General features: G+C 45.2%; 49 protein-coding genes and 2 tRNA genes (1 of these 51 running past the window's edge). 27 read left to right on the forward strand and 24 right to left on the reverse strand.

The window, feature by feature from the left end:
* Positions 1 to 323 precede the first annotated feature (323 nt).
* The 5 genes from prfB (at position 324) to H9629_RS10465 (ending at position 5416) form a co-directional block, all read left to right on the forward strand.
* Positions 324 to 1419, forward strand: a protein-coding gene (prfB, locus tag H9629_RS10445) for a peptide chain release factor 2 (RefSeq protein ID WP_155858362.1) whose coding sequence is annotated in 2 segments (ribosomal slippage) — positions 324 to 395 and positions 397 to 1419 — 1095 coding nt in all. Because the reading frame shifts where the segments join, the coding sequence is not laid out codon by codon here.
* A 145-nt stretch (positions 1420 to 1564) separates the two neighbouring features.
* Positions 1565 to 1864: an ArsR/SmtB family transcription factor gene (locus tag H9629_RS10450; RefSeq protein WP_064095178.1), complete on the forward strand. Its 300-nt coding sequence runs from the start codon at positions 1565 to 1567 to the stop codon at positions 1862 to 1864.
* A 15-nt stretch (positions 1865 to 1879) separates the two neighbouring features.
* Complete coding sequence (locus tag H9629_RS10455) at positions 1880 to 2965, forward strand: alkene reductase (protein ID WP_064102616.1); 1086 nt, start codon at positions 1880 to 1882, stop codon at positions 2963 to 2965.
* An 82-nt stretch (positions 2966 to 3047) separates the two neighbouring features.
* Positions 3048 to 4328 carry a 3-deoxy-D-manno-octulosonic acid transferase gene (locus H9629_RS10460; protein WP_191731052.1) on the forward strand — a complete coding sequence of 427 codons (1281 nt, stop codon included), beginning with the start codon at positions 3048 to 3050 and terminating at the stop codon, positions 4326 to 4328.
* Positions 4329 to 4702: 374 nt separating this feature from the next.
* Complete coding sequence (locus H9629_RS10465) at positions 4703 to 5416, forward strand: 16S rRNA (uracil(1498)-N(3))-methyltransferase (protein ID WP_191731053.1); 714 nt, start codon at positions 4703 to 4705, stop codon at positions 5414 to 5416.
* Here the strand turns inward: H9629_RS10465 and H9629_RS10470 are convergent.
* Both H9629_RS10470 and H9629_RS10475 read right to left on the reverse strand, forming a co-directional pair.
* Positions 5390 to 6370: a mechanosensitive ion channel family protein gene (locus tag H9629_RS10470; RefSeq protein WP_191731054.1), complete on the reverse strand. Its 981-nt coding sequence runs from the start codon at positions 6368 to 6370 to the stop codon at positions 5390 to 5392. The two genes, H9629_RS10465 and H9629_RS10470, sit on opposite strands and share 27 nt — an antisense overlap.
* A gap of 106 nt (positions 6371 to 6476) precedes the next feature.
* A complete protein-coding gene (locus H9629_RS10475) occupies positions 6477 to 7055 on the reverse strand; it encodes a DUF805 domain-containing protein (protein ID WP_191731055.1) in 579 nt (192 codons plus the stop codon).
* A gap of 271 nt (positions 7056 to 7326) precedes the next feature.
* Here H9629_RS10475 and acs point away from each other — a divergent pair, with 271 nt between their 5' ends.
* Together acs and H9629_RS10485 are read left to right on the forward strand one after the other, a co-directional pair.
* Positions 7327 to 9273: an acetate--CoA ligase gene (gene acs, locus H9629_RS10480; RefSeq protein ID WP_064102620.1), complete on the forward strand. Its 1947-nt coding sequence runs from the start codon at positions 7327 to 7329 to the stop codon at positions 9271 to 9273.
* Between the two features lie 128 nt (positions 9274 to 9401).
* Positions 9402 to 10583, forward strand: coding sequence for an acyl-CoA dehydrogenase family protein (locus H9629_RS10485; RefSeq protein WP_191731056.1), 1182 nt, complete (start codon positions 9402 to 9404; stop codon positions 10581 to 10583).
* A 61-nt stretch (positions 10584 to 10644) separates the two neighbouring features.
* On the opposite strand, the gene H9629_RS10490 is transcribed toward H9629_RS10485, so the two are convergent.
* The 3 genes from H9629_RS10490 to msuE all read right to left on the reverse strand — a co-directional run bounded on the left by H9629_RS10490 (position 10645) and on the right by msuE (position 14073).
* Positions 10645 to 12054, reverse strand: coding sequence for a cryptochrome/photolyase family protein (locus H9629_RS10490; RefSeq protein WP_191731057.1), 1410 nt, complete (start codon positions 12052 to 12054; stop codon positions 10645 to 10647).
* A 147-nt stretch (positions 12055 to 12201) separates the two neighbouring features.
* On the reverse strand, positions 12202 to 13314 hold the full coding sequence (gene sfnG / locus H9629_RS10495) for a dimethylsulfone monooxygenase SfnG (protein ID WP_191731058.1): 1113 nt from the start codon (positions 13312 to 13314) through the stop codon (positions 12202 to 12204).
* A 24-nt stretch (positions 13315 to 13338) separates the two neighbouring features.
* The gene (gene msuE / locus H9629_RS10500; RefSeq protein WP_191731059.1) at positions 13339 to 14073 is read right to left on the reverse strand and encodes an FMN reductase; all 735 of its coding nucleotides are present in this window, start codon (positions 14071 to 14073) and stop codon (positions 13339 to 13341) included.
* 378 nt (positions 14074 to 14451) lie between these two features.
* Between msuE and H9629_RS10505 the strand changes: the two genes are divergently transcribed.
* Positions 14452 to 15102, forward strand: coding sequence for a response regulator (locus tag H9629_RS10505; protein ID WP_064095039.1), 651 nt, complete (start codon positions 14452 to 14454; stop codon positions 15100 to 15102).
* Between the two features lie 79 nt (positions 15103 to 15181).
* On the opposite strand, the gene H9629_RS10510 is transcribed toward H9629_RS10505, so the two are convergent.
* Together H9629_RS10510 and H9629_RS10515 are read right to left on the reverse strand one after the other, a co-directional pair.
* Positions 15182 to 15943, reverse strand: coding sequence for a hypothetical protein (locus H9629_RS10510; protein WP_191731060.1), 762 nt, complete (start codon positions 15941 to 15943; stop codon positions 15182 to 15184).
* Between the two features lie 416 nt (positions 15944 to 16359).
* Positions 16360 to 19851, reverse strand: coding sequence for a hybrid sensor histidine kinase/response regulator (locus H9629_RS10515; RefSeq protein ID WP_191731061.1), 3492 nt, complete (start codon positions 19849 to 19851; stop codon positions 16360 to 16362).
* A gap of 182 nt (positions 19852 to 20033) precedes the next feature.
* Between H9629_RS10515 and H9629_RS10520 the strand changes: the two genes are divergently transcribed.
* The 4 genes from H9629_RS10520 (at position 20034) to H9629_RS10535 (ending at position 25160) form a co-directional block, all read left to right on the forward strand.
* Complete coding sequence (locus H9629_RS10520; protein WP_064095036.1) at positions 20034 to 20366, forward strand: DUF485 domain-containing protein; 333 nt, start codon at positions 20034 to 20036, stop codon at positions 20364 to 20366.
* Position 20367: 1 nt separating this feature from the next.
* Positions 20368 to 22074: a cation acetate symporter gene (locus H9629_RS10525; RefSeq protein WP_064095035.1), complete on the forward strand. Its 1707-nt coding sequence runs from the start codon at positions 20368 to 20370 to the stop codon at positions 22072 to 22074.
* A 233-nt stretch (positions 22075 to 22307) separates the two neighbouring features.
* The gene (locus H9629_RS10530) at positions 22308 to 23024 is read left to right on the forward strand and encodes an ion channel (RefSeq protein ID WP_064095034.1); all 717 of its coding nucleotides are present in this window, start codon (positions 22308 to 22310) and stop codon (positions 23022 to 23024) included.
* 171 nt (positions 23025 to 23195) lie between these two features.
* Positions 23196 to 25160 carry a BCCT family transporter gene (locus tag H9629_RS10535; RefSeq protein ID WP_064095033.1) on the forward strand — a complete coding sequence of 655 codons (1965 nt, stop codon included), beginning with the start codon at positions 23196 to 23198 and terminating at the stop codon, positions 25158 to 25160.
* A gap of 67 nt (positions 25161 to 25227) precedes the next feature.
* Here H9629_RS10535 and omp33-36 (H9629_RS10540) read toward each other — a convergent pair whose 3' ends face one another.
* Together omp33-36 (H9629_RS10540) and omp33-36 (H9629_RS10545) are read right to left on the reverse strand one after the other, a co-directional pair.
* Positions 25228 to 26169 carry a porin Omp33-36 gene (gene omp33-36, locus H9629_RS10540; protein WP_064102622.1) on the reverse strand — a complete coding sequence of 314 codons (942 nt, stop codon included), beginning with the start codon at positions 26167 to 26169 and terminating at the stop codon, positions 25228 to 25230.
* Between the two features lie 141 nt (positions 26170 to 26310).
* The gene (omp33-36, locus tag H9629_RS10545; protein ID WP_064102623.1) at positions 26311 to 27207 is read right to left on the reverse strand and encodes a porin Omp33-36; all 897 of its coding nucleotides are present in this window, start codon (positions 27205 to 27207) and stop codon (positions 26311 to 26313) included.
* 1122 nt (positions 27208 to 28329) lie between these two features.
* On the opposite strand from omp33-36 (H9629_RS10545), the gene H9629_RS10550 reads away from it, so the two are divergent.
* Together H9629_RS10550 and H9629_RS10555 are read left to right on the forward strand one after the other, a co-directional pair.
* Positions 28330 to 30036: a GGDEF domain-containing protein gene (locus H9629_RS10550; RefSeq protein ID WP_064102624.1), complete on the forward strand. Its 1707-nt coding sequence runs from the start codon at positions 28330 to 28332 to the stop codon at positions 30034 to 30036.
* Positions 30037 to 30164: 128 nt separating this feature from the next.
* A complete protein-coding gene (locus H9629_RS10555; RefSeq protein WP_064095029.1) occupies positions 30165 to 30632 on the forward strand; it encodes an HIT family protein in 468 nt (155 codons plus the stop codon).
* 152 nt (positions 30633 to 30784) lie between these two features.
* Here H9629_RS10555 and uvrA read toward each other — a convergent pair whose 3' ends face one another.
* Together uvrA and tenA are read right to left on the reverse strand one after the other, a co-directional pair.
* Positions 30785 to 33616 carry an excinuclease ABC subunit UvrA gene (uvrA, locus tag H9629_RS10560; protein WP_064102625.1) on the reverse strand — a complete coding sequence of 944 codons (2832 nt, stop codon included), beginning with the start codon at positions 33614 to 33616 and terminating at the stop codon, positions 30785 to 30787.
* A 335-nt stretch (positions 33617 to 33951) separates the two neighbouring features.
* On the reverse strand, positions 33952 to 34620 hold the full coding sequence (gene tenA, locus H9629_RS10565) for a thiaminase II (RefSeq protein ID WP_191731062.1): 669 nt from the start codon (positions 34618 to 34620) through the stop codon (positions 33952 to 33954).
* 222 nt (positions 34621 to 34842) lie between these two features.
* On the opposite strand from tenA, the gene H9629_RS10570 reads away from it, so the two are divergent.
* The 6 genes from H9629_RS10570 to H9629_RS10595 all read left to right on the forward strand — a co-directional run bounded on the left by H9629_RS10570 (position 34843) and on the right by H9629_RS10595 (position 41719).
* A complete protein-coding gene (locus H9629_RS10570) occupies positions 34843 to 35931 on the forward strand; it encodes a DUF475 domain-containing protein (protein WP_064095026.1) in 1089 nt (362 codons plus the stop codon).
* A gap of 153 nt (positions 35932 to 36084) precedes the next feature.
* The gene (locus H9629_RS10575; protein WP_064095025.1) at positions 36085 to 37449 is read left to right on the forward strand and encodes an MFS transporter; all 1365 of its coding nucleotides are present in this window, start codon (positions 36085 to 36087) and stop codon (positions 37447 to 37449) included.
* 51 nt (positions 37450 to 37500) lie between these two features.
* The gene (ssb, locus tag H9629_RS10580) at positions 37501 to 38088 is read left to right on the forward strand and encodes a single-stranded DNA-binding protein (protein ID WP_064095024.1); all 588 of its coding nucleotides are present in this window, start codon (positions 37501 to 37503) and stop codon (positions 38086 to 38088) included.
* A gap of 316 nt (positions 38089 to 38404) precedes the next feature.
* The gene (ahpC, locus tag H9629_RS10585; RefSeq protein ID WP_191731063.1) at positions 38405 to 38968 is read left to right on the forward strand and encodes an alkyl hydroperoxide reductase subunit C; all 564 of its coding nucleotides are present in this window, start codon (positions 38405 to 38407) and stop codon (positions 38966 to 38968) included.
* Between the two features lie 588 nt (positions 38969 to 39556).
* The gene (locus tag H9629_RS10590) at positions 39557 to 40864 is read left to right on the forward strand and encodes an FAD-dependent oxidoreductase (protein WP_191731064.1); all 1308 of its coding nucleotides are present in this window, start codon (positions 39557 to 39559) and stop codon (positions 40862 to 40864) included.
* A 3-nt stretch (positions 40865 to 40867) separates the two neighbouring features.
* Positions 40868 to 41719, forward strand: coding sequence for an SAM-dependent methyltransferase (locus tag H9629_RS10595; protein WP_191731065.1), 852 nt, complete (start codon positions 40868 to 40870; stop codon positions 41717 to 41719).
* A gap of 80 nt (positions 41720 to 41799) precedes the next feature.
* Here H9629_RS10595 and H9629_RS10600 read toward each other — a convergent pair.
* From H9629_RS10600 to H9629_RS10610, 3 genes are all read right to left on the reverse strand, one after another.
* Positions 41800 to 41875 (reverse strand) — tRNA-Thr (locus H9629_RS10600).
* 204 nt (positions 41876 to 42079) lie between these two features.
* Positions 42080 to 42307 carry a hypothetical protein gene (locus tag H9629_RS10605; protein WP_004729215.1) on the reverse strand — a complete coding sequence of 76 codons (228 nt, stop codon included), beginning with the start codon at positions 42305 to 42307 and terminating at the stop codon, positions 42080 to 42082.
* Positions 42308 to 42765: 458 nt separating this feature from the next.
* A tRNA-Ser gene (locus tag H9629_RS10610) sits at positions 42766 to 42856 on the reverse strand.
* Positions 42857 to 42977: 121 nt separating this feature from the next.
* On the opposite strand from H9629_RS10610, the gene H9629_RS10615 reads away from it, so the two are divergent.
* Positions 42978 to 44858 (forward strand): potassium transporter Kup, encoded by a 1881-nt coding sequence (locus H9629_RS10615; protein WP_064095020.1) that lies wholly within the window; start codon positions 42978 to 42980, stop codon positions 44856 to 44858.
* A gap of 76 nt (positions 44859 to 44934) precedes the next feature.
* Here the strand turns inward: H9629_RS10615 and H9629_RS10620 are convergent, their stop codons facing one another.
* Positions 44935 to 45465: a hypothetical protein gene (locus H9629_RS10620; RefSeq protein ID WP_191731066.1), complete on the reverse strand. Its 531-nt coding sequence runs from the start codon at positions 45463 to 45465 to the stop codon at positions 44935 to 44937.
* 264 nt (positions 45466 to 45729) lie between these two features.
* Here H9629_RS10620 and H9629_RS10625 point away from each other — a divergent pair, with 264 nt between their 5' ends.
* Positions 45730 to 46809 carry a DNA/RNA non-specific endonuclease gene (locus H9629_RS10625; RefSeq protein WP_064095018.1) on the forward strand — a complete coding sequence of 360 codons (1080 nt, stop codon included), beginning with the start codon at positions 45730 to 45732 and terminating at the stop codon, positions 46807 to 46809.
* 79 nt (positions 46810 to 46888) lie between these two features.
* A complete protein-coding gene (locus tag H9629_RS10630) occupies positions 46889 to 47134 on the forward strand; it encodes a hypothetical protein (protein WP_064095017.1) in 246 nt (81 codons plus the stop codon).
* Positions 47135 to 47232: 98 nt separating this feature from the next.
* Here H9629_RS10630 and aqpZ read toward each other — a convergent pair whose 3' ends face one another.
* A complete protein-coding gene (gene aqpZ / locus H9629_RS10635) occupies positions 47233 to 47922 on the reverse strand; it encodes an aquaporin Z (RefSeq protein WP_064095016.1) in 690 nt (229 codons plus the stop codon).
* A gap of 104 nt (positions 47923 to 48026) precedes the next feature.
* Positions 48027 to 49037 carry an AraC family transcriptional regulator gene (locus H9629_RS10640; protein WP_064095015.1) on the reverse strand — a complete coding sequence of 337 codons (1011 nt, stop codon included), beginning with the start codon at positions 49035 to 49037 and terminating at the stop codon, positions 48027 to 48029.
* 108 nt (positions 49038 to 49145) lie between these two features.
* On the opposite strand from H9629_RS10640, the gene H9629_RS10645 reads away from it, so the two are divergent.
* Positions 49146 to 49769, forward strand: a complete 624-nt coding sequence (locus H9629_RS10645; RefSeq protein ID WP_064095014.1) for a sterol desaturase family protein — start codon at positions 49146 to 49148, stop codon at positions 49767 to 49769.
* A 319-nt stretch (positions 49770 to 50088) separates the two neighbouring features.
* On the opposite strand, the gene hisF is transcribed toward H9629_RS10645, so the two are convergent.
* Positions 50089 to 50847, reverse strand: coding sequence for an imidazole glycerol phosphate synthase subunit HisF (gene hisF / locus H9629_RS10650; RefSeq protein WP_064095013.1), 759 nt, complete (start codon positions 50845 to 50847; stop codon positions 50089 to 50091).
* A 113-nt stretch (positions 50848 to 50960) separates the two neighbouring features.
* On the opposite strand from hisF, the gene H9629_RS10655 reads away from it, so the two are divergent.
* The 3 genes from H9629_RS10655 to H9629_RS10665 are packed head-to-tail and all read left to right on the forward strand — an operon-like array spanning position 50961 to position 52979.
* Positions 50961 to 51908, forward strand: coding sequence for a homoserine kinase (locus tag H9629_RS10655; RefSeq protein ID WP_191731067.1), 948 nt, complete (start codon positions 50961 to 50963; stop codon positions 51906 to 51908).
* A 27-nt stretch (positions 51909 to 51935) separates the two neighbouring features.
* Positions 51936 to 52562, forward strand: a complete 627-nt coding sequence (locus H9629_RS10660; RefSeq protein WP_064095011.1) for a DUF1294 domain-containing protein — start codon at positions 51936 to 51938, stop codon at positions 52560 to 52562.
* Between the two features lie 21 nt (positions 52563 to 52583).
* Positions 52584 to 52979, forward strand: coding sequence for a DUF4870 family protein (locus H9629_RS10665; RefSeq protein WP_064095010.1), 396 nt, complete (start codon positions 52584 to 52586; stop codon positions 52977 to 52979).
* 56 nt (positions 52980 to 53035) lie between these two features.
* Here H9629_RS10665 and H9629_RS10670 read toward each other — a convergent pair whose 3' ends face one another.
* From H9629_RS10670 to hisB, 6 genes are all read right to left on the reverse strand, one after another.
* Positions 53036 to 53965 carry a DMT family transporter gene (locus tag H9629_RS10670; RefSeq protein ID WP_064095009.1) on the reverse strand — a complete coding sequence of 310 codons (930 nt, stop codon included), beginning with the start codon at positions 53963 to 53965 and terminating at the stop codon, positions 53036 to 53038.
* Between the two features lie 65 nt (positions 53966 to 54030).
* On the reverse strand, positions 54031 to 54765 hold the full coding sequence (gene hisA, locus H9629_RS10675; RefSeq protein ID WP_004729237.1) for a 1-(5-phosphoribosyl)-5-[(5-phosphoribosylamino)methylideneamino]imidazole-4-carboxamide isomerase: 735 nt from the start codon (positions 54763 to 54765) through the stop codon (positions 54031 to 54033).
* 340 nt (positions 54766 to 55105) lie between these two features.
* Complete coding sequence (locus H9629_RS10680; RefSeq protein WP_064095008.1) at positions 55106 to 55765, reverse strand: 3'-5' exonuclease; 660 nt, start codon at positions 55763 to 55765, stop codon at positions 55106 to 55108.
* A gap of 103 nt (positions 55766 to 55868) precedes the next feature.
* Entirely contained in the window at positions 55869 to 56402 is a 534-nt protein-coding gene (locus tag H9629_RS10685; RefSeq protein WP_064095007.1) for a DUF805 domain-containing protein, read from the reverse strand.
* Positions 56403 to 56569: 167 nt separating this feature from the next.
* A complete protein-coding gene (gene hisH, locus H9629_RS10690) occupies positions 56570 to 57187 on the reverse strand; it encodes an imidazole glycerol phosphate synthase subunit HisH (protein ID WP_191731068.1) in 618 nt (205 codons plus the stop codon).
* Positions 57187 to 57671, reverse strand: the 3' portion of a protein-coding gene (gene hisB / locus H9629_RS10695; RefSeq protein WP_005095198.1) for an imidazoleglycerol-phosphate dehydratase HisB. The gene runs 109 nt beyond the window's last position; only the last 485 of its 594 coding nucleotides appear in the window; its start codon lies off the right edge, out of view; its stop codon occupies positions 57187 to 57189. Before hisB ends, hisH begins: the two co-directional genes overlap by 1 nt.

Genomic DNA, 57671 nt, shown 5'->3' on the forward strand with positions numbered 1-57671 from the left:
TCGGAAGCAAAATGCTAGCTCATCTTGCTTCTTTCCAATAATTTAATCTCTGTTGCACTTCATTTGAGAATCTAAGAAAGAAAAAAAGATCCATAGTCTTCAGAGACTAACTGAATAAATAGCAGCAAAAAATAATAGAAACCATTAAATAAAAAATAACTAATAAAGGGATTTTAGGGCGGTGCTGAATTCTACAAATAAGTCCTAAGAAATAATCATTTGAACTTTTAGCCAACACTGAGGACGCGCAAACTGCAAAAAAAGACTGTGCTATAATCGCGGGCTAAATAATTTGTGCCTAATTCTGATTGAGAGTAATTCACGTGGAAATTAATCCGTATCTAAACCAATTAAAAGACTTAAACGAACGTGGTCAGACACTACGGGGGTATCTTTGACTACGATCTGAAAAAAGAGCGTTTAGAAGAGGTCCTGCGTGAATTAGAAGATCCGGCCATCTGGAATGACCAGAGTCGTGCCCAAGCCATGGCTAAAGAAAAAGGCGAGCTGGAAAACGTATTAAATGTACTGGACGGGTTAGAGACCCAGCTGGAAGATGCGCAAGCGATGCTTGATCTGGCTGTGGAAGCAGATGAAGAAACCATGCTTGAAGATGTGCAGGCTGAGCTGAATGCTGCTGAAGAAGAACTGGCCAAACTTGAATTCCGCCGCATGTTTAGCAATCCGATGGACCCGAATCCATGTTATGTGGAAATTCAGGCAGGTTCAGGGGGTACTGAAGCACAGGATTGGGCATCCATGCTGCTGCGTATGTACTTGCGATGGATCGAACGTCATGGCTTTAAAGCTGAACTGATGGAAGAGTCTGACGGCGATGTAGCCGGGATCAAGTCTGCTACGATTCGTGTAGAAGGCGAGTATGCTTATGGCTGGTTACGTACTGAATCTGGCGTACACCGTTTAGTGCGTAAGTCGCCATTTGATTCGGGTAACCGCCGTCATACTTCATTTTCTGCCGTGTTTGTGTCACCTGAAGTAGATGACAACATCGAAATTGAAATCAATCCTTCAGATGTGCGTACCGATACTTATCGTGCCTCAGGTGCCGGTGGTCAGCACATTAACAAAACTGATTCTGCGGTGCGTTTGACCCATATTCCAACCGGTATCGTGGTGGCCTGTCAGAACCAGCGTTCACAACATGCTAATCGTGACCATGCCTGGAAACAGTTACGTGCCAAGCTTTATGAGCTGGAAATGAACAAGCGTAATGAAGCTGCCCAGGCGCTGGAAGATTCCAAGTCTGATATCGGTTGGGGTAGCCAGATCCGTTCTTATGTACTGGATGATTCACGTATCAAGGATTTGCGTACTGGCGTAGAAAATTCCAATACAGGTGCCGTACTGGATGGTGATCTGGACAAATTTATTGAAGCAAGCCTGAAACAGGGCTTGTAACAAGTCGTTTAAAGCTGGCGTAACAATGCTTTAACAGTTTGTGACTTTTATATCCAAATTTATCGATATATAAATCGAAAAAATACGATATAATGATTGCAGATGCTGAATGAAGTTTCGTTGCGCCACTGATTGTGATGTGCTTATGGACCTTGATCTAATTTTTAAAGCCTTGGCCAATCCGACCCGTCGGCAGATTCTGGAGTGGTTGAAATCTCCAGAACAATATCTGTCTGTGGAGGAGTGTGGCGGCTTTCAGCGTGGTGTCTGCGCGGGCCAGATTGAAAAATTAGGACAAGTTTCTCAATCCACCATGTCCAACCATTTGTCCGTGTTGCAACAGGCGGGTTTAATTACCGCCACCAAACATGGGCAATGGTCGTATTTTTCCCGCAATGAAGCTTTGATTCAGCAATTTATCGAACATTTACAACAACACCTTTAGCCGGTGGGAGTAACGATGGCTGAATTAAATTCTCCTTTAACGCTCGGTGCGTTAGAACTCAAAAACCGTGTCATTATGGCACCGCTGACCCGTAGCCGTGCCACTGCTGACCGTGTGCCAACGCCAATGATGGCCGAATACTATGCCCAGCGTGCAAGTGCAGGTCTGATCATCTCTGAAGCAACTGTTATTTCTGAAGAAGCCAATGGTTATCTGAATACGCCAGGACTGTTTAGTGATGCCCAGGTAGAAGGCTGGAAACAGGTGACAAAAGCGGTTCATGAGAAGGGCGGCCTGATTGTTGCCCAGCTTTGGCATGTCGGCCGTGTATCGCATCCGGATTTGTTAAACGGTGAAACACCAGTATCGGCGAGCAGCGTACAACAGGCTGGTCACGTCAGCCTGTTACGTCCAAAACGTCCATACGTCCTACCACGCCCATTAGAAATTGCTGAAATTCACGCAATTACCGAGCAGTATAAACAGGCTGCAATTCGTGCCAAAGCAGCCGGTTTTGATGGCGTTGAGTTGCATGCAGCCAATGGTTACCTGATTGACCAGTTCCTGCAAACAAAAACCAATAAACGTGAAGATGAATACGGCAGTTCAGTTGAAAATCGTGCGCGTTTCCTGCTAGAAGTCATGGATGCACTGATTGAAGTCTGGGGTGCTGATCGTGTGGGTGTACATCTGGCACCACGTGGCGATGAGCATGATATGGGCGATAATGATCCACGTGAAACCTTTGGTTATGTCATGGAGCAGCTGGGCAAACGTCAGATCGCATTTTTCTTTACCCGTGAGTACCTGGCAGAAGACAGCATTTCAGAGTATATGAAACAGCGCTCACATGGCGTACCGTACATTGCCAATATGCGCTTGAGCCGTGAAGATGCGATTGAACTGTTAGCATCTGGCAAAGCTGATGCGGTATCTTTTGGCAAGGCTTATATTGCCAATCCGGATCTGTATGAGCGACTGCTTGAAGATGCACCTTTGAATGAACTAAAACTGGAAAACATGATCGGCAGCCAGGCAGCTGAAGGATATATTGATTATCCAACCCTGGCTGAAGCAGAAGCTTTAAGCATCGCAGAATAATCTAAAATTGAGCCACATTGATTAACATGTTGATGTGGCTCTGCTATATTCTGCCCATTGAATCTTTGGACAGGGGCGCAAAGTGGCCACTCCATTTTGGTACAACGCAGCCTTGGCGCTGGTTAAACCCTTATATCAATCGCGTATTCGTAAACGTACGACCGGGCCGGAACAATTACAACAAGAAATGACAGAACGTTTCGGTCCATTTCAATCCCCCAAAAACCTGCATGCCATCTGGTTTCATGTAGTGTCGGTAGGTGAAACCAACGCGGCCCAACCTTTAATTGAGCATTATTTAAAACTCGGTCATCCGGTGCTGGTCACCAATACCACCAAAACCGGTCAGGCCCGGGCCAAATCGCTGTTCTTAAAGCCACCCTACTTAGATTTATTCCAGGCCGTGTATTTGCCTGCTGACCAGAAAACACTGATTCAGGATTTCTATCGGAAATATCAGCCTAAGCTACTGTTGTTAATGGAAACTGAACTCTGGCCGAATCTGATTGATCAGGCACCGGATTTTAAGGTGCCCTGTTTACTGCTGAATGCCCGACTTTCTGAAAAATCCGCCAAAGGCTATGCCAAGGTCAAAGGTCTGACCCGTGGCATGCTGAAAAATTTAACTGGCCTTTTGGCACAGGATGCGGCTACCCGGCAACGCTATATCGAACTGGGAATTGCAGCGGGGAAAACCCAGGTTTTGGGCAATATCAAGTTCGATATTACTGCGCCTGAGCACTTTATCCAGCAGGCAGATCAGTTAAAACAGCAATGGTCTTTAGCAGGTCGTAAAGTGATCACGCTGGCCAGTACCCATGCTCCTGAAGAAAAAGAAATTTTGAGTGCTTTAAAAGCTGCTTTAGAGGCTGATCCTAAGTTGGTCTGTATTGTGGTGCCGCGTCATCCGGAACGTTTTGATGAGGTGTTTCAGGCAACACAGTTACTAGGTTTAACAACCCGGCGCCGTAGTTTGGGGCAACATATTGAAGCAGATACCCAGGTTTATCTGGCCGACTCTATGGGTGAAATGTGGCTTTGGTATGCTTTGAGTCAGGCATGTTATGTTGGAGGTTCTTTAAATGAACCAGGTGGTGGACATAATATTCTGGAGTCGATTGCGCTGCATGTACCTACCATTTTGGGCAAGAACTATTTTAACTTCCAGACCATTGTGGGTGAGTTTTTAGAAGCTCAAGCTGTAGAAGTGGTCGAAAATGCTCAACAGGCAGCGACGACTTTATTGGAGCTTTTAAATAATTCAGAAAAGGCTGAAAGTTTGAATACGGCTGCGGAAAAGATTATGCAGCAAAATCAGGGTTCACTGGCAAAGCACATTCAGGTGATTGATCAGTATCTTTAATTTACATTGATGAGTAACAGGTATTGGATTTACCAAGACGGCAGGGATGCCGTCGTTAGGCTGTGATACAGGGAAGTGTCATCAGCCTAACAAAAGCGTTTTGCCTACTTTTGCGCTGTCAAAAATAGGGAGAAGCCTACACGATGATAAGTCGCTATAGCGCTTTATTTAAGGCTTGTCCCACAATAATCGAGATTCGATTTGACTTAGTATTTATTTTTCAAAGTGATTATCTTACTTTTGTCGGGCCAAAAGTAACAAAAGCCTTTTGCAGCGCTGAAGGGACGTCCTGCCCCTCAGCACTGCAGGCGACATCCCTGTCGCCACCCTCTAGCCAATAGAGGGATATATCATATTTTTTGGTCTTCTTTTTTATGAACATCGTCCTGCTTGATCCCCGTCAAACCCAATCTGAGATTTGGACGATCAGTGCCAAACGTCAATTGGAACATTTGCAGACACATTTGGACATTCAAGTCGGTGATACGCTCAAAGTGGGTATCCGTGAAGGCAAGCGTTATCTTACAGAAATTGTTGAAATCTCTGAAACATCAGTACAACTAAAACCGCTGCAAGAAGAAACTGTTCCAGAAAAATTACCTGTGACCTTAATTGTGGCCTTGCCACGACCCAAAGTCCTGCGTCGTCTGATCATGGATGCTGTCACGATGGGAGTAGAAAAAATCATTTTACTGCACAGCTATCGGGTAGATAAAAGCTACTGGCAGACACCGTTTTTGCAACAGCTGGATCATTATCTTGAACTGGGCCTAGAGCAGGCAGGGGATACGATCGCTCCAGAAATAGCGCTATATAAACGCTTTAAACCTTTTGTGGAAGATGTCTTGCCGGGTTTGATTAGTACGAATTGTCCAGCTTTTGTGGCACATCCTTATGCAGAACAACCTATGCCATTTGCGCTTCAGCATCCTTGCAGTATCGTGATTGGCCCGGAAGGTGGTTTTATTCCCTATGAGATCGATCTGCTCATAAAAAACGGCTGTCAGGCAGTGAACCTTGGCAACCGTATTCTGCGTACCGAGACGGCAATTCCTTATGTTTTAGGTCGGCTGTTTAGCGCGAGCTGAGGCATCGTCATGACCATCCCCACGATAAACCTTCACTTCCTGAACGGGATAAGGAATTGAAATACTGTGTTCTGCAAAAGCCTGAATCACGCGTTCCTGCACCGCACTGATCGAAGTTCCGGTTCCGGTATCTGTGGTGTCGACCCACCATAAAGCTTTCAAGGTAATCGAGAAGTCTGCCAGTGCAATGACATTGACGCTAAAGGCAGGTTGACTCAGGATGGTTGGATCCTTATCCAGAATTGCAGTAATAATATCTTTGGCTTTCTGGATGTCATCTTCATAGCCAATACCGACCGAAAACTCACAGCGGCGACGGGTATAGGCGGTATTTACAGTCACTGCACTGGTGTAGACCGTGGCATTGGGAATGACGATACGCCGGCCATCTGGTGAGCGTAAAAAGGTCGCGCGAATCTGGATATCTTCAACTGTACCTTCCATGCCATTCACGATAATGTCATCGCCAATCTTGAAGGGTTCACTCAGTAAAATCAGTACGCCGGAAAGCAGGTTCTGGAAAATATCCTTGAAGGCGAAACCGATGGCCACTGAGCCAATTCCGAGGGCACTCATCAGCTGAGCCGGGGTAAAGCCAGGAATTGCAATCACCAGCCCGATTAATACACCGAAAAATATAATGAAAGTACTACCTACACGGTTCAGGACCAGCACCAGATTCTGCCGGGTATAAGAGCGGTTTTCTAAAGTCTTGCGAATAAAAAACTTGAATATTTTGGAGAGTAACCAGAAAATCGAAATCACCACCAAGGCAATACAGAAATAGGGCACACGCTCCCAAAAGCCTTCTATGATCTTGTCAATGGCACTATAAGCATCATTATACTTGGCGGTATGTTCAATTACAGTCTGTGCTGTTTTTTCAGTTGCCTCGTGCAACAGCTCAGTCGTGCCTTCAGTGACCTGATTCAAAGTATTTTCTTTTTCTGCCACGAAATTTCCCGCATTTAAATTTTGCCTATTTTGCCTGATGTTCAGCAAAAAATTAACCAGAGTTTGCCAGCATGGCCAGGTATTTCTCCCAAGGCTAAAGTCAATATTAGAAATATTTTGTGGTTTTCTGCATCATTTCTGCCGGAGTCTGCGGTTGTTCTCCACCACTCATATAACCGAATAAAGCCAGTGAAGCCAACAGGCTAAGCAGAGTCAGGATAATCATCAGCCAAGCCAGGACCTTTTCCCAGAACAAGGTGATCCGTGCCGGACCATAGTGATTTATGCCACGATCACCCGAACCAAAGATTATATAAAGCCATACAAAAATGTTAACTAAGGGGAGCAATAATAACAGCGCCCACCAGCCGCTCCTGTTTAAATCATGGAAACGGCGAACAGTCACGACTAAAGCAAAATACAGGTAGGCCAGAACGATGAGCAGTACACCAATGCTGCCCAAGCCTTGTAATGAAATTAGCCAGTTCGGGTCCATGGAAGGTGTGGCAATATTTACAATATCAATACTAAGGCCGAGTGCGAACGTGCAACATAAAAAAATGAAATGCAGAAACGCCGACCAGGCAATAAAGCTCAAGCGCCCGAAACGCCCTTTCATCGACAGGGGATGATCTGCTAGAGGCAGATCAGGCGGACTAAAGTAGGGAGATTCAGGCGATGTCATAAAGAGAGTGTCCTGCTAAACCAGACCCAATAACAATGAGAGGGCAATTTTATTTTAAAGGGAATTACTACAGATCATACACAGTTGTGTAGAAAATTCTGTACTGTAAGTTGTGGTTTATTTTGATTGAATTTGTATAAATAATCTACGACGAAAGCATGATTGCCGGATTTGAAATAAGCAGGCCATACTGCCATTATGCATAAAAAACAATCAACCACGCCGCATTAACCTCTCGTGATGAGATAGAACAAAATCAAGGAAGTGAATTATGCAAGAGATCTATCCAGTACCTGAAGAATTTAAAAAAACAGCACGTACGCTCGAAGAGCAGTATTTCGAGCGTTATCAGTATTCTATAGAACAGCCAGATCAATTTTGGGCAGAGCAGGCGCAACGTCTGGACTGGATCAAACCCTTTACCCAAGTCAAAAATACCAGTTTTAACAAAGACGATTTTAAAATCGAATGGTTTGCCGATGGACAGCTGAATGTCAGTGCCAACTGTCTGGACCGGCATCTGAAAGAACATCCCTATAAACCGGCGATCATCTGGGAAGGTGACCATCCTTCAAGGCACAAGATTATTTCCTTTGCCGAGCTGCATGATGAAACCTGCCGTTTCGCCAATGTACTGAAGAAAAATGGCATCCAGAAAGGTGACCGGGTCATGCTGTATATGCCGATGGTCTCCGAAGCTGCGATTGCCATGCTGGCCTGTGCCCGGATCGGTGCGGTTCATTGTGTGGTATTTGGCGGTTTTTCGCCAGACTCCTTAGCCAGCCGGATTGAAGACTGTCAGGCCAAAATGGTGATTACTGCTGATTCTGGCATGCGTGGCGGTAAGGTCATTCCACTGAAAGCCAATGTCGATGAAGCGCTGAAACTTGCAGGCACAGAGTCTATTCAGAATGTCATCGTGGTACATCGCACCGGTAACCCGATCGAAATGCAGGAAGGGCGTGATCTGTGGTATCACATGGAAATTATGTCAGTCAATGACATCTGTCCACCCGAACCGATGAATGCCGAAGATCCGCTGTTTATCCTGTATACCTCAGGTTCTACCGGCAAGCCCAAGGGAGTATTGCATACCACTGGCGGCTATCTGACCTATGTGAACTGTACCTTCCGTGAAGCATTCGATATCAAGCAGGATGATGTGTTCTGGTGTACTGCAGATGTCGGCTGGATTACCGGGCATTCCTATGTGCTGTATGGTCCGCTTTCAAATGGTACCACCACTGTGATGTTTGAAGGGGTTCCGCAATATCCGAGCTGGGCACGTACCGGGCATATTGTCGACAAGCATAACGTGACCATTCTCTATACCGCGCCGACAGCGATCCGCGCCATGATGCGTGAGGGAGATGCTTTTGTACGGGAAAGTGACCGTAGCAGCCTGAGAATTTTAGGATCAGTGGGTGAGCCAATTAATCCGGAAGCCTGGAACTGGTACTACACAGTGGTCGGTGAAGGTCGCTGTCCAGTGATTGATACCTGGTGGCAGACCGAAACTGGCGGTTTCATGATTACGCCATTGCCGGGTGCGACTGCCTTAAAACCGGGTTCGGCGACACGGCCTTTCTTCGGCGTACAGCCGGCCATTGTCGATGCTGACGGCAAGGAACTGGAGGGAGAAGCCGAGGGTAATCTGGTGATTAAGGATTCCTGGCCGGGTCAGATGCGGACCATCTGGGGTGATCCCGAGCGTTTTATTGAAGCCTATTTCTCGACCTATCCAGGCACCTATTTTACCGGGGATGGGGCACGTCGTGATAAAGATGGTTATTACTGGATTACCGGCCGTGTCGATGATGTCCTGAATGTGTCCGGACATCGTCTAGGTACGGCAGAAATTGAAAGTGCACTGGTGGCGCATGAATCGGTGGCCGAGGCTGCTGTTATTGGTATGCCACATGATATTAAAGGACAGGGAATTTGTGCCTTTGTCACTTTGCAGGCCGCTGTAGTAAGTTCAGATGAACTACGCGGTGAGCTGGTGAGCTGGGTGCGTAAGACTCTCGGTCCAGTGGCTACACCAGATGCCTTGCACTGGGCACCGGCCTTGCCAAAAACCCGCTCCGGCAAAATCATGCGTCGGATCCTGCGAAAAATTGCAGCCGATGAGCTGGACAGTCTGGGAGATACTTCAACCTTGGCTGAACCGCAGGTGGTGGAGCATCTGATTGCAGAAGTACAGCGTAATAAAGTTTAAATTTAAGCGGTTCCAATACCGGCATTCTGCCGGTATTTTTATATCAGTCATAAGCTCTGCATGCTTTCGGATATAGGTCAGTACCCTGATCTGCTAAGCTGTTTCCATGCTGAACATGAGTTAAAATAATGAATGCACAATCCCCATATTTAAATCAGTCTCCTGTCGATATTGCCCAGAAACTTGCTGAAAATTTTGCTCTGACTGCCGCAGAGCGGGACAAACAGGGGGGTAATCCCAAAGCCGAGCGTGACCTGATTCGCCAGAGTGGCTTGCTTGGCCTGTCCATTCCAAAACAGTATGGCGGTCAGGAGGCAGATTGGCAGACCATTTTTAAAACCATTCAAATTATGGCCCAAGTGGACAGTTCACTGGCGCATGTCTATGGCTTTCACCATTTGCTGATTGCGACCGTGCAATTATTTTCCCAAGCGGAACAATATGGCCCGTGGTTTGAACAGACGGCCCAAAATAATCTGTTCTGGGGTAATACTCTAAATCCGCTGGACCGTCGCACCACAGCCACAAAAGTTTCAGAAAACGAATATATTTTTCATGGAGATAAAAGCTTCTGCTCAGGTTCGATCGATTCAGATATGTTGCTGTGTTCAGGCTATAACGATGCCGGAAAATTGCTGATTGGTGTGATTCCTACCCAACGCAAAGGAGTAAGTTTTCTGGGCGACTGGAACAATATGGGCCAACGCCAGACCGACAGTGGTACCAGTCATTTTGAGCAGGTCAAAATTCATCAAAATGAACTGCTGTTAAATCCAGGCCCATTGAGTACGCCGTATTCCAGTCTACGGCCTTTGATTGCTCAACTGATTTTCGTACATCTGTTTTTGGGCGTGGCAGAAGGGGCATTTGACGTCGCCAAACAGACCGTACAAACCCAAAAAGCCTGGTCCAAATCACTGGCAGACGATGCGGTGAATGATCCTTTTATCCAGAAGCATTTCGCTGAGTTTTATGTACAACTAGAAGGGGTACGCTTACTGGCAGATAAAGCGGTTCAGGCTTTACAGGCAGCTTGGGAGCTTGGAAATGATTTAAGTGCCGAACAGCGCGGTGAAGTCTCGGTTGCCATTGCCACAGCTAAAATTGCCGCAACCAATACCTCTCTCTATATTACCCAGAATATTTTCCAGGTGATGGGTGCGCGGGCCACCACGGCCAAGCTCAATCTAGACCGCTTCTGGCGCAATGTCCGCACCCAGACCTTGCATGATCCGATCGATTATAAATATCAGGAAGTGGGGGAATGGGTGTTGACCGGAAAAGTGCCTGATCCAAGCTTTTATTCCTGATCTGAAAATAAAACAGCCTCTTTATCGGAGGCTGTTTTATTCGGGATGAAAAAGTTTGGTTTTAAATTTGCTTAAACGCTTCAATCGCTCTTACACGAGAGGCTTTTAAATCCACAATCGGTTTTGGATAATCCAGTGCAAGATCCGGATTTTTGGCATAGGGGTCATGAATGCTTTTGGCATCTAGATGCCCCAGTTCCGGCACCCAGCGGCGAATATAATCCCCATTCGGAGCAAACTTCTGTGACTGGCTGACTGGGTTAAAAATCCGGAAATAGGGCACGGCATCCATGCCGGTCGAAGCACACCATTGCCAGCCGCCATTGTTCGCCGCCAGATCACCATCAATCAGATGCTGCATGAACCAGCTTTCTCCCAAGCGCCAGTCTATCAGCAGGTTTTTACATAGAAACATCGCAGTGATCATGCGCACCCGGTTATGCATCCAGCCAGTGGCTCGCATTTGCCGTATACCGGCATCGACAATCGGAATTCCGGTTTGTCCTTGTTGCCAGGCAGCCAGATCTTCAGGTGCATTGCGCCACTGGATGTTATCGGTATTTTCCTTAAAAGGCCGATGTCTGGATACACGGGGAAAATCAAACAGGGTATGCAGATAAAACTCGCGCCAGAGCAGTTCATCCAGCCAGGTCTGCTGACCGATATCATCAATCTGGAAATAGCCATCCTTAAACAGGGTCTGCATACATTGACGAATCGAGAGAATACCGATATTCAGATACGGTGACAGGCGGCTGGTACCATCGACTGCAGGTAAATCACGCTCGGTTTTATAGTAAGCCATTTTCTCCCCGATAAAATCATCGAGCAGCTCAAAGGCAGCTTGATCTTCTGCAGGCCAGAGCTGGGCAGCATGATCGACCTCATAATCAGCCACAAATTTTTGCAGATCAAAGCTGGTCAGCTGAGCGGGTAATTCAAACGGATCTTGAGGCTGAATGGCAGGATAGCAGCCCGGTATATTCTGAATCAGTCGTTCATAGCACTTTTTCTTGAACGCGCTATAGACCTGATAGGGCTGATTGGACTGGTTACGGATACTGGTCAGTGGAAACAGGCTGCGATCATGATACAGCTCGACCCGGATCTGCTGCTGTTCCAGCATCTGCTGTACCTGTGCATCACGTTGCAGTTCATTCACGCCCACTTCAATATTGGCATGTAGCGTATCAATCTGCAGTTTTTGGCACAGGCTTCGCATTTCGGCAGGCAGGTCTTGCCATAAGGGAATATTTAAAGTGATTAATGGAATATTCAGCTGCGTTAACTGCTGCTTTAAGACGTCGAGGCGGCGCAGATAAAAATCGATTTTAATCCGGGCATCCTGATGCAGCTTCCATTGTTCGGGAGAGAGCACCACCACTGCTATACAGGTACCTTGCTGGGTGGCATGCCAGAGCGCGGCATGATCATGAATGCGGAGGTCTTGACGAAACCAGATCAATTGCATTGTTAAAATTCTTGGAAAGTCGTTAGTGCGGAATTTTAAGGAATTGATAGTTTTAAACCTAGCCAGACAATAATTTTATCACATAAAAAAATCCCCCAAGCCGAGCCTTGAGGGAGGGGGTGAATCTGCTGAGATTTATTGGAATAATTATACGGGCTCAGCTTCTTCTTGCTGCACACGCGTTACCTGTTGTGCTTCAAGCTCACGGACCAAAGGCAATACCTTCTGGCCAAAATATTCGACTTCTTCAATAAAGTGCAAGAAGCCTGACAGAATCAAATCTACGCCCACTTTTTTCAGTTCGATAATCCGTTCAGCGATCTGCTGCGGTGTCCCGATCAGATTGGTGCGGAACCCGTCATTGTATTGCACCAGATCTTCAAAAGTTGATTTGGCCCAGTTGCCTTCGCCTTCCTGACTTGCTGCGCCCGCTTCACGGGTCGCTTCACCAAAGGATTTCACCGCATGCACATTGGCCTTGCTAATAATTTCCTGCAATACAGCCTGAGCTTCTTCTTCGCTATCCCGTGCAATCACAAAGGCATTTACACCAATTTTCACCGAGTGATTGTTGGCCTTGGCTTTTTCACGAATATCATCGATCTGTTTTTTCAGCTCTTCCGGGGTATTGCCATTGGTGAAGTACCAGTCAGATACACGGGATGCCATATCACGTGCTGCCCGGGAACTGCCGCCCTGAAAGATTTCTATATGAGGCTTCTGCAATGGCTTAGGACTCAGGCTATAGTCTTTGAATTGATAATATTTACCTTCAAAATTAAAGTTGTTCTGGGTCCAGACTCCTTTCAGGCTACGGATAAACTCTTCCGAACGGGCATAACGCTCGTCATGTTCCGGCCATTCTTCACCAATCGCATCAAACTCACCGCGGAACCAGCCACTGACCACATTGATCGCGATCCGGCCATTGCTCAGATGGTCAATCGTCGCCAGTTGTTTGGCGGCCAGTGCCGGCTTCCACGGACCCGGTAGAATCGCGGCAATGACTTTCAGGCGTTCAGTTTTGGCCAGAATGCCATGACTGAAGCTCACTGATTCATGCTGATTTTCTGCGTTATAGCCGGCAGTAAAACGGATCTGGGTCAGAGCATAATCAAAGCCTGCCTGTTCAGCCGTTTGTGCCAGACGCACGTTATAATCATAGCTCCAGTCGGTGCGCTGCTCGATGTTACTGACCACCAGCCCACCACTGACATTCGGCACCCAATAGGCAAATACGATATTTTTATCATTCGACATGCTGATTACCCTCTGCGTGCATATTTAAGCCACTTGAGCCTTTGGTGCTTTCTTGCTGTGTAAACGCGATTCTGCTGCATCCAGGCTAGGTACTACTGCAGATGGTAATACTTCTTCCTGTTCAATCTGCTTGTTAATGCCCAGATTTTGACTGGCCTGAATGCTTTTTTCTTTAATCACTTCAGCACGCTGTCCTTTGGCAGGTGCCCATTCCAGAATAGGTAATGCTCGCGCCACAGCCAGGGTAATCCGGTCACGGAGCAATTCACTGTGAATGGTATATTCAGGGGTGAAATCGCGGTCGGTGGCATAAACACCAATCGGCAAAGTCTGCGCCTGAAAGAAGCTGAATAAAGGACGCAGTTGATGTTCAAGCACCAAGGCATGACGGTCACTGCCGCCAGAAGCTGCTAACAATACTGGCACATCGACCAGTGCCGTTTGCTCGACAAAGTCAAAGAAATGCTTGAACAGGCCGGTAAATGAAGCGCGGTAAACCGGGGTGCCGACAATCAGCGCATCTGCGGCTTCTACGGCTGCCAGATCATCCTGAATGCGTTGTGGCAGTTGATTGCGGTAAACCGCACCGCCTAGCAGTGAACCAATTTCGCTAAATTTAATGAAATGTACATTGATCGGTGTGGCTTCCCCCAGTTTATCCAGAATCGCCTGAACCAGGGCTTCGGTTTTTGAAGGATGATTTAAACCGCCAGATACGGCCACAATATTTAAGGGGTTTTGCGCATTAAAATTAGACATATTTAGAACCTGAAAATAGGGTTAATCTCGGAATGTCCTTATTAACCCTGATTCAGCGCAGGACTGTAAAATAACGAAAAGCTGAAAAGTTATCTGATTTTTTGATATACAAAAAAAGCCTGATTTATAAGTAAAAAATATTTAATAAGTTTATGATATTTATGCTTATATTGAATAAATATAAGCTTTTTCAGTGAGGAATAAGACATATATAAAAAAGTGATGAGAATTAAATAATTATTGAAATAGTGCAAAAACGGGCAGTTTAAAAAGAAAAACTGCATATTATTTTAAAAATAATAGTGTCTTGCATATCCTTAAACCGGGTTGTGTGGTTAGAATAGGGCCTACCGTGCCAAGATCTTTCTCACGTTGCCTATGAATATTTTAATCGTTGATGATCATCCACTATTTCGTCATGCCCTGATTCAGGCTGTACGTTATAGTCTGCCACAAGCCCAGATTCATGAAACTGCGGCAGTCAATGAATTTTATGAACGTCTAGAAAATGGCCCTGAGCCTGATCTTGTGCTGCTGGACTTAAACCTGCCAGGCGCATCCGGGTTTTCTGCCTTGGTGCATGTTCGCGCACAATATCCGTCTTTACCGATTATCGTCGTGTCCGCGCATGAAGAAGTCAGCATCATCCAGCGTGCTATTGCGCATGGTGCGATGGGCTATATTCCTAAATCTGCCCACCCAAGCCATATTGGTGAAGCGATTCGTGAAGTACTGGAAGGTGAAATCTGGTTACCACCCAATCTGTCGGCCAATATGAACTTTGATCCGCGTGCTGCCGATGAAACGGCTTTGGCCGAGCGGATCCAGTCTTTGACACCGCAACAGTTCCGGGTGTTGATGATGGTAGCTGAAGGTTTATTAAACAAGCAGATTGCTTATGAACTGGATGTATCCGAAGCCACCATTAAAGCCCATGTTACGGCAATCTTCCGTAAGCTGGGTGTACAGAACCGGACGCAAGCAGTATTGGCCATTAATGCGCTGAATATTGAAGACCGCAAAATGTAAGCTTCTGCTATTTGAATTGAAGAAGACCTCATTGGAGGTCTTTTTTATGGAAAAAATTAAGTGAAAAGATATGAATATGTTAGGCGATATAATCCTGTTTGCGAGTAAAATCATCACAAAACAGCGGATTTAAGGCACATTGCAGTTCATCAATCTGCTCTTCGGTGACATAACCTTTAGATTTCAGATATTCTGCCACGCGATCATCACGCAGACTCAGGAAGGTCGCGTCATATACCCCCAGATCTACAAACAGTGCCGCGGTTTCCAGACTGTTGAAACGGTCCAGATAAACTTCATTGTCATACATCAGGAAGATGTGATCGTCCGGTGCAGTCGGGTCAACATGTAAACGCTGCGCCAGCTCATGTGGGCAAGTTTTGATAAATAACAGATCGGACAGCTCGTCGAACTGGCTGGTATCCAGGCAATCTTCTTCATTTTTGACCTTGCCCAGCCAAGCTTTAAATACCAGTACTGCACCACCACGCAGTAGCATGCTCCAGATCTGATGTCGGGTTGCTGCTGGGAGATCCCTAGCTTCAGCTTCAAGAGACTGAATTAATTTATCTTCCTGTTCAGCAATCTTTTCAAATAAACCCAGACCTTGTGGCTTGTAGGCATAAGGTTCAAAGACATCAAAATGTAATTCATCAAAGACTTGCAGCGCCAGCGGGACTGCACTCTGATACAGCGTTTCCAGTGCCTGATACTGGACATCATTCAGCTTGCTGTATTTAAAAATCTGTGTCCAGTCAATGTTTGGCAATAAGGCATTGGCACCATATTGACGGTGAAACTGCTGAGTCTGATTCAAGTCATGGTTTTGATCTATGTTCATGTGAAGAACTCCGATATACAGAAAAATAGATCAGCTGCCAAAGGAATCAAGGCATGTATATGAGATGGAAACTGATCGTTTCTTTTCCTCTATTTTTAAAGCCAAGTGCAGGGGATAAAACATACGACTAAAGTTATAGGAATAAAAAATCGATCTTTAATTTTTATAAAAAACATCAGCATAAATAATTGTAACTAAGTGTACACATGACCATTAATACATTCGTCAGTTTTTGCCATAGTGAATTGAAAAATGATCATTTTGGTCAATTTATTGAGCGATATTTTCGGAGTTTTTACTGCTTTTAGCACATTGGAATAAATTTTATGCAATTAAAGTAATTCTATGTAGCAGATGAGTATAAAAAATGCCCATTTCAGGAGCTGAAATGGGCATTGATCGCGGTCAAAATCTGCTCAGGTGTCAGAAATTTTCAGTCCGGATAGCCAAGAACGTAACGAGGCCGGTTTTAGCGGCTTTTTCAGCAGAACAATGTTCAGCTCTTTGAGACGCTGTGGCAGTTCCGGATCGGAATCGGCCGTAATCAGGGCGACCGGAATATCGCTACGACGATGTTCCAGAATAAAATCCAAACCAATTTTGTCTTGGTTAAGATGTTGATCTATCAACCAGACCTGAATATTCTCCTGTTCAATCAGCTGCTGTGCCTGTTCCGGTTCAGTAGCCTTGAAGACCTGATAGCCCCATTTACTTAATAAGGTGGACATGCCTTCGAGGATGGTTTCATCATTGTCCAGACACAGAATCCTAAAGGCTTTGCTCTTTAAAGGAACAGTCTGGATTGGTGCTGCCACAACTTTCGGTGCTTCAACCACAGGGACTTCAATCATAAAGCAGGAGCCTTTACCCAACTCGGAGAAGACATATACCGGATAGTCCAGCATGCTGGTCATACGCTGTACGATCGCCAAGCCTAAACCAAGACCCTGTTCACCCCAAGGTGAGGTATGGCCGCAACGCTCGAATTCCTGAAACAGCTTGATGCGCTGTTCTTCAGCAATCCCCGGTCCGGTATCCCAGACGCCAATGCGGATATGATCTGGCTTGCTACCCGAACGTAACACGCCGACCACGACTTTACCTTTTGCGGTATAACGCAGGGCATTGCTGACAAAGTTCTGGATAATGCGGCGAATCCATTGCGGATCGGTATCAATCCAGAACTGCGCATCATGCACACTGAACTGGATGCCACGCTGTGCAGCAATCGATTTGAACTGGAGTTCCAGATCGCGCAGCAGGTCATGCAGCGGATAAGCCTGACGTTTAGGCTGAATGGTGCCGCCTTCCAGTCGGGCAATGTCCAGTAGGGCCGACAGCATGCTTTCGGCACCATGCAAGGCACGATCCAGTTGCTGCAAGGTCTTGCGGTCTTCGTCATTCTGTACACTTTGTTCAAGTGCGGTACTGAACAGTCGCGCAGCATGCATCGGCTGCAACAGGTCATGACTGGCGGCGGCAATGAAGCGGCTTTTTGACATATTGGCCTTATCTGCCTGTTCCCGTGCCAGTTGCTGCTCGGACAGGGCATCGGCGAGCTGCTGGGTACGGTCCTGAACCCGCGCTTCAAGTACGGCTTCATTTTCACGGAAAGCGGTAATATCGGCAAAAGTAGTAACGAAACCGCCCCCTTCAATCGGATTACCGCGCATCTGAATCACCCGGCCATCTTTACGAATCCGTTCAAATTCATGGGCACTGCCGACCTGCATCCAGTGAATCCGCTTACGGACATGTTCTTCTACCGAACCCGGACCACATTCACCACGTTCAGCGTTATAACGGATCAGGTCGGCGATCGGACAGCCGACATAGACAATATCGGTAGGATAATCAAACAGTTTTAGATACTGATTGTTCCAGGCCACCAAACACATGTTTTCATCGACCACGCTGACCCCTTGGGTCATGTGATCAATCATGGTCATGATCAGGTTCTGGTTAAAACGTTGCCATTGTGAGGCCTGATCGAGAATATTGGCGACCTGACCCAAGGCCAGGCCATTGTTGACCATGGCGGTAGTAAGCAGAGTACGTGCTGACGCTGCCCCGATGGTTCCGGCCAGATACTGTTCGGTAAAACGCCACCACATACCATTGGCACTGCTGTTTTCATTCAGCTCAACGCTGTTTTGGGTACAGAACTGCTGGAAAGCACGTGTGGTTGGGCCTTCACCGGTAATCCGTTTGGCCAGGGTAATCAGGTCACCGACTTTTAAACGTGCGACATCCTGATGGGAATAGCTGACCTCGGTAGAAGGACTCTGTGAGGGTAAGGGCTTGGTTTCATAATAGAAGAAACTTTCAGCCTGAATCTGCTCGGCCACACTTGGACGGAAAATACGGGAGATCCAGATATATAGCAGGGTGTTTAAACCCAGCGCCCACACCACCCCATGCGTCAGTGGGTCAAAAGATTCAAAACCGATCAGGGCTTCTGGTCGTAACCAGTTCCAGCCAAAAGGACCATGAGTGAGCAGGCTTTGGCTAAAGCCTTTATAGGCTTCAGGCAGGCTGCGCAAAATGGTTGGAAACAGCAAAGTATAGGCCCACAGGGCAAAACCAGTTAACAGTCCGGCATATACGCCCTGTTTACTGCCACCGCGCCAGTACAGGCCGCCAATCAGGGCAGGAGCGAATTGTGCCACCGCACTAAAGGCCAACAGACCAAAAACCGAGAGCTGATCAATATCATTGAAGAAGTTGAAAAACAGAAAGCCCATCAGCATTACACCCAGGATGCAGACCCGGCGGGTAAATTTCAGTACCAATGGTAAGCGCTTGTCATGCCGTGAAATCAGTTTTAAGCGCCATAATGCCGGCATAATCAGGTCATTGCTGAGCATGATCGACAGGGCTACAGAAGACACCAGTAGCATGCCGGTAGAGGCAGAAAAACCGCCCAAGAAGGCTAATAAAGTGAGCCAGTCCTGGTTATAGCTGAGTGGTAAAGACAGTACGGCTACATCCGGAATGGCCAGATATTGGGGTGCCGCATGCAATGCCCAGCTGGCAATTGGTATAATCGCCAGGGTTGTTAAAATCAAATAAATTGCGAACCAGCGCCGTGCACCGCGGATATGTTTTTCATCGCGCAGTTCCACCACCGCCACATGGAATTGGCGCGGCAGGCAGATAATCGCCAGCGCCGCCAGCAGGGTTTGAATCCAGAAGCTTTGTGGTACGCCAAACAGTTGCACCTCACGAAAAGTGGTGCTGATATCATGACTGATCTGTGCCATATTTCCTGGTGCTTCAAACATGAAGAAACAGGCCACAGCCAGTAAGGCAAAGAGCTTTACAAACGACTCAAATGCTACGGCCAGCATCAGACCGCCATGCTGTTCAGTATTGGCAATCTGACGGGTACCAAACATCATGGCCAGAATCGCCAGAATACCGGTCAGGAAAAGCACGCCATTGGTGGTACCTGTTACGCCTGCAGAAGGTTCCAGAATGACGGCGGCACTTAAGGCAATGGCACGTAACTGCAAGGCCAGATAAGGTATGATCGCCACCACGGCCAGAATGGTTACCAGCGAGGCGAGGGGACCACTTTTACCATAGCGTGCAGCGACAAAGTCTGCGATTGAAGAAATGGCATGATGCTGCCGAACCCGTCCCAGCCGGCGCCAGATATCATAGCCAACAGCAACAAATAACAGAGGTCCCAGATAGATCGGCAGGAAAATAATGCCTTCACGTACTGCCGCACCCGTGGCGCCATAAAAGGTCCAGGATGAACAGTACACTCCTAGAGTTAAACTGAACAATAACATGCGGCCGCGGGTACTTAGCCGGCTGGCATGTTTTTCCCCGTAAAAAGCGCAGATAAAGAGTAATGCGATATAGAGGGCAAGGATCCCTATGATGAGCCAACTGTTCATATAGCCTGATGTGTACTGAGCATGCCGCTATGATAGCGCATCACGAAAGCGACGGTTTAAATTGATCATTTTTTAACGACCAAAGTCTAAATTACAAGCACCTACGATTCTTGTTAATTTGTAACAGTGATAATTCGAATTAAAAAATAGTCGGCCCAAGGTTGGGCTACAGGAGTGTAATTATGGATGAGGTACAAGTAGATCGAATTCTACAGAATCCAAAATTCAAGGAAATGGTCCACAAGAAAAGTATGCTTAGCTGGACGTTGACCGGAATCATGCTATTTGTCTATGTAGGTTTCATGTTGCTGGTGGGCTACAACAAAGAATTTCTACTGTCTTCAATTTCAGGCGGTGTCACCACGTGGGGGATTCCACTAGGGTTAGGCATCATTGTCCTGTCATTTATTTTGTGTGGTGTGTATTCGTACATTGCCAACAACAAACTTGATCAATTGACCGAAGAAGCGATACGTGAAGTCGAAGCGATTGCGCATGAAAAAGGACCACATTAAGATGAAATGGAATTCTCTTATTGCCTTGGTGACTACAACAGTCGCTTCAGGCATTGCATTGGCTGGTCCTGATCTGGGGGCAGCAGAACAGCAGGCAACCAACTGGTCTGCCATCATCATGTTTGTGATTTTCGTTGGGGCAACGCTGTTTATTACCAAATGGGCAGCAAAGCAAACCACCAATACCAAAGACTTTTATACGGCCGGTGGCGGTATTTCCGGTTTCCAGAATGGCCTGGCGATAGCCGGTGACTTTATGTCAGCTGCATCTTTTCTGGGTATTTCCGCGATGGTGTTCCTGTCCGGTTTTGATGGCCTGCTCTACTCACTTGGTTTCATGGTGGGCTGGCCGATCGTATTGTTCCTGATCGCAGAGCGTCTGCGTAATCTGGGTAAATACAACCTATCAGACGTGGTTTCTTTCCGGTTGCAGGAAAAACCGGTACGTACCTTGGCTGCTGTGAGTTCACTGGTTGTTGTTGCGTTCTACCTGATCGCACAGATGGTGGGTGCAGGTCAGCTGATCAAACTGCTGTTCGGTCTTAACTATAATATTGCAGTGGTCATTGTGGGCTTGTTAATGATGGCCTACGTAATGTTCGGCGGCATGTTGGCGACCACTTGGGTACAGATTATCAAGGCGGTGATGTTATTGTCTGGTGCAACCTTTATGGCATTTATGGTCATGAAAGGTGTAGGCTTCAGCTTTACCAACATGTTCGAACAGGCCATTGATGTCTATGCAAAAGTGCATGACTTGAGCCTGGCAGATGCGACCAAGATCATGGGGCCAGGTAGTCTGGCGTCTAACCCGATTGATGCGATCTCTTTGGGTCTGGCATTGATGTTTGGTACGGCAGGTCTTCCACATATCCTGATGCGTTTCTTCACGGTAAAAGATGCCAAAGAAGCACGTAAATCAGTAGTGGTAGCAACAGGCTTTATTGGTTACTTCTACCTGCTGACCTTCATCATTGGTTTCGGTGCGATTCTGTATGTCTCGAATAACCCACAGTTCCTTGATGTTGCGAAAATGGCAGTGACTGGCAAGCTGGAGCTGGTCGGTGGTAATAACATGGCGGCGGTTCACCTGTCTGACGCAGTCGGCGGTGACCTGTTCATGGGCTTTATTTCTGCAGTTGCATTTGCCACGATTCTTGCAGTGGTTGCAGGCTTGACTCTGTCAGGTGCCTCAGCTATTTCGCATGACTTGTATGCCAACGTCCTGAAGAAAGGCCAGACTACACCTGCCTCTGAACTACGTATGTCTAAGATTGCGACTTTAGGTCTTGCGATCTTCGCGATGATTCTCGGGATTCTGTTCGAGAAACAGAACGTAGCCTTCATGGTAGGTCTGGCGTTCTCGGTTGCAGCATGTGCCAACTTCCCGGTACTGGTATTGTCCATGTTCTGGAAAGGCCTGACGACACGTGGTGCCGTGATTGGCGGTGTGGCAGGTCTGGTGACTGCTGTAACCTTGATTGTACTGTCTAAAGCAGTATGGGTAGATACTTTGGGTATTTCCGATACACCAGTGAATCCGTTCAATGGCCCAGCAATCTTCGCGATGCCATTGTCATTCTTCTGCTGCTGGTTGTTCTCTGTGACGGATAGCTCGGCACAGGCTCAGGCAGAACGCAAAGCCTTTGATGCCCAGTTTGTACGTTCACAAACCGGTCTTGGTATCTCCGGCGCATCGGATCACTAAGATTGGCGTTACACAAAAAAAGTCCCGTGAGGGGCTTTTTTTATGGGGGCATGATTATATTTCTTGTTAAAAGAAGTCCCGTATTGGAATGGATGAGCCAGATTTCTATAGTGTGCTATTTCAGTAATTTTCATACAAATCGCATATCTGCAAGCTGTTTTGAACATGCTATGTTAACGCTGCTTATAACAACAATGCGTTCCCTGCATGACAATAGCAACTAGAAGGTCATTATGAAGCAAACTTTACAGCAGTTCTGGAACAGCTTTACACAGCTGCCTTCTGCATGGCTGTTATGTCTGCAATTGCTGATCCTGATCTTGTCCGTTTTAAGTTATGAAAGTGTGTCTTACCGGGCGGGAACCTGGGTGCTTGGTGTGCTGGTATTACTGGTGATTGCTCGGGTCATTCGCCAGACCCCGATGTTTACTATTCTTGGACTCAGCTTTGTCGCCGGCGCGATTTTATTTTCCTCCCTGATTGTACTGGGGCTGCGTTATACCTGGATCCATGTTACCGCCAACCTGTTTGAAGCCGGGGCTTATTTCAGTGCAGCCTATGGCCTGCTGCGTTATATGTTTCATGATCGCTATCTGACCAAAGATGAACTCTTTGCTGCTGGTGCAGTATTTACCTTGCTGGCCTGGGGCTTTGCCTTCCTTTACAGTATTTGCCAGCTTCTGGTGCCCTACAGTTTTTCGGATCCTGACCTGCACGCCTATCAGCCTTGGCTGGACCTGCTTTTTCTCAGTTTCAGTGTACAGTCTGCAACAGGACTGTCCGATATGATGCCGGTCAGTCCGGTCGCCCGGATGCTGGCCATTGTCCAGATGTTTGTCGGGGTGATGTATCTGGCGCTGATTGTGTCACGCTTAATTGCCTTGCAATATATCTCGCGCCTGCCGCATAAAAATAACGTCAAAGACAGAGAGCACCCATCTGAACACTAAACCTTATATTTTTTATTTTATTTGTTACAGGAACTTAACGGCTTTATTTTTTCTAACCTCCTAAAATAACAGCAGATCTTGCTCTCATAGACTGAATCTGTTCCCGTATTTTAACTTTCTTAATAATTATTTGACGCTGTTTGTCGATCCAATTTTAAAAATGGAGGATGTATGCCTTCTGCGAAACCATCCTGGTTTGCCAATATCAATCCAAATGTTTTTATCAGTACTGTAAGTATTATTGCGATATTTCTAGCGCTGGTCATATTTGCGCCCGATGCTTTTTCACTTCTCACCCAGCAACTGAACCAGTGGATTACTACGTCCTTTAGCTGGTTCTATGTCTTGTCTGTGGCGATATTTCTGATCCTGCTCATTTATATTGCCCTGTCAGACATGGGTAAAATCAAGCTGGGACCTGACCATAGTCAGCCTAAATATAAAAATACCTCCTGGTTTGCGATGTTATTCACCGCAGGGATGGGGATTGGCCTGATGTTCTTTGGCGTAGCTGAACCGGTGATGCACTATGTCACGCCGCCGGCCGGAACGCCTGAAACGGTGCTGGCTGCACAGCAATCTATGCGGGTTACTTTTTTCCACTGGGGTCTGCATGCCTGGGCAATTTATACGCTTGTTGGCCTGTCGCTGGCTTATTTCGCTTACCGGCATCAATTACCCTTAAAAATCCGTTCGGCCCTATATCCGCTGATTGGTCAAAAAATCTATGGTCCGCTTGGAGATGGGGTCGATACGTTTGCCACCATTGGTACGGTATTTGGTGTCGCCACAACACTGGGTTTCGGGGTTACTCAGATCAATTCAGGTTTGAATTACCTGTTTGGTATTGAACAGGCACCTAGCACTCAGGTGATCCTGATCATTGTGGTGAGTGCCATGGCAGCGACTTCTGTGTTTTTTGGATTAGATAAAGGAATTAAACGCTTATCTGAACTAAATTTAGTGCTTGCACTACTGTTGCTGATCTTTGTCTTTGTGGCAGGTCCAAGTATTTACCTGTTGCAGACCACTATTCAGAATGCCGGACAGTATGTTTCAAATCTGTTCAGTATGACTTTTAACCTGTATGCCTATCAGCCAAGTGGCTGGATTGGGGGCTGGACCATCATGTACTGGGCCTGGTGGATTTCTTGGTCGCCATTTGTCGGCATGTTTATCGCCCGGGTTTCAGAAGGACGAAGTATTCGTGAGTTTATCGTTGGCGTACTGCTGATTCCCACTGGATTTACCCTGATCTGGATGGGTTTTATGGGCAATGCCGCACTGTACAGCATTATGCATGAAGCCAATACCAGCTTGCTAGAAGCAGTTCAGCGTGATTCTTCAGTTGCCCTGTTTGAGTTTCTCAGTCATCTGCCTTTCAGTTCAGTGACCAGTATCATTGCGACGGTGCTGGTGATGCTATTCTTTGTGACTTCTGCCGATTCAGGAGCATTGGTGACTGATTATCTGACAGCAAAAAGTGAAAATTCACCGACCTGGCAGCGTCTGTTCTGGACCGTACTCATGGCTTTACTGGCGATCATCCTTTTACTGGCAGGCGGCTTAGAGGCACTGCAATCGGCCACGATCATGAGTGCCTTGCCATTTACCTTCATTATGCTGCTGATGTGCTGGGGTTTAATCAAAGCTTTGCATCTGGATGTCACCAAAATGCATGCACTGCAAGCAGCACGGATCACCCCGCGTGCCATCCAGAATCCGCGTAGCTGGCAACAGCGCTTAGGTCTAATCATGCATTATGCGCATAGCCAGGGTGAAGTACGTGATTATATTGAGACCACGGTCAGCAAAGCATTTAGCAGTTTTCAGGCTGAACTGAAACGGCGGCAGATACAGGTAAAAATTGCTCAACTGGAGGACGGTCTTGAGTTGCGGGTCGATCATCAGGATGAAATGAACTTTATCTATCAGGTCATTGCTACGCAGACTGTAGTACCAAGTTTTATGCCGGATGCTGACTCTCCCCAGTCTTATCAGGCAGAAGTCTTTTTAAGAGAAGGCGGGCAGGGCTATGATGTGATGGAATGGACACAAGAAGATCTGCTTCAGGACATCATTGATCAGTATGAACGTCATCTGCATTTTTTAAGTCTGGTGCGCACACCTGAGTAAACAGCTTCATAAAACAATAAAAAGGACGCATATTGCGTCCTTTTTTACTTCAGTATCTAATCAGAAATTAGAAACGGAATTTCGCATTAAGCGCACCTAGGTGTGCATCATTCGCACCGTATTCACCATCAGCATAAACGTAGCTTGCGCCAAGTGATACTGCTGGAGTCACAAAGTAACTTGCATTCACGCCAACTGCAGAGGTCGGCACGGTAGAGCTCTTGTAGCTGCCATCTGTATAAGAAACACCTAGACCCAGTTTAGGCGTTACATAAAGATCTGTTTTCAGTTGATACATCGTATCTTCGCCAGAAACTAAACCAGCTTCAAAACCGATAGCCATGTCAGTACCATCGATTGGACCTACATATTTAGTTCGTGCGGTGACTGCATCTTTCTTTTCACGGATCGCGCGCGATTCCATAGTTGCACTCATCAGACCATTATTTAAAATGTTGAAAGTATCTAAGGATTCTGTAGCAGCAATATTGGTATAACCTACCGCCATCAGGAAGTTTGGTAAAACCATGGCACCCAGCTCTAGTGCATAACGATCGCCAGAATCATCATTTTGAATTAAAGCAGTGAAATCATTTTTAGCGTCAGTTTTAGAGTGGTTATAAGATGCGCTTGCATATACTGGCACAACACTTGTAGGAATATAGGCTTCACCCTTAATGCCATAAGTGTGTTGTTCTGCATCAAACTCTTCATTTATCGTAACTGGATTACCATTCACATTAACTGTGCGGTTAATATCGGCAGTCAGCTGGCCAAAATTGTAGCCAGCAGAAATGCTGCTTGCTTGATTCAGGAAAGCAGCTTCAGCTAATGGCCCTTTAGAAGCGTCGACATCTTTAAAATAATAAGTCCCTTGTACCCCAACGTTATAGTTACCATCGTTAAGTTCGGCATCGTAATAGCCTACAGTACCTTGTACTTCAGCTTGGTAGGCTTGGGCACCTGTCACAGCAAGTAATAATGCTGATGCTAAATAAACCTTTTTCATACGCATTCCAATTAAGTTAATGAAAAAACATTTGAATTTTCATGAATAAAAGTCAAAAGGTCAACCTTTAATCAGTAGTAAATTGCTAACAAAAAAGGACGCATATCGCGTCCTTTTTTATTTTCAGCATCTAATCAGAAATTAGAAACGGAATTTCGCATTTACACCGATCGTCTGTGTATCACGAACTTGAGCAGTTTTTGCAAGATTCGCTTCATAGTTAGCATTTACATAAGATGCGCCAACTGCAACAGCAGGGGTGATGAAGTAGTTAACGTTCGCGCCCCATGCTTTGTCTGGAGAACCCGTAAAGCTAGATTCCATATAAGAAGCACCTACGCTTAACTGCGGGTTAAGGAAAAGAGTTGTACCTAAGTTGTAGGCAGTGTCTTCGCCATAAACCAGACCGCTTTCAAAACCAACTGACATGTTGGTTCCGTCAATCGCGCCTACGTATTTAGTACGGGCAGTGATTGCATCTTGGTCTCCATTGATTGTTTGAGACTCTAAGCCTGCTTTAATAACACCGTTATTAAACATGTTGAACGCGTCATAAGACGTTTGGTCTGCGACGCTGGTATAACCAACAGCAACCAAGAAATTAGGAATCGGTAATACACCTACTTCTAATGCATAACGGTCGCCATTGTCATCCGCTTGACCACCTTTACCATCAGTAATGGTATGGCTATAAGATGCACTTGCATAAGCAGGAACAACTTGAGTCGGGATGTAAGCTTCACCTTTCACACCAAAAGTATGAGAAGTCTGGTCTTTGGCATCAGCGTCTACATCGTATTCGCCATATGTATAAGCAGCAGAAACGTTTGATGCCTGATTAAGGAAAGCAGCTTCAGCTAAAGGACCTTTAGTCGCATCAACATTTTTAAAGTAGTAAGTACCTTGAACAGCACCAGTGAAATCTTTGTCATTTACAGTATTGTCGATGAACTCTGACTGACCTTGAACTTCGAATTGATATGCTTGAGCACCGGTCATGGCTAATAATAAAGCAGTGGCTAAACCGAGTTTTTTCATGATATTTACCGTTTTGTTACAAGATGTGTACAGCTTGAAACATATTGTATTGTAACAATTTATTAAGTCAATCTGGTCTGCGATAGCTATTTTTTTAAGCTAAATAATTGTATTATTTTTGTGTAAATTTCATGTTTTTGATGAATCTCCTCTTTGTAGAAAAAATTCTTTTATAACAAAAGGTAAACTTTAAAATTAAAATCAAGTTCTAAAATTAAGGAGAAATTATGTTGATATTTTTATTTCTTAATTCAATTAAATTTAAAATTTAGATTGGTAAAATCAATTAATGGGAGGTGGAATTTTCCATAAATATGTCAACAAACTTAAACTATTCAGCTCATCAAATCTTTGATTGGGTTGATTATTTTTTAGCCTAAATAGGTCGGATGGCATGGTGGATGCCTATTTTTTAAGCCAAATAAGAATGTTTTATAATCTTGAGCGAAGCAATCGGCTTTACTTTTTTAAGAGAATTTTACATAATATAAAAATCAAGTTAGAGTTCACACTTTCAGGGTGATTTAGCCTGATTCTCCACAATTTTTTGTTTTATCGGCCCAGCTTTCCCCAAGGTTGGGCTTTTTTTTGCCCCGAATTTTTAATTTTAACGATCCTCGATTCCTGAGTTAAAACACTCAAGACAAAAGCAGATATATTAAGAATTGGATGGCACTAAAATGGTGCAATTTGAAAAGTAAAAATAGAATGAAAAAACTTAATAGTTAAAAAAAACCCCAATTTTCATAGAAAACTGGGGTTTTTTCGCCAAAATTTGCGGGTAAACTAAAATATCTGCTGAGGAATAATTTAACTCGCCCTAATGCGGTGCATTATGCACCTCTTTGTTGCATGTGTAAATAGTGCAGAAAGCAAGTTTTTATATTTTTTTAACTATAAATATCTTCTTATTTTGATATGCGTTTATGTTGGGCTATAGATATAAAACTCTGCTGTATCGTCTGAAAGGAGCAATAGTACAGATTTTAAGAAGTTTAGATTAAAAAAATTATGAAAAACATAAGCTAACTAAGACTAAAGACTTTAAGAAAATCTGTTTTTATTTGTATAATAAACATTCTATTTAGATTTGTTTGTAATATTGGGGCGTAATACAACAGCATGAATACATTACGCTCTGAGTGGATCAGTAAACGTTTATACGGGTCGATGTCGATTATTATTTTGTGCTTACTCTGCATCTGTATTCCCTTGATCGTCAGTAGCAGTCAAAGCTATTTAAAATCCAGACAAACTTATCAACAACTTAATGCCTTGCAACAGGTCGCTGATCTGGCAAATAAAATTTCGCGTGAGCGCGCACCTGCCAATAAAGCCATGTCCAGTTCGGTGCAAGAATTTGCCAAGCATCAGCAAGAGTTAATCCGCTATCGGCAGCAGGTAGACCAGCAATTGTCCCTGACGACTGAAGTATTGGCAAAAGTCGGTTTTAACGATCTGAATCAGCAACTTTCACAGCTTGAAATCAGTCTGAAAAAAGGACGTGCACAGGTTGATGCTTATACCCGGATGCCACGTCAGCAACGTAATGCACAGGAAATGGATCAGGCAATTCTGGCGATGTTCGCTGCCTGGGAAAGTTGCCGCGAACTTTTGCGGGGTGTGGCAATGACTTCAGATAGCTCATCAACTCATCTAAAGAACTATATTAGCCAGATTCTATTTTTATCTGATTTGCGCGATCAGGCGGGGCGGGTTGCCTCGTCTGTCATGGCGCATGTGACATTTGACACCCCGCTCCCGACAGAAAATATTACCCGCTCTTTACAGACCCAGCATCAGGTGCGTTATCTGTGGTCATTAATTGATACCCTTCAACCTGCTCAAGATAAGACCGAGGAATTCATCCGTTTGCATCGGCGGGTAGAAACCGAGTTTATTCAGCAAGGTTTACCGATCGTCAGCGAGCTGATCGATGATAGTCTGGAGCAACGTGATTACCATTTAAGCGGAACCCAGCTGACTGAAGCGATCGTAGACAAATTTGCGACCGTGGTGGATCTGCAAAATTACCTGCTGCAATACAGCCGAGATGCAGCGATCCGGGAAATGAACAGCAATATGCAGCGTTTGACCTGGAGCATATTGTTGTCGTTGATTTCATTGCTGACCGCTATTTCTACCATGGTCTTTGCACGCAAACAGGTTTTTCTGCCGCTGATTCAGGCGCGTCGCCTGCTGTTGAATTTATCTAAAAATTCGGGTCGTCAAAAAATTGATATGCCGCTGCGTGACACGAGCCATTCGGATTCTCTATTTGCAGCCATTCAGAAATTGCAGCAGATGTTGCAGGAACGCGATGCCCTGGAATTTCGTTTAAAGAATATTGCCCACTCCGATTCTTTGACCGGATTATCCAACCGTTTTGCCCTGGAAGAATATATCCGCTTTCTGGAAAATCAGCCGGGTCAATTGAGCCAAACCTGTCTGATGATTATTGATATTGATCATTTTAAACAGGTAAATGATCAATATGGACATATTATTGGTGATCAGGTCATTCAGCTGGTGGCCGAGCGTTTAAAAGCCAATGTCCGTGCTACAGATTTGCTAGTGCGTTATGGGGGTGATGAGTTTCTGGTACTGATTGAAAATATCCAGATGCAGCAGGCACTGATTGTGGCTGATAAAATCCGTGCTGAAGTGGCTGAGCGTCATATTGTGACTGCAACAGGAGATGAGATTAAGGTTTCGGTCAGTATTGGCGTAGCGATTGGTGCTGGCTCTTGGATAGCTTTATTGTCAAATGCAGATGATGCTTTGTTTGCGGCAAAGGCCAAAGGACGCAATGCGGTGGCTGAGGTTTAAATACACTGAATAGAATATTTAAAATTAATGTTTTGAAAGCAATCATCCTTAGATTTGGTAATGATAAAAATAGAATAAGTATCGTCCATTTAAATGATTGAAAATTATAAAATTCAGAAAGGTTTAAAATGAGTGAAAATTGTATCTTCTGTCAGATTGTGAAAGGTGAATTACCTTGTCATCTGATCGATGAAAATGAGGATTTTTTGGCTTTCCTCAGTATTTATCCAAATACCCTGGGCGTAACAGTTGTTATTCCAAAACAGCATTATTCTAGTTATGCATTTGAACTGAGCAATCAGGTTCTGGCAAATCTGGTTCTCTACACCAAACAGGTGGCATTAAGGCTGGATCATTATTTTGAAGATGTGGGTCGAACCGGCATGGTATTTGAAGGTTTTGGTGTTGATCATGTGCATGCCAAGTTATTTCCGATGCATCAGACTCAAGGCCTGCATAAGAATTGGCAACCTGTGAATTCGTCAATCGATAAATATTTCGATGCCTATGAAGGATATATTTCATCGCATGATGCGCAAAGAGCAGATGATCAAGAACTGGCGCAATTGGCTAAAGCAATTCGTTCAATAGTCTAGTGAAAGATAAAAAACGGTGAACGAATCACCGTTTTAGCATACTTATTACCTGAATAAAAAATCTCCCTAGCCCTAAGTCCTATATGACGTCAGATAAAGAAGAAAAATCCCTCCTTTTTCAAAGGAGGGTTGGGGAGGATTTAAAAAATAAATCACTTCAACAACGGCTTCAAGAATTTACCTGTATGTGAAGCTTTGACTTTCACTACTTCTTCAGGCGTTCCTTCCGCGACAATCATACCGCCACCCGAACCGCCTTCAGGGCCTAAGTCCACCACCCAGTCAGCAGTTTTAATCACGTCCAGATTATGCTCAATCACTACAATGGTATTGCCCTTGTCACGAAGCTGATGCAGGATATCCAACAGTTTGGCAATATCATGAAAATGCAGACCTGTGGTCGGTTCATCCAGAATATACAGGGTTTTACCAGTATCACGTTTGGCCAGCTCGCGTGCCAGTTTGACCCGCTGTGCTTCACCACCGGAAAGGGTGGTAGCAGACTGACCCAGACGGATATAACCTAAGCCCACCTGATTCAGCGTTTCCAGACGACGGTGAATCACTGGAATGGCATCGAAGAAATGCATGGCATCTTCAACGGTCATTTCCAGTACATCGGAAATGTTCTTGCCCTTATAGTTCACTTCCAGCGTTTCACGGTTATAGCGTTTGCCATGACAAGCATCACATGGCACATACATATCCGGCAGGAAGTGCATCGCCACCTTGATCATGCCGTCACCTTCACAGGCTTCACAGCGACCACCTTTCACGTTAAACGAGAAACGACCGGCAGCATAACCGCGTGCCTTGGCTTCTTGCGTCTGTGAAAACAGTTCACGAATCGGGGTAAATAGACCGGTATAGGTTGCCGGATTGGAACGCGGGGTACGTCCAATCGGACTCTGGTCAATATCCACAACTTTGTCGAGGAACTGCAAACCATCAATCGATTCAAACTTTTCCGAAGTTAAAGTGGTGGCACCATTGAGCTGGGTCGCCGCCAAAGGTAACAAGGTACGGTTGATCAGGGTAGATTTACCTGAACCAGACACCCCGGTAACACAGGTCATAATACCTAAAGGAATGGTCAGATCGACTTTTTTCAGGTTATGCCCGGATGCTCCCATCAGCTTGATTTGTTCCTCAGGCTTAGGCGGTTGAATCCGTTTTTTCGGGACTTCAATTTTTAACTTGCCAGATAAATATTTTCCGGTCAGCGAGTCAGGATTAGCCAGAATTTCATCATACGTTCCTTCGGCAATTACATGCCCGCCATGCACACCGGCACCCGGACCGATATCAATAATATGATCGGCGGCACGAATCGCATCTTCATCATGCTCGACTACCAAGACGGTATTGCCCAGATCACGCAGACGGATCAGGGTCTGTAACAGACGGTCGTTATCACGCTGATGCAAACCAATTGATGGCTCATCCAGCACATACATGACGCCCATCAAACCGGCACCGATCTGTGAGGCCAGACGGATACGCTGTGCTTCACCACCAGATAACGTTTCGGCAGAACGCGACAGGCTGAGATAGTTCAGGCCGACCGAAACCAGAAAGTGCAGACGTTCACGGATTTCCTTGAAAATCTTGTCGGCAATTTCACCCCGTGCACCTTCCAGATGAATGCCTTGATAATAGCTTTCAGCATCGCCAATCGACATGCGGGTAATGTCGGCAATGGTCTTGTCCAGAATTTTCACATTGCGTGAAATTTCATTCAGGCGTGAACCATCACAGGCATCGCAGGCGGCATTGGACAGATACTGTGCCAGATCATCACGCACATAATTACTTTCGGTTTCACGATAACGGCGTTCCAGATGCGGCAAAATTCCTTCAAAGGGAATGACCCGATTATGGCGACGGCCACGTTCATCGATATAACTCAAATCAATTTTTTCTTTGCCGGTGCCGTACAGAAATTTTTTCTTGGTATCGGCATCCAGTTCATTCCACGGCGTTTCTAGAGAAAAACCGAAATGCTCGGCGACTTTCTGGATCATGCTGTAATAATATGGACGCTGACGGTCCCAACCACGAATGGCTCCCTGACTGACGCTAATCTCAGGGTTGGGAATCAGTTTGTCGGCACTGAAATGGCTGCGGGTCCCCAGACCGTCACAGACCGGACAGGCACCAAAGGGATTGTTGAATGAAAACAGGCGTGGTTCCAGTTCAGCCACAGCACGGTCACATTGCGGGCAGGAATGCTTGGCTGAAAACACGCGATCGTTATGTTCGCCTTTCATCCAAGATAAAATCGCGATATCGCCACCGAGACGTAGCGCGGTTTCAAAACTTTCGGCAATACGGTTACCCAGATCATCACGTACTTTAAAGCGGTCGACCACCACTTCAATGGTATGTTTTTTCTTTTTATCCAGCTCAGGTGGTGGATCAATTTCCATGATCTCGCCATCCACACGGGCGCGGACAAAACCCTGACTTTGTAGCTGTTCAAACAGCGCTGTATATTCGCCCTTACGTTCGCGCACGACCGGTGCTAACAATAACAGAGCAGTGCCTTCTTCCAGTGCTTTGACTGCATCGACCATTTCAGTGACTGTTTGTGCCACCATTGGCAGGTCATGTTCCGGACAATAAGGCGTTCCGACCCGTGCATAGAGTAGACGTAAATAGTCATAAATTTCGGTAATAGTGCCTACAGTCGAACGCGGGTTATGGCTAGTAGACTTCTGTTCAATAGCAATAGCTGGGCTTAAGCCTTCGATCGAATCGACTTCCGGTTTTTCCATCTGGGAGAGGAACTGGCGGGCATAGGCTGAAAGCGATTCGACATAACGGCGCTGACCTTCGGCATATAAGGTATCGAAGGCCAATGAGGACTTACCTGAACCAGACAGTCCCGTAATCACCACAAACTTGTCGCGTGGTATATCAAGGTTCACATTTTTCAGGTTATGGGTACGTGCGCCTCGAATACGGATGTGGCTTTGGCTCATGCAAGAATCCTAGAATATTCATCAAAAACTCTTATATGATACCGGATGAAAAATGTTCAAGTGCAAATAAAAGTATTTTAAACGTCAAGTTATGTCGGTGATTGGTCAAAAGATCAGTATAAAAGCAACTATTTAGAAACGGATGATGTATTTTTCCATTGAAATTCTGGCCAACCTTTTTATCAAGACGTCTAAATATGGATTCGACTTCTGCAAAAGGTTGAGTGCATGGAAGTGCAGAGTATCAATCAAGATGAATATTAAAACTATTTTGCATTATTTAAAATTTTTTAGAAAAAAAGCCCTGTATTGAACAGGGCTAAATTCAGCTTAAATTAATCCAGACCAGGCCACTGGCGTTGTTCATAAGCACTGTCCCAGAATAGCCATTCCAGGCGCGCTGCATGGGTATAAGCTGTATGCATTTTTTCTAGTGTATCGGCATCGACACGCGCTGCCACCCGATCCACGGTTGCAATCACATTACGCACGGCGGTATGGAAATCTTCCCCGGCATAGGTATCAATCCAGGCCTGATAAGGATTATTTGCTGCAGCATTGTCGACAATATCCTTGCCGACTTCTGCATAAATCCAGAAACACGGCAGCAACGAAGCCAATACCACCGGATAACTTTCGGCCCAAGCCGTCGCCTGCAAATAAGAAGTATAATGATGGCATGCCAGCGTCAACGGTGTCTGCTCAAATTGCGCCTTGCTAATACCAAAATCCTGCATAAAGCCATCATGCAGGCTGCGTTCTACCACAATTGCAATTTTAGCTGCTTCACTAAACTGGATAACGTCATCTGCCTCAAAAGCTTTGGCTGCACAGACTACCAGCGCACGACCATAGGCCAGCAGATAATGCGCATCCTGAATCACATAATGGCTAAAGGCGTCACGGCTTAAGGTGCCCTGTGCCAGCTGCTGGTTAAAAGGCAATGCTAATGTCTTCTGATAAAGTTCGAGATTACGTTGCCATACATCTTGAGAGAAACTCATACTAAAATCCTGAGCAGTTGAAGTCTAAGCATGCAGCACTATAGCAAAGAACGCCCTGTTTAAAAGATCAACAACCTGGAAAAGCAGAAAATACTCAAATATGGCTCAGGAAGTGCTTTGGTTTAGATGACAAAAGTTTCATAATTGAGACAACTTCTGGTTTTAGTATTTCCCTGTAATTAAAGAAATACATTCAATGAAATTTATCTAAGGTCGATATGTATGTTGAAACATTTTGGTTTCTCAATTGCATTTTCGATTGTGTGTCTTGGTTTGTCTGCTTATTGGGGTTATACCCACGGTCCGGAAGCGGGCCTGCAAACCATGTTCACAGCACTGACCATCACCGCTATTCTGGCGATTATGGAAGTGTCGTTATCTTTTGATAACGCGGTTGTCAATGCATCTGTCCTTCGCGGCTGGGATCATTTCTGGAAAATGCTCTTCCTGACGGTCGGAATTTTAATTGCCGTTTTCGGGATGCGTCTAATCTTCCCGGTGGCCATCGTCGCGGTAACCGCAGACATGGGCTTTATGGAAGTAGTCCAGCTGGCCCTGAATGATCCAAAAGAATATTCGGCGCGTTTAATGGCACATCATCCTGAGATTGCAGCCTTTGGTGGTGCCTTCCTGTTGATGGTGTTCCTGAACTTCTTCCTGGACGAAGAAAAAGACACGCACTGGTTCAGAAGTGTAGAACGCCGTCTATCCAATATAGCCAGTGTTCCTGCAATGTCGGTCTTTATCGCCCTGGTGGCGCTGCTGATTATGGCGGCCAATGTGGTAGAGGCCAAGCGTCTGGTCGTGACGATGGCGGGGATCTGGGGTATTGTGATCTACATCGGGGTACAGGTCCTGAGCCATCTATTGGGTGGTGAGCCGGAAGTCGATGAAAATGGCAATGCAGTTCGTCATGACGAAAATGGCGTGCCTACTGGCGTGGTAAAAGCCGGTATCGGTGGCTTTCTCTACCTCGAAGTTCTGGATGCTTCCTTCAGTTTTGATGGCGTGATTGGCGCCTTTGCGATTACCTCGGATGTGGTGATTATCATGCTGGGTCTGGCGATTGGTGCGATCTTCGTGCGTTCCATGACCATTTATCTGGTCGAAAAAGGTACACTGGATGCTTATATCTATCTGGAACATGGCGCACATTATGCGATTGGTGCCTTGGCCTTTATCATGATCGCCAGCGGGACTGGCGTGCATGTGCCAGAAGTCGTGACCGGTCTGATCGGTGTGGCCTTTATTGTCTGGGCTGTGATTGCCTCGATCCAGTATAAAAAACGTCAGGCAGCTTTAGACAAATAAAATGTTGCTCTTGACTGAAAAGCGTGGCTCCGGCCGCGCTTTTTTATTTTTAGATCGGCATCATCTTTATTTCAACTAAAATTCTTGTCTTATTAATGAGCTGAATGTCCTATAATCTGGGCTCCAGATTAATTAACCCAATCGCCATAATTTATGATGAATGCTTTAGAACGTCGTTCAACCTTTGCCCTGAGCAGTATTTTTGCACTGCGCATGCTGGGGTTGTTTATGATTATCCCGGTATTTTCGGTGGCAGGGCAGGCATATCAATATGCGACACCTGCACTGATCGGTTTGGCGGTCGGGGTCTATGGTCTGACCCAGGCACTGTTACAGATTCCATTCAGCCTGATTGCGGACCGTTATAGCCGTAAGCCGCTGGTGGTTTTAGGGCTGCTTTTATTTGCATTAGGTGGGGCAATTGCCGCCATGTCGGACACCATTTATGGTGTCATTATCGGCCGTGCGATTGCTGGAGGCGGGGCAGTATCTGCTGTGGTGATGGCATTGCTGGCAGATGTGACCCGTGAAGAAAACCGTATGAAAGCCATGGCAATCATGGGGATGAGTATCGGTCTGTCTTTTGTGGTGGCCTTTAGTCTGGGGCCTTGGCTCACAGGTCTGGTCGGTATCTCGGGATTATTCTGGGTGACTACGGTGATGGGCCTGGCGGCGATTGCCATGCTGTTGATGGTGCCGAAAGTCACGCGCCATCATCAAAACTTTCAGCAGGGCTATCTGGCACAGCTGAAACAGGTACTCAAAATCGGTGATCTGAACCGGCTGCATGTATCGGTCTTTACCCTGCATTTATTGCTTACCGCCATGTTTATCTATGTGCCTTCGCAGCTGATCGAATTTGCAGATTTGCCACTAGCCAGTCATGGCTGGGTGTATTTACCGCTATTGGTGCTCAGTCTGTTTTTTGCTTTTCCAAGTATTATCCTGGCAGAAAAATACCATAAAATGCGCGCGATTTTTCTGGTCGCCATTACTGGCATTATTCTGGGTTTAATGGTGATGGCATTTGGTTTTGAATCCAAATATGTCTTGCTGACCGGTCTGGGCCTGTTCTTCATCGCCTTTAATGTGATGGAAGCCCTGTTACCATCCTGGTTATCGAAAGCGGCACCGATCCAGTCCAAAGCGACGGCAATGGGCGTGAATGCCAGCAGCCAGTTTTTAGGGGCGTTCTTTGGCGGTATGATTGGCGGACAATTGCTGCTGCTCAATAATACCTCAATGGGCTGGAGTATCCTGACAGGGATCGCGATAATCTGGCTGCTGATGAGTTTTGGTCTGGCTCAGCCGCGTTATCTGTCCTCATTGGTACTGCGATTGCCGGAAAGCAGACAAACTGACGAATGGACTTCTCAGCTTTTGGCGATTCGTGGTATTGAAGAGGTCGTGGTGATGTCTGAACAGCAAGTTGCCTATGTAAAAGTCGATAAACAGCAAATAGATGATGCTTCGCGACAACAATTAACGCACTTGTTAGGTAAAGAGGTAGCCATTTAATCATAACTCTTATAAAGTAAAATACAGAAATATATAGGAAGTAGACGGCAGATGCGTGGTGTAAATAAAGTTATTTTAGTGGGTACTTTGGGTAAAGATCCGGAAACCAAAACTTTTGCAAATGGTGGTTCTCTCACTCAATTTTCGATTGCAACCAGCGATTCGTGGACAGATAAAAGTACGGGTGAGCGCAAAGAACAAACGGAATGGCACCGTATCGTGCTGCATAACCGTTTAGGTGAAATTGCACAGCAATATCTTCGCAAAGGCTCAAAAGTGTATATTGAAGGTTCATTACGTACCCGTCAGTGGACTGACCAGAATGGTCAGGAACGCTATACGACGGAAATCCGTGGTGAACAAATGCAGATGCTAGACTCTAGCCGCCCTCAAAACGATCAGGGTGAGAGCAGCTTTAATCAGCCACGTTTTAATAATAATCAGGCCAACAACAACCAGGGTGGTTATGGCAATAACCCGCAATCCGGTTATGGTTCAGCGCCACAGCAAGGTGGCTTTAACAACAATAATCAAGGCGGTGGCTATGGCAACAATAATCCGAGTGGTTTTGCGCCGAAATCTGCACCTGCTCCAACAGCAGCGCCTGCAGCAGATCTAGATGATGACCTACCATTTTGATGTCTAACTCAAAAAGGTAAATCGTCATTAAAACCCACCTGAATATGGTGGGTTTTTTATATCTTAAAGATTTGTATTAAGTTTGAATAAAGCCCTGATTTATTAAAATATTAAGAAGTCTTAAAGCATGACGTTGCTTTTGATCAGAACAACTCTGCATCGAGAAAATAAATGAGATAAGCAATACCGATAGAAATTTATGATCTAAAAAAGCGATCATTTTTATAAAAACTTACGGTTTTACCTATTTGAAGATTTTTCGTATTCTAGCTTCACAACATAAGCAATCCCAGAAATAAGCGAGAGGAAACATCTCATGAGTTTAATCAATACTGAAATCAAACCGTTCAATACAACTGCTTATCACAATGGTCAGTTCATCGAAGTTTCTGAGCAGGACCTGAAAGGTAAATGGTCAGTGGTGTTTTTCTATCCTGCAGATTTTACCTTTGTTTGTCCAACAGAACTTGCAGATTTAGCTGATCAATATGCCGAATTCCAGAAAATGGGCGTAGAAATTTATTCTGTTTCTACCGATACCCATTTTACTCATAAAGCTTGGCACGATACCTCAGAGGAAATCCAAAAGATTCAATATCCAATGATCGGGGATCCGACGTGGACATTGTCTAAAAACTTTGAAGTATTGATTGAGGCTGAAGGTCTGGCAGATCGTGGTACTTTCGTGATTGATCCAAAAGGTAAAATCCAGATTGTTGAAATCAACGCGGGTGGTATCGGCCGTGATGCACAAGAACTTCTGCGTAAAGTGAAAGCAGCACAATATGTCTATGAACACCCAGGTGAAGTTTGTCCGGCAAAATGGAAAGAAGGTGAAGCAACACTTGCACCATCCATCGACCTGGTGGGTAAAATCTAATTCATACCTGCTTTTTTGCAGCAAAAGATCCAGCACAAGTTGCTGGATTTTTTAATTCTTAATTCAGCTATTTGCGCCTCATTTGAAGATAAATCAAGAAAGGTAGAGTTTTATTATCCGCCTTTCAAGTTACTTATTCCGGTTAATCAGGTGAGTCCAGTACCACGCTACGTGATTTATAAAGTATGAAAACAAAGAAGCCCCTGCTTTCGCAGAGGCTTTTATTTAAAAGGCGCTGTAGTTTCTTGTCGTTTTAAATAATTTTCGCATAAACCCATCCGAGTCTAAGCAGATAAGTTTAAGCTTTTATTATGCTGCGAATCATAGGTATTCTAAAAGTATTTGTCAACCAAAGGTTATAAAAATGGTTAACTAAATTATTTGTTTTTAAAGTGTATTTTTAGTCAATTAGGCAAAAATATGAGTAAAATCCTAGATTTGATGTAACTGGACTGATACTAAGAAATAGATAAAAAAACAGCAGCACGTCAATCCAAAAGCTTTTACGAAAAACATATATTCTGGAAGATTTTAATAACCTGTTTGACTGGCGCATGGTACATAATTTCTGTAGTTTTTCAATGACGGATGATCAGTTTGGATATTGCAGTAATAGGTAGTGGCATGGCCGGACTGGCTACAGCCAGAATGCTCCAAGATGCAGGGCATCACATCACGATTTTCGAAGCACTTCCTGGTCGCGGCATGGACAGTCATAGCCTTGAATTTGAAGGGGGGCTGATTGATGCACCTTTACGTGTGATGAACCCCTATCTGTGGAAAAACACCCTGAGCTTGGCCACACATCTAGGCATTAAAACTTATCCGGTGCGGACTTATATGGCCTGCAGCTGGTTATTTGAAGATAAAACTGAAACTTGGCTGACCACATCGCGCAGCCGTATTGGCAATATCCCGATTATCAACAACCGTAAAGGCTTGCAGCAGTATGGCTGGCGTTTGGTCAAAGGCCTGTTGCAGTTAAAAGTTGCATTGACTAAATTCTTTAAATCAAAAAATCAGGACATCAGCCTGGCAGAATTTATCAACCGCAACGAGATTGAAGAAGTATTCTGGTATGGTGCGGTGATGCCGGTGTTATATACCATCTGTACTTGTAATCCGAAAACTATTGGTGAATGGCCAGCTAAACCCTTGTTGATTTTCCTGCGTCAATTAACCGATGGTGATGCGTTACTGCGTCTGCAAGGCGGTACACCGGCGCTGGTCGACAAGCTGATTGAAGGCATTCAGATTGAAGACGGTTCAGCGATCACATTGGTACAAGAGCAAGGCGATCAGGTCAGAGTGGAAAATGCAGCCGGTTATTCAAAACTGTTTGACCGGGTGATTGTCGCGACCCCGACCACCAAAATTGAGGAGTTCCTGGATGCAGAACAGTTTGCCAGTGAAATTGAGTTATTGAAGAAATTCAAATTCGAACAGGGCGAACTGGTGATTCATACCGATGCCAGTGTGATGCCGCCAAAACGTAAAGACTGGGCCGTACTCAGTTATATGATGGACCGTAAATTTACCCGTCAGCAATTTACCGTGTGGCTCAACTCGATTGAGCCTTCTCTGGTTGGCAAATCGGCCGTATTTCAGACCTGGCGTCCAGTGACTGACATTGATCCGAAGAAAGTGATCAAATCGGTAATGCTGACGCGTGCAGTTGTTGATGCTAATACGGTGGCACTGAATAAAGAATTGCAGCAACGTCATCTAGAAGCCAATCGTAAGGTCTTCTTCTGTGGCTCATGGTCATGTGATGGTTTACCGATTCTGGAATCGGCGGTGACCTCAGCGATGAAAATTGCGGAAATTTTTGGTGCACCTTTACCATTTCAAGGTTTAAAACCTGTGGTCGAGGTTGCACCGCAACTGGGTTATTAATCCATGCAATGGCTTCAGGCAATTCGTCAGCGTCTTCCCCAGCACAAGTATGCGATTGATGCCGCTACGTTGGGCGATCACGCCCAATTGGCTTGGAGCAATTTGGGGTATTGGCAAGCAGGTCAGCAGGAGTATGTGGCTGCCTGTCGAATGCTCGCCGATCACCTTGCACAATCTGTAAATTTAAATTCAAAAGATAAACTGCTGGATTTAGGCTGCGGTCAGGGTGCCAGTTTGCTGTACTGGCAACAACACTATCAGGTGCAATATCTGGCCGGGGTTGAGCTGCAAGCTGCCTGTGTAGCCAATATTCAGCAATATTTACCAGAACTGAATGCCATTTATCAGGCGTCATTTTTGCGTTTAAAAGAATTGCCATTTTCCCAGCGTTTTGATGTGGTGTTATGCCTGGATGCAGCCTATCACAGTCCTGTGCCTGTATTCTTAGAGCAGGTCCGCAGTGTTTTAAATTCAAATGCGCGGATTGGTTTCCATCATCTGGTTTTGTCCGAGCGCTGGGAAACTTTAAATGCATTACAACGACGTAAGTATCAGTTCTTATTGAAATCTGCCGATGTGAATTTAAAAGATTTAATGACAGTAGGTGCGTTATATGCCTGTCTGGATCGTTTTAAATTTAAAAATATTGAGATTCAGGATCTGTCCGAACCGGTATTTTCCGGCTTTGCTGATTATGTGCAACAGACTTTGAATTCAAAGTCATCAGATGCTCAGGCTCAAGGCTCGAAACTGGATCAATTTAAGATTCAGATGACAGCAAAACTGTGCCAGAAATTATATCAGGAAGGGATCGTTAGATATGTGCAAGTGACGGCACAATCGAAGAATGAATAAAGCGCTGCAGACCCCCACTTACTTATAAAAACCCCAGGTCCAGAAACATCAAAGCCTCACTAAAAAGCGAGGCTAAGATATGGTGCCGGCACACGGATTCGAACTGTGGACCTACTGATTACAAGTCAGTTGCTCTACCAACTGAGCTATGCCGGCATGGTGGAGTGCATTTTACAGATTTTTGATAGCCACGCAAGCCAAAAAATAACCGTTTAATCAGTTTCGGCAGAATTTGCTTATTTCAATCTGATGATTGAAAAGTTCTGTGTTTGGCTATTCGTAAGGAAATTGCCCATACATCAAAATATGGGCGAGGGTGAAATTATAGGATTTGCTATGGATATGAGTTCGTTAAAAGGGTTATCTGTTTTTCAGGATACGATCTAATTCTTGTGCACATTCCTCTAAAGTAAAGGCCATATCAAACTGCATTTGAGGTTTGAGTTCTTGAGCGAGGCTTCTCCACTGTTCGATGAGTCTTAAGGCTTTTTGAATTTTATGTTTATTGATGTCCTTGGCAAGGGTTGGGGTATAACCGCCACGTTTTGCATTTTTAATCTGTTTTGCATAGTTTGCGCTGTTATTCATGTTCACTCTCCGAATAGCAGTGTATCTATTTTTAACTTTAACTTTGAATGGCTCGGTTCACTTATTGATTTCTTTCTATCCTGTGGTTTTTATTCTCCTTTTAGATGATTTACCAGCAACATAACATAGCTTTGATGACAATGAAATTAAGCTATTTCTGTGCCAGTTATTTGCCTGAATACATAAATAACAGGCTGAAATGGATAAGGTATAGAAACTGTACGGTTCATTATATTTTGTAGCGGAGGGGGATGAAGATTCCAAGACCATCATTTCATTTTAAATGCTGATTTACTGTAGGCTTTTAGGAGAAAAAATATTTTTTATTTCAATAAGCTGGCTAAGATGAGTTATAGCCATATGTGATGCAAGAGAAGATAAATTTTTGATTAATATAAGGATAATATAAAAATTGAATATAAAAAAACCGAATCATAAGATTCGGTTTTTTAAAATTTTGGCGGTGAGAGAGGGATTCGAACCCTCGAAACGCTATAAACGTTTACACACTTTCCAGGCGTGCTCCTTCAGCCACTCGGACACCTCACCATAGGCCGAGGATAATAGCGAAAAAAACCAGCTATGCCAAGCTGAAACAATTGATTTGAAGAAAAACTTTTAACGTAGTGCTATGATTCGCAAAAATGCTTGTTAAAAACGAAGACAATTTATGCAAAGCACTGCACAAAAGGCAGCTCTTCCGGTCATTACGCTGGCTGCGCTTGGAGTAGTTTTTGGAGATATTGGGACCAGTCCGCTGTATGCACTGCGCCAATGCTTCCTCACTGCACATCTCGCCATTAGCGAAGCTTCAGTACTCGGCATCCTGTCCCTGATTTTCTGGTGCATGATGCTGACCATCAGTTTTAAATACGTCACCATCATCATGCGTGCTGACAACAATGGTGAAGGCGGGATCATGTCACTGCTGGCATTGAACCTGCGTACCACACGCATTTCCGATCAAAAGAAAATTTTCCTGATCGCCTTGGGCTTTATCGGGGCATCACTATTTTTTGGTGACGGAATTATTACTCCGGCAATCTCTGTGCTCTCAGCCATCGAAGGCCTGAGTATTGCGACACCCATTTTCAATCAATGGCTGGTGCCGTTATCGATCGGAATTCTGGCTGGACTGTTTATAATTCAGCGACATGGTACGGCGACGATGGGCAAGTTCTTCGGGCCTTTAACCCTGCTCTGGTTTCTGTCCATTGGTGGCTTTGGTTTATGGAGCATTATCCAGACCCCATTTGTACTCTGGATGGTAAACCCTTACTGGGCCTATCACTTTGTGGTTGATCAGCCTTATGTGGCTTTTCTGACCATGGGGGCGGTGATCCTGACCATGACCGGCGGTGAAGCAATTTATGCCGATATGGGGCATTTTGGCCGTCTGCCGATTCGTCTGGCCTGGTTCATTATTGTCTTGCCGTGTCTATTGCTGAATTATGCCGGGCAAGGAGCATTGTTGCTGCGTAATCCTGAAGCACTAGAGAACCCTTTTTATATGCTGTTACCTGAGTGGGCCTTGTTCCCGATGATTGGACTGGCAACGGCAGCAGCGGTAATTGCTTCACAGGCGGTTATTACCGGGGTGTTTTCTATGGTCAATCAGGCCATTCAGTTGCGTTATTTGCCGCGCCTGTCAGTCAAGCATACTTCGGCAGTGGAGCGCGGTCAGATTTATCTGCCTTTCATTAACTGGATGCTGTTTATCTCGGTCCTGATCCTGATTTTACTGTTTGAAAATAGTGCCAGTCTGGCCAGTGCCTATGGTGTTGCAGTGACCATGACCATGCTCTGCGGCACAATTCTGATCTCAATTCTGGCGTATGGCTTCTGGCGTTGGCCGGTATGGAAAGTGGCTTTATTTGCTGTGCCATTTTTGGCACTGGATTTGATCTTTGTTGCTTCAACTTCCTTAAAAATCGCTTCAGGAGGTTGGGTACCAATTCTGATTGGTGCAGTACTGTTTACAATTCTCATGACCTGGAAAGACGGGCGTGCTTTGGTGCTGACACGGCTTGAGCAGGATGCTTTACCGATAGACTTATTTATTAAAAGCATCTCGATGGGGGACGGCACCAAGTTTGTACCAGGGGATGCTGTTTTCCTGACGGGTACACCCAATATTGTGCCACATGCCATGCTACATAATATTAAGCATAACAAAGTCTTACATGAAAGAAATATCATGCTCACGGTAATTACCCGCGACATTCCTTTTGTCGACAGACAAGATCGGATTGAGGTAGAAAAACTGAGTGAACACTTTTACCGGGTATTTATCTATTACGGTTTTAAGGATCAGCCGAATATTCCGGATGCGTTACAACAGGCCTATGAGCAATGGAATTTTGAATATGACCTAATGCAGATCAGTTTCTTTATTTCACGTGAACGGATTATGCATACTGTGGGTGAGGGCATGGCACCCTGGCGGGAAAAGCTGTTTATTTCCATGCAGCGTAATACCAGTCCGGTCAGCGATTTTTATCAGATTCCAACCAACCGTGTAGTCGAGCTGGGCACCCAGATCCAGATCTAAGTAAGATGAAAAATAAAAAAACCAGAGTCATACTCTGGTTTTTTTATACAGAAAACAATAAACCGGCGAGTTTGGTTTATTGCTCAAGCTCTACCGCAGCTGGCATTTCAGGTGCCGCATTCAAAGGTTCTTCCATCTGTACTGGCTCTGCATCCGATTGCACCGCAACTTCAGCCTGTTCATTGCTTACCTCTGCTTCAATCACAGCGGCTTGCTGTTCTTCCTGTGCTGGTTGTGGTTGAGGCGCAGCAATAGACATGTTTGCCTCTACACCTGCCTCATTCATGCCAGGTTCTACCATAGCTGGTTGAGGAACAGTACCTGAATTTGGTGCCTGAGTCATTGCTGGATCATTAGACATTGGGGCGGGTGTATTTGGCATTGCGGGCTGTGGTGCCACTGTACGCGGGTCAACTAGGCGGATCTGGCCCGAATTTACCAAACTTTCTAAAGAGCCTTCCTGGCCATTCACTTTAGTACTGATTTTAGCTTTAGAGAGGCTTTCAAGTGTTTCACCCGGTTGAATGGTGGGTTCGGCAAATGCCCCTACGCTCATCACACTTGTAAATAATCCTAAACTTAATATTTTAGAGAATTTGGAATTCATAATTAACACCATTACTAATAATTGTACGAATTGGATAGGCGCTTAGCTTTACATACTCAGTCTATGAGGCCAAACAAAGCTACGTAAACACCGTGAAAATTCATTTAAAAAGAAATAAAAACCAGACAGTTTGTTACAACGAATGCGGTTTATACACAGTTATTGTTTATTTAGTAAACGAATAGTGGAGCCAAGATATACTTCGCTTATACAGCTTGTTAAGCTCAATTAAAGTCGGTGTTGATCTAAAAAGTACGTGTAAGAATGGCCAAGAAGCAGCGTAAATCCAAAAATTCATTTTTTCAGTTTTTAAATGATAATAGTATTAAAGTCATTCTGGGTGTAGTGGCTTCGAGCAGCTTCGCCATCGCTTTTGGTCAAGAAAAAATCAGTCAATGGGTATCACTGTCATCCTCTACCGATTCTGCCTGCCTGAACCAGTTTTACCGTGATGTACCCCCTTACCTGATGAGAGAGAGCCTGAAAAAAGACAGTTATTCACTGTGTTTTAATGGCTTTAATGTAGAGTATTCCGGAGTATCCAAGACCCCGCTCTGGGTGGCAGAAGCTTTAACGCCTGCACGCTTAAGCAAGAAAATTCCTCGTGAAGACAGTTTTCATGAAGAAGAGCGGGTTAGTGCGAAACATCGTGCCACATTGGCGGATTATCGCGGGTCGGGCTATGACCGGGGGCATATGGCACCCAATGCTGACATGCCGACTAAAGCGGCACAGTTTGACAGTTTTTCCTTGGCCAATATGGTGCCGCAGGCGCCCAAGAACAATCAGCAGGTCTGGCGTGAGCTGGAAGAGGCTACCCGTGCGATTGTGACCAAGCAAAAGCAGGATGTCTATGTCATCACCGGTCCGGTATTTGCAGGGAAAAAACTCAAAACCATCGGCAATGGTGTAATCGTGCCGACTGCGGTCTATAAAGCAGTTTATATGCCGAAAACCGGTGCCATTGGTGCCTACTATGCTCCGAATGATAATTCACTCAAAGTACGTATAGTCAGTGTCTGTTATCTGGAAGAACAGTTGGGAATTAACCTGTTCCCGCAGCTCACTGAAGAGCAGAAGCGCAATACTTATCGCCTGCCATTGACAGCCAAGGCAGTAAAAGCCAACCAGAAAATTGAATATTCGAACTGGGATGCGGAAAGCCAGTGTGCCGAAGACGTTTCCAAAGAAAACCTGCAGGCGCTGCAACGCCAGTTCAAATTTGCCTCAAGCGGCTCGACCTCACCTGCAGCTGGCAGTGCGATGGATAGCGCAACGCAAGATACTATCGTGAAACAGCTGATTGATGCCTTATTGCAATATATTTTGCAGCTGTTGAAATAAGTTTGCTGAAAAAACCGGAATTCAGGTAGCATCGATATCACAGCTTGATTAGAAAATAACAAAGACAGGTGAAAAGGATATGTTTAAAGCATTTGAAAATGGCAACGAATCCCATGCCATTCATGATCTGACTTTGGAAAATGATCTGGACTGCGTCAGCCTGTATGGTAACTTGCAGATCACCAAGGATCAGCAGGGGCTGAAAGTGGCCAAAGCCTTGCAGGCTTTTATCGATGATGTCGTGCAGCAGCTCGAGAACACACCTGACCTGCCAGAAAAAATTCAGCGTAATGACCTGGATGAAATTGAAAATCCATTTTTATAAAACGTGCAGCTCTGTTTTTCTGCACGTTCTAAGGGAAACATGCAGAAAATGAACTTATAAATTAGATAGAGATTTTTATATCTCTATCCCTGCAAGCACTAGTTTTTCTTTTCCAGCAGGGTCTTGTAAATCAATGCGCCAATAATGCCGCCAACTATCGGGGCAACCCAGAATAACCACAATTGACTCAATGCTGCAGTCTGTGCAAAAAGTGCTACACCTGTACTACGCGCAGGATTGACCGAAGTATTGGTCACGGGAATACTGATAAGGTGAATCAGGGTCAGGGCAAGACCGATGGCAATTGGCGCAAAGCCAACAGGTGCACGACGATCAGTAACTCCCATAATTACAATCAGAAAGATTGCAGTCAGTATAATCTCGATGATTAATGCCGACCCCATAGAATAATGGGCGGGCGAGAGTTCAGCAAAACCATTGCTGGCAAAAGCACCGGTACCGGTAAATCCTAGCTGACCTTGTACAATCACATACAGTAACCAGGCGGCCAGAATTGCACCAATCACCTGTGAGACGATATAGGGAAGCAGCTGTTTAGCTTCAAAACGTCCACCTGCCCATAAGCCCACACTGATCGCAGGATTAAAGTGTGCTCCCGAGATATGACCGAGGGCATAAGCCCCGGTGAGTACGGTTAAACCAAATGCCAAGGCGACGCCAGCGAAACCAATTCCCAGTTCCGGAAAAGCCGCTGCTAATATCGCGCTGCCGCAACCACCGAAGACCAGCCAGAACGTACCGATCAATTCTGCAATATATTTATCCATAGTGTATTCCTTTATTGTTTTTATTTGCTTTTTTTAAATTTTATATCAGTAAGCTGCAATAGGGAGAGCAGATTGCTGCTGTCTTTATTCGTGCCTGTCAGGGTTCACGACATTGAGATGCTTTCTAATCGCCATTGTTGTGGCGTCAGCTTGGTCCACTGCTTGAATGCCCGCTGAAAGGCACTCTGTTCAGAATAACCGAGTAACATTGCGGTTTCTTGCAAGCTCAAGTGTGGATCTTTCAGGTATTGCATGGCCATCATGCAGCGGATTTCCTGCATCCGTTGCTGGTAGGTTTTGCCCTGTTTCTGCAAATGGCGCTGTAACTGACGCACTGAAAAATTCATCTGCTCGGCAATATGCTCAATCTGGAACAGGTTTTTTTGCAGGCCAATCAGAATCGCCTGTTGCAGTTGCTGATCAATCAGGGTGGAGTGCGGGAATTTTTCTAACAGTGCGTTGGCCTGTTGCATCAACAGTTTCTGCAAGGTCTGGTCGCCCTGTTTCAGTGGCATGGAAAGTTCACTTACATGTACCAATACCTGATTTTTAGCTTGGGAAAAACGGACCTTACAGCGGAAATGCTGTTCATAAAGGGAAATTTTTTTGGGCATTGGATGCTGAAAATGTACTTCATATAACTGTACACCACGCGGATCCTGAACAATGGTCTTAATGAACTCGGTCATCAGTGCAATGGCGATTTCATCGGTCAATTGGGTATTCAAATTAAAAGGGACTTCGGCCCAGCCAATCGACACATAATCACCTTCCCACTGCAGCTGGAGTGGACCGCCATCATAGATCAGGCGATGATAATCATGATAGCGCATGAACGCCTCCCCCAAGGTTTCACTTGAGAGGGTCAGATAGCCAATGATCCCGAGATGTTTGACTTCTACCAGTTGGGCTATTTCCAGACCCAGAGCAGGTCGTTGCAGCTGTTGATCAAGTGTTGTTAACAGCTCACGCCACAGGACGAAATCGAAGCATTCGAGGTTTTGAATGGCCAATAATTTCTTAGGGACCTCAAGCTGTTTCAACTGATAATAGTCCAAAAGCAAATGTCCTAAACCCCCGTATACCGAGCCTACGTAGTCTTTTAGAACCAGCATTTTTAATTCTTTTATTTTGTCGTATTTTGTCAATCATATTGAATATTTTGGTCAATATCTAGTCCTTTATTTAGCCTATATTCAAAATAGACCAAGAGGTAAAAGATCATGTGGAAAGGTTTTCTGGTAGGACTCGTCGTTGCAAATGGGTTTGAATGGTTTGCGCATAAGTATGTATTGCATGGTGTTCACCGGCCGGGACAGAGCCGCTATAGTCCGGTGCCGGAAAGTATGCGCTCCCATTGGGAACATCACCGGGTTGTGCGCAAAACGGAATTTTCTGATTTCGGTTATGTAGAAGGACTGGATAACTGGCGTACCCGTAATGAAATAGCTTCACTTGCAGTGGTCGCAACCGTTTTTGGACTCAGTTTTTATCCTTTTTCCAAAGGCATGACACTGGCCGCCCTATATAGTGCAGGCAACTATTATTATTTACATCGCCGGGCTCATCTGGAACCGGAATGGGCCAAAAAGAAATTGCCCTGGCATTATGATCATCATATGAATAGCAATCAGGATGCCAACTGGTGTGTCACCAAGCCCTGGTTTGACTATCTGTTCGGTACCCGGGTGATTTCCTCGGCAGATTTGCAGGAGCAGAACCCTTTGGGTTTGATTTTACCTGCACCGATCTCGAAAAAACTGAACAGCTGGGCAGAGCAATATTTTCCGGTTAAATGGGCTGATGCCTCTAATAAAATGCTGCAAAAGACTACAAAAATACGGTAATAAAGCAGCTAAATACAGAGTCGGCAGACTAAAACTGGCCATTGTCGTGATTTGTCAATAAAAGGCAATTGTAGTGTCAATATTGTAGAGCTGATTTCACTTATATTTGCTCATGTCGGTGAGCAAAAGCCTCCTACTGATATGTTTCTGGGTGTAATGAGTTATTTTGAATACCAAGTGCTGTAGTCTTATCTTGGTTTTATAAGGAGTCGTAAGACTCCTTTTTTTTGTCTTGTATTCGTCTGTCTGCTTGAGTCCACGCATAAAAAAAAGAGTGTTTATAAAAACACTCTTTAATCAAATCATCATCTGAAATGTCTTAAAGACGCATTTCAATCCCTTGGGCTGCCATATAGGCTTTGGCTTCCGGAATGGTATGCTGGCCAAAATGGAAAATTGAAGCGGCCAGTACCGCATCGGCACCACCATGAATAATGCCGTCTGCCAAATGCTGTAAATTACCTACACCACCAGAAGCAATAGTAGGAACCGTGACGCAGTCATTGATGGCACGCATCAGGGCAATATCATAACCGGCTTTGGTGCCATCAGCATCCATCGAGGTAATCAGCAATTCGCCAGCGCCGTAACTGGTCATTTTCACCGCCCATTCAATCGCATCAATCCCGGTTTCCTTACGGCCACCGTGGGTGAAAATTTCCCATTTATGGTCACCGGTTTTTTTGGCATCGATCGCCACAACGATACATTGTGCGCCAAAGCGTTGAGAGGCTTCCTGCACAAACTCGGGATTATAAATGGCTGCCGAGTTAATGCTGACTTTATCTGCGCCGGCATTGAGCAATAAACGGATATCTTCGACTTTACGGACACCACCCCCGACAGTCAGAGGCACGAATACAGATTCGGCCATACGTTCCACGGTACGGTAAGTCGTGTCGCGTCCATGATGTGTAGCGGTAATATCAAGGAATGTAATTTCATCGGCACCTTGTTCATTATATCGGCGCGCCACTTCGACCGGGTCGCCCGCATCACGAATATCAAGGAACTGGACACCCTTGACCACGCGGCCGTTATCCACGTCCAGACAAGGAATAATACGTTTAGCTAGCATAAATTTTTCCAATTATTACAGCCGATTATGAAACTCACCCACGCAAGCGCTACACCTTGGCAGATGGAAACGGTATTCTAGCAAAATTATGTAAGTTTTTTCGCAGGTTTTCTATGTCGGTTTATACCACTTTGACTTTAAAGGAAGTTCAGGATTTTGCAGCGCCTTATGGTTTAAAGGCGATTGATCTGATTCCCATTCAAGGCGGTATTCAAAATACCAACTATTTTTTAGTCTGCGAAGACCAGCAATATGTGCTGACCGTATTTGAAGATATGGATGAACAGGCAGCAGGCGAACTGGTTCCGGTTCTGGAACATCTGGGGCAGGCTGGGTTGGCTGTTCCGGTGCCTTTATCGCATTCAGGCAAAGCGATTCACAGTATTAAAGATAAACCGGCACAAATTGCACCGCGCCTGATGGGTGAACATCCGATGCCATCTACCATCGGACAAGTTGAAGCGATTGCAGTGGCTCAGGCGAAAATGCACGTGGCGTTACAAGACTTTAAACTGCAACGTAATTTCGTACGTGATCATGCATATTGGCTGGCAGTGTCTCAAGAGATCAAACCAAGCTTGAGTCCGGCAGATAAAGTCTTGCTGGGTAAACTGTTAGGTTTATATGAGGCTTTAACGGCGGTATATCCGGACCGTCCACGCGGTTTTATTCATTCAGATCTGTTCCGTGACAATACTTTATTTGAAGGCGATCAGCTGAATGGTATTCTGGATTTTTATGAGTTGAATCAAGATGAATTCCTGTTTGACATCGCGATTACGTTAAATGATTTCTGTACTGAATATCCTGACGTGGTCCTTAATAAAGAAAAGGGCAATGCCTTTTTAAAAGCGTATGAAACCGTTCGTCCCTTAACTGAGGATGAAAAATCCTGTCTGGAACTTTATCTGGCCATGGCGGCTGGGCGTTTCTGGATGATGCGCCTGCAGGTGGCACAGCGTAATGCAGCACTGGGTCGGAATGGCGAAGATATTTTGCAAAAAAATCCGGACGAAATGCGTAATATGCTGATTGAACGCTTAAAATTCGTCACTGCTTAAACAATCAGATTAAAAAGGATAGGGGATATGCGCGATCAGGGACGCTTAGTGGAATGGTTTGATGAACAGGGCTATGGTTTCATTCAGCCCAGTGACCCCGCCAAAGATCGCGTATTTCTGCATATCAAGGATTTTGCCAAGCCTGGCCCACGTCCAATCGTGGGCTGTGCGCTGGATTATCTGGTCGTTCTAGATGAACGTGGACGTTATCGCGCGCAGCAGGTGATGTACCTCAAAGCATCGCAAAGCAAAGGTCTGCAAGCCAAACTCAAGCCGTCCAAGCCGCAGCAGACACAGAAATTACAACCCATGCAAATTGCCTGTGTGGGTTATCTTCTGTTTCTGGTCGTTCTGACGCTGGCGGGTTTACTGAATGGATTGGTCTTATTGCTGGTCAGCCTGATGAATGCACTGAGCTACTGGCTCTACGCACAAGACAAGGAAGCAGGACAGCTGGGTAATCGCCGTATTCCGGAAAATACCCTGCATCTGGTGGCCTTCTTGGGCGGCTGGCCGGCAGCCTGGCTGGCACAGCAGAAATTACGCCATAAAACACAAAAACAACCGTTCCGGCAGATATATTTTTGTACCATAGGCTTTAACATCATTTTGATTCTATGGCTGATTTCCCCATTCAATAGCTTAAATATCTAGGGGAAAATACGAGGAGGGGATGTGAACTATTCCATTGATAAAGACCCAAACCGCACACTGACTTTTGCATTATACATTTTATATATTGTGGCCATTTTTAGTGCTGGCCTGCTGGCTGTCGTAGCCCTCATCATTAACTATGTAAAACGGCGCGATGTACGTGGTTCCATCTTTGAAAGCCACTTTACCTGGCAGATCCGCAGTTTCTGGTGGTATCTGTTCTGGAATATTATTGCTTTTGTTCCCTTCCTGTTCCTGTTCTTTACTCATGAAGATCCCGATCTATTTGCCGGCGTAACCTTTGGTGCTTCCGCTTTCTGTTTGATTGTCATTTTTGTTTCCTGGATCTGGATTGTCTATCGGGCGATCCGCGGTATCATGCGTTTAAATGACAACAAGCCGATGTATAACAAATAATTTTAGCCGTATTTCCCCAGAGAAAAAATCCCCCTTTTAAGGGGGATTTAGTGGAATTAAGAAAGATCTTGCTTTAATTCTTCTGTTGGTTCTTTTCTTAAAAACTTTGGTTTCCATTCACTGACAATCACGCCAAGCACCACCATCAATCCACCGACTAGCGCGAGCGCAGGTAGACGTTCTCCGGCCAGACGACCAAACAGGGCTGCCCATACCGGTTCGCCGGCATAGATAATCGCTGCCTGCGAAGGATTGACCATGCGCTGCGCCCAGTTCATCACCAGTTGAATCAAGGCACTGGCAATACCTAAACCGACTAAAATTCCTGCCAGATGCCAGTGAAATTCGGGTAGCTGAGATTCACCTAAAACGGGTGCGATCATAAAACAGAACAATGATGCAAAAATCAGTTGCAGCACTGTAACCCGGCGTACATTGACCCGTTCAGCAAAATGGCTGATGAAAATAATCTCCAGTGCAATTGCAATCGAACCAAGCAACGTCAGGGTTTGCCCGAAACTGAGCTGAATTGCAGCAAAGCCATTGCCTGTCAAAAATACCAGACCGGTAAAGGCAAACAGCGCTCCGATCCAGGTCATCACCTGTGGTTTTTTAGCAAACAATAGCCAGAGCAGGATCGGGACCAGCGGCACATACAAGGCGGTTAAAAAAGCCGATTCACTGCTGCTAATGGTCTGTAAACCCACTGTTTGGGTGCCATAACCAATGGAAATCATAAATCCAATCACCGCGCCGGCGAACGCCTCTTTCAGGTTCATGCCTTTTAGCGACTTCAGTGAAATCAGGGTGACGGCAAGCGCTGCTGCAGCAAAGCGCAGACCGACAAATATCATCGGACTGCTAAAATTCAGCCCGTATTGCACAGTAATAAAACTGCCTCCCCAGATAATGGTGATCAGGATCAGAGCGAGTTGCGGCGCTTTCACCATCCAGCCGGAGTGATTTTTGGAAATAAGTGTAGACATGCGAGGAGATCAGAAAAATAAAAAATAAAAAAGAGGTCCGAAGACCTCTTTTACAGCAGGCTTAATTATAGCGCTTGTTGCTCATCTAGCAATAACTGTGCTTCACGTAAACTTAAGGTACCTTCGTAAATTGCACGACCGGTAATTGCGCCTAAAATACCCGGTTGGTCTTTCAGGTTACGTACGTCATCCAGATTGGTCACGCCACCTGAAGCAATCACAGGCAGGCCTGAATATTGTGCCAGGTTTACGGTCTGTTCAATGTTTACACCCTGCATCATGCCATCACGCGCGATATCCGTATAGACAATGCTCGATACGCCAGCATCGGCAAAACGTTTCGCCAGGTCAGTGGCTTTAACATCAGTCACATTGGCCCAGCCATCTGTTGCCACCATGCCATTCATGGCATCAATACCCACAATAATGTGGCCAGCAAACTTTTGACAGGCTTCTTCAACAAATTCAGGGTCCTGAACTGCTTTGGTGCCAATAATCACAAAAGAAACACCAGCTTGCAGATAATGCTCGATGGTTTCCAGAGAACGGATACCACCACCAATCTGGATCGGCAAGTCAGGCTGGGATTTGACAATGGCTTCAACCACTGGCTTATGGATTGGCGTACCTGCGAAAGCACCGTTTAAATCTACCAGATGCAAGCGGCGAGCGCCTTCATTTACCCAATGCTGTGCTGTTGCGACCGGATCGTCTGAAAATACGGTATCGTCTTCCATACGACCTTGTTTTAAACGGACACATTTGCCATCTTTCAGGTCAATTGCAGGAATGATCAGCATGCTTTCGCTCCTTGCTCAATCTTTAGAATGAATTTCAGTGGCTTCATCTTAGCAAATAAAGTCGAAATTTCTAACTCTTAAACGGTATGAATAAAGAAAACCTGTACACAGACAGGTAGGAGTTAGGTAATTTATTTTAATGGCATTAATGAGTCTGCGAGTGAATGGAGATCAGATCTTTATAGTAGGTCGCGTATCGAACTGAGCATCAGTCAAAATGGTAAAAAGACATTGCTGTTGAAACTCCGTTTCCGACCTTGCTCATCCTAGCTTTCATTCGTATATCAAGCAATATCGAAGTCATCCTTGTCATGCCAGACGCAATACGTGGCTCAAGTGCTTAAGCCGTCGATGAGGGGCGGATTCTCAATTTCAGTGACGTATTGGGAATCTCTTTGGGTAAAAGGCCCCGCCGCAACAATTCTTCAAATACCAGCATGGGCGCATAGGCATCTGCTGCTGCATAATCAATTTGTGCCGGGCTGAGCTTCTTGCTGGCCCAGTTCGAGGTACTAATCCGTTTGGATTTAGGAAAATTTACTTGAAATAGCAAAGCCATGGCATTTTTTAATCCGACCGGATTATTGAAGCCAAAAGCTTTAAAACATTTGGACAGTTCGACCACGCTGTTGAGTTCAATGCCTTTTTTACGGAACAGGTGCGCATCATTTTTCAGGCCAAAACCAACCTTGATCTGGTCTCGACTGGCAAAGATCGGTTTAAGAAAATCCCAGATCGAATCATTCATTTGAAATAAATAGGCTTTATCTAAAGTAGCTAGCTGAATCAGATGTGGCCCAGTGGAGACTTCACCGACTTTAAAGGTGGGCTTGGATTCAGAATCGAAACCCAGGACTGCACAGCTTTTTAGCTCCTGTTCAAGGGCATGACATTGTTCCAGACGATTAATCACCTGAATCTGTTGCATCGGAAGATTTTTAAATACAGGAAAAGTCTGAATTTGTTCCTTGCTTGGTAAAGTATCCAGCAGCTGTTGCATAAGCTTCAATCATGAAATGAATGCGTTCAGCTTAATCACTTTTGTTGTTCTAGGCAAAAATAAAGCCCATGAAGAATGGGCTTTATGCAAAATTTAACAAGGATTAGTCAGTGTGATAGCTACTCTGTTCCATCTGCGCCTGTTGAGCCTGAGCCACATAGTCTTGATATGCCGGAAGCGCAATCGCAGCCAGAATAGCTAAAGGGAAAATTAAAAAATAGAGCCAGCCTAAAACCTTTTCCCATGTTCGGGTGCTGCGTCGAGGGCCATATTGGTTGGGACGGTCATCCCCTTTGGCAAAAATTAAGTAAAGGATAAAAATCAGATTGACCAGCGGAATGAGGATAAGTAAGGATAACCATCCTGTGTGATTACGGTCATGTAGACGGCGAATAGTAAAAACAAAACTAAAATACAGCATGACCAAGTAAGCGAGTCCGATGAGAACAGTTGCAACCATGGATGAGCCTGCCAGAGTAGAGCTATCCATAAATAGGCCAGGTGAAAAAGCTGCAATCATCCCAATGATGATCAGGAGCGAAAAGGTCATTAGCATGTTCCAGCCGAGATAAGACAAGCGGCCAAAACGACCATTTGGGCTTAAAGCTGATCCATTGCTTGGATAGTGTGGATTCATTATTGTATTTCCCCTGAATTTAATTATTTTTAAATATAATGAGTTACTTCAAAATAATAACAATTTTAATGACTAAAAAATAGTCAGAATTCTGGCAGTGAACTAATCTAAATGAATAAAAAAAGCCCGCAGATGCGAGCTTTTTAGAAACTTTAAAAATCCTGAGATTAGATCTTCCAATCCACAAAGTTTTTCAATAACTGTAAACCGGCGGTATGGCTCTTTTCCGGATGGAACTGGGTCGCAAACAGGTTTTCTTTATGAATTGCGGTACAGAACTCAATGCCATAGGTACAAGTCGCTGCCACCAGGTCTGAATCTTGTGGTTCTACATAGTAACTGTGCACAAAGTAAAAACGCGCGTCCTGTTCGATATTGTTCCACATCGGATGATCAGGATCGGCCTGATGCACCTGGTTCCAGCCCATATGTGGCACTTTTAAGCCCGCCATTTCCGGAAAATGCTTAACCGCACCTTCGAAAATACCCAGTGCATCGGTACCACCATTCTCTTCAGAATGTTGCATCAAGGCTTGCATACCCACACAAATGGCCAGTACCGGCTTGTTAAATACGGCGCTGCGTACCACTTCATCAATCCCGGCTTCGTGCATACCTTGCATGCAGTCACGCATCGCGCCTACGCCCGGAAAAACAATCTTGTCTGCTTGTGCAATCAGTTTTGGATCATTGGTCACATCTACTGTAGCACCGACATGTTCTAATGCTTTTGCCGCAGAGTGCAAATTTCCCATGCCATAATCAAGAAGGGCAATACGGGTCATTACAGCGTACCTTTGGTTGAAGCTACCGTATTGGCAGCACGTGGATCGACTTCACAGGCCATACGTAGCGCACGCGCAAATGCTTTAAATACGCTTTCGATCTGGTGATGGCTGTTTTTGCCCTTCAGATTGTCGATATGCACGGTCATCAGCGAGTGGTTCACAAAGCCCTGGAAGAATTCAGAGAACAGGTCTACATCAAAACGGCCGATCATGGCACGGGTAAATGGAATATCCATAAACAGGCCTGGACGACCCGACAGATCGACCACGACACGGCTTAAAGATTCATCAAGTGGCGCATAGAAATGACCATAGCGTTTCAGGCCTTTTTTATCGCCCAGCGCTTGCGCGAAAGCCTGACCCAGCGTAATACCGCAGTCTTCTACAGTATGATGATCGTCAATTTCCAGATCGCCCTCACAATGAATATCAATATCAAACAGGCCATGCCGCTTGATTTGATCAATCATATGATCTAAAA

The organism is Acinetobacter pecorum (assembly GCF_014837015.1).
GTDB classification, from domain to species: Bacteria; Pseudomonadota; Gammaproteobacteria; order Pseudomonadales; family Moraxellaceae; genus Acinetobacter; species Acinetobacter pecorum.

Bases quoted from the DNA above. Each gene is read 5' to 3' on its own strand.
- H9629_RS10465 (WP_191731053.1), top strand. From the start codon at position 4,703: ATGAACATCGTCCTGCTTGATCCCCGTCAAACCCAATCTGAGATTTGG.
- H9629_RS10520 (WP_064095036.1), top strand. From the start codon at position 20,034: ATGGATGAGGTACAAGTAGATCGAATTCTACAGAATCCAAAATTCAAG.
- H9629_RS10570 (WP_064095026.1), top strand. From the start codon at position 34,843: ATGTTGAAACATTTTGGTTTCTCAATTGCATTTTCGATTGTGTGTCTT.
- H9629_RS10535 (WP_064095033.1), top strand. From the start codon at position 23,196: ATGCCTTCTGCGAAACCATCCTGGTTTGCCAATATCAATCCAAATGTT.
- H9629_RS10605 (WP_004729215.1), bottom strand. From the start codon at position 42,307: ATGAATAACAGCGCAAACTATGCAAAACAGATTAAAAATGCAAAACGT.
- H9629_RS10590 (WP_191731064.1), top strand. From the start codon at position 39,557: ATGATCAGTTTGGATATTGCAGTAATAGGTAGTGGCATGGCCGGACTG.
- H9629_RS10655 (WP_191731067.1), top strand. From the start codon at position 50,961: ATGTCGGTTTATACCACTTTGACTTTAAAGGAAGTTCAGGATTTTGCA.
- H9629_RS10625 (WP_064095018.1), top strand. From the start codon at position 45,730: ATGGCCAAGAAGCAGCGTAAATCCAAAAATTCATTTTTTCAGTTTTTA.
- hisA (WP_004729237.1), bottom strand. From the start codon at position 54,765: ATGCTGATCATTCCTGCAATTGACCTGAAAGATGGCAAATGTGTCCGT.
- H9629_RS10645 (WP_064095014.1), top strand. From the start codon at position 49,146: ATGTGGAAAGGTTTTCTGGTAGGACTCGTCGTTGCAAATGGGTTTGAA.
- H9629_RS10550 (WP_064102624.1), top strand. From the start codon at position 28,330: ATGAATACATTACGCTCTGAGTGGATCAGTAAACGTTTATACGGGTCG.
- H9629_RS10630 (WP_064095017.1), top strand. From the start codon at position 46,889: ATGTTTAAAGCATTTGAAAATGGCAACGAATCCCATGCCATTCATGAT.
- H9629_RS10620 (WP_191731066.1), bottom strand. From the start codon at position 45,465: ATGAATTCCAAATTCTCTAAAATATTAAGTTTAGGATTATTTACAAGT.
- ahpC (WP_191731063.1), top strand. From the start codon at position 38,405: ATGAGTTTAATCAATACTGAAATCAAACCGTTCAATACAACTGCTTAT.
- ssb (WP_064095024.1), top strand. From the start codon at position 37,501: ATGCGTGGTGTAAATAAAGTTATTTTAGTGGGTACTTTGGGTAAAGAT.
- H9629_RS10525 (WP_064095035.1), top strand. From the start codon at position 20,368: ATGAAATGGAATTCTCTTATTGCCTTGGTGACTACAACAGTCGCTTCA.
- uvrA (WP_064102625.1), bottom strand. From the start codon at position 33,616: ATGAGCCAAAGCCACATCCGTATTCGAGGCGCACGTACCCATAACCTG.
- omp33-36 (WP_064102623.1), bottom strand. From the start codon at position 27,207: ATGAAAAAACTCGGTTTAGCCACTGCTTTATTATTAGCCATGACCGGT.
- H9629_RS10670 (WP_064095009.1), bottom strand. From the start codon at position 53,965: ATGTCTACACTTATTTCCAAAAATCACTCCGGCTGGATGGTGAAAGCG.
- H9629_RS10660 (WP_064095011.1), top strand. From the start codon at position 51,936: ATGCGCGATCAGGGACGCTTAGTGGAATGGTTTGATGAACAGGGCTAT.
- H9629_RS10505 (WP_064095039.1), top strand. From the start codon at position 14,452: ATGAATATTTTAATCGTTGATGATCATCCACTATTTCGTCATGCCCTG.
- hisH (WP_191731068.1), bottom strand. From the start codon at position 57,187: ATGACCCGTATTGCCCTTCTTGATTATGGCATGGGAAATTTGCACTCT.
- H9629_RS10490 (WP_191731057.1), bottom strand. From the start codon at position 12,054: ATGCAATTGATCTGGTTTCGTCAAGACCTCCGCATTCATGATCATGCC.
- H9629_RS10575 (WP_064095025.1), top strand. From the start codon at position 36,085: ATGATGAATGCTTTAGAACGTCGTTCAACCTTTGCCCTGAGCAGTATT.
- hisF (WP_064095013.1), bottom strand. From the start codon at position 50,847: ATGCTAGCTAAACGTATTATTCCTTGTCTGGACGTGGATAACGGCCGC.
- H9629_RS10530 (WP_064095034.1), top strand. From the start codon at position 22,308: ATGAAGCAAACTTTACAGCAGTTCTGGAACAGCTTTACACAGCTGCCT.
- acs (WP_064102620.1), top strand. From the start codon at position 7,327: ATGCAAGAGATCTATCCAGTACCTGAAGAATTTAAAAAAACAGCACGT.
- H9629_RS10485 (WP_191731056.1), top strand. From the start codon at position 9,402: ATGAATGCACAATCCCCATATTTAAATCAGTCTCCTGTCGATATTGCC.
- H9629_RS10555 (WP_064095029.1), top strand. From the start codon at position 30,165: ATGAGTGAAAATTGTATCTTCTGTCAGATTGTGAAAGGTGAATTACCT.
- msuE (WP_191731059.1), bottom strand. From the start codon at position 14,073: ATGTCTAATTTTAATGCGCAAAACCCCTTAAATATTGTGGCCGTATCT.
- H9629_RS10450 (WP_064095178.1), top strand. From the start codon at position 1,565: ATGGACCTTGATCTAATTTTTAAAGCCTTGGCCAATCCGACCCGTCGG.
- H9629_RS10455 (WP_064102616.1), top strand. From the start codon at position 1,880: ATGGCTGAATTAAATTCTCCTTTAACGCTCGGTGCGTTAGAACTCAAA.
- tenA (WP_191731062.1), bottom strand. From the start codon at position 34,620: ATGAGTTTCTCTCAAGATGTATGGCAACGTAATCTCGAACTTTATCAG.
- omp33-36 (WP_064102622.1), bottom strand. From the start codon at position 26,169: ATGAAAAAGGTTTATTTAGCATCAGCATTATTACTTGCTGTGACAGGT.
- sfnG (WP_191731058.1), bottom strand. From the start codon at position 13,314: ATGTCGAATGATAAAAATATCGTATTTGCCTATTGGGTGCCGAATGTC.
- H9629_RS10475 (WP_191731055.1), bottom strand. From the start codon at position 7,055: ATGACATCGCCTGAATCTCCCTACTTTAGTCCGCCTGATCTGCCTCTA.
- H9629_RS10615 (WP_064095020.1), top strand. From the start codon at position 42,978: ATGCAAAGCACTGCACAAAAGGCAGCTCTTCCGGTCATTACGCTGGCT.
- aqpZ (WP_064095016.1), bottom strand. From the start codon at position 47,922: ATGGATAAATATATTGCAGAATTGATCGGTACGTTCTGGCTGGTCTTC.
- H9629_RS10680 (WP_064095008.1), bottom strand. From the start codon at position 55,765: ATGCAACAGCTGCTGGATACTTTACCAAGCAAGGAACAAATTCAGACT.
- H9629_RS10515 (WP_191731061.1), bottom strand. From the start codon at position 19,851: ATGAACAGTTGGCTCATCATAGGGATCCTTGCCCTCTATATCGCATTA.
- H9629_RS10640 (WP_064095015.1), bottom strand. From the start codon at position 49,037: ATGCTGGTTCTAAAAGACTACGTAGGCTCGGTATACGGGGGTTTAGGA.
- H9629_RS10685 (WP_064095007.1), bottom strand. From the start codon at position 56,402: ATGAATCCACACTATCCAAGCAATGGATCAGCTTTAAGCCCAAATGGT.
- H9629_RS10595 (WP_191731065.1), top strand. From the start codon at position 40,868: ATGCAATGGCTTCAGGCAATTCGTCAGCGTCTTCCCCAGCACAAGTAT.
- H9629_RS10510 (WP_191731060.1), bottom strand. From the start codon at position 15,943: ATGAACATAGATCAAAACCATGACTTGAATCAGACTCAGCAGTTTCAC.